At 71.9% G+C, this 54,077-nt stretch carries 56 protein-coding genes, 2 tRNA genes, 1 other RNA gene and 1 riboswitch (1 of these 60 running past the window's edge); of the genes, 28 read left to right on the top strand and 31 right to left on the bottom strand.

Annotation, left to right across the window (positions count from 1 at the left end; all coding sequences use genetic code 11):
* Positions 1-11, top strand: partial view of a hypothetical protein gene (locus tag ACFT2C_RS17015; RefSeq protein WP_377208246.1) — the end only. The gene continues 166 nt to the left of window position 1, outside the view; the window shows 11 of its 177 coding nt (coding positions 167-177); its start codon lies off the left edge, out of view; it ends in the stop codon at positions 9-11.
* A gap of 21 nt (positions 12-32) precedes the next feature.
* Here ACFT2C_RS17015 and ACFT2C_RS17010 read toward each other — a convergent pair whose 3' ends face one another.
* Positions 33-458: an NUDIX domain-containing protein gene (locus ACFT2C_RS17010; RefSeq protein WP_377208245.1), complete on the bottom strand. Its 426-nt coding sequence runs from the start codon at positions 456-458 to the stop codon at positions 33-35.
* A complete protein-coding gene (locus ACFT2C_RS17005; RefSeq protein WP_377208244.1) occupies positions 455-3,088 on the bottom strand; it encodes a DNA polymerase III subunit gamma and tau in 2,634 nt (877 codons plus the stop codon). The genes ACFT2C_RS17010 and ACFT2C_RS17005 overlap by 4 nt, the downstream gene beginning before the upstream one ends.
* Positions 3,089-3,231: 143 nt before the next feature.
* Between ACFT2C_RS17005 and ACFT2C_RS17000 the strand changes: the two genes are divergently transcribed.
* Genes ACFT2C_RS17000 through ACFT2C_RS16980 form a run of 5 tightly spaced genes read left to right on the top strand, consistent with a single transcriptional unit; the run spans position 3,232 to position 6,298 of the window.
* Entirely contained in the window at positions 3,232-3,798 is a 567-nt protein-coding gene (locus ACFT2C_RS17000) for a TetR/AcrR family transcriptional regulator (RefSeq protein WP_377208243.1), read from the top strand.
* Entirely contained in the window at positions 3,795-4,553 is a 759-nt protein-coding gene (locus tag ACFT2C_RS16995) for an ABC transporter ATP-binding protein (protein ID WP_377208242.1), read from the top strand. The genes ACFT2C_RS17000 and ACFT2C_RS16995 overlap by 4 nt, the downstream gene beginning before the upstream one ends.
* Positions 4,550-5,344: an ABC transporter permease gene (locus tag ACFT2C_RS16990; RefSeq protein ID WP_377208241.1), complete on the top strand. Its 795-nt coding sequence runs from the start codon at positions 4,550-4,552 to the stop codon at positions 5,342-5,344. Before ACFT2C_RS16995 ends, ACFT2C_RS16990 begins: the two co-directional genes overlap by 4 nt.
* Positions 5,345-5,372: 28 nt before the next feature.
* The gene (locus tag ACFT2C_RS16985; RefSeq protein WP_377208240.1) at positions 5,373-5,579 is read left to right on the top strand and encodes an AbrB/MazE/SpoVT family DNA-binding domain-containing protein; all 207 of its coding nucleotides are present in this window, start codon (positions 5,373-5,375) and stop codon (positions 5,577-5,579) included.
* The gene (locus ACFT2C_RS16980) at positions 5,576-6,298 is read left to right on the top strand and encodes a Fic family protein (RefSeq protein WP_377208239.1); all 723 of its coding nucleotides are present in this window, start codon (positions 5,576-5,578) and stop codon (positions 6,296-6,298) included. Before ACFT2C_RS16985 ends, ACFT2C_RS16980 begins: the two co-directional genes overlap by 4 nt.
* A gap of 13 nt (positions 6,299-6,311) precedes the next feature.
* On the opposite strand, the gene ACFT2C_RS16975 is transcribed toward ACFT2C_RS16980, so the two are convergent.
* The 4 genes from ACFT2C_RS16975 to ffs all read right to left on the bottom strand — a co-directional run bounded on the left by ACFT2C_RS16975 (position 6,312) and on the right by ffs (position 9,392).
* The gene (locus ACFT2C_RS16975) at positions 6,312-6,968 is read right to left on the bottom strand and encodes a methionine ABC transporter permease (protein ID WP_377208238.1); all 657 of its coding nucleotides are present in this window, start codon (positions 6,966-6,968) and stop codon (positions 6,312-6,314) included.
* A complete protein-coding gene (locus tag ACFT2C_RS16970) occupies positions 6,965-8,029 on the bottom strand; it encodes a methionine ABC transporter ATP-binding protein (protein ID WP_377208237.1) in 1,065 nt (354 codons plus the stop codon). The genes ACFT2C_RS16975 and ACFT2C_RS16970 overlap by 4 nt, the downstream gene beginning before the upstream one ends.
* Positions 8,029-8,916 carry a MetQ/NlpA family ABC transporter substrate-binding protein gene (locus ACFT2C_RS16965; RefSeq protein ID WP_377208236.1) on the bottom strand — a complete coding sequence of 296 codons (888 nt, stop codon included), beginning with the start codon at positions 8,914-8,916 and terminating at the stop codon, positions 8,029-8,031. The genes ACFT2C_RS16970 and ACFT2C_RS16965 overlap by 1 nt, the downstream gene beginning before the upstream one ends.
* A gap of 379 nt (positions 8,917-9,295) precedes the next feature.
* Positions 9,296-9,392: signal recognition particle sRNA small type (ffs, locus tag ACFT2C_RS16960), an RNA gene on the bottom strand.
* Between the two features lie 174 nt (positions 9,393-9,566).
* On the opposite strand from ffs, the gene ACFT2C_RS16955 reads away from it, so the two are divergent.
* Positions 9,567-9,651 (top strand) — tRNA-Ser (locus ACFT2C_RS16955).
* A 566-nt stretch (positions 9,652-10,217) separates the two neighbouring features.
* Positions 10,218-11,174, top strand: a complete 957-nt coding sequence (locus ACFT2C_RS16950) for an endonuclease/exonuclease/phosphatase family protein (RefSeq protein WP_377208235.1) — start codon at positions 10,218-10,220, stop codon at positions 11,172-11,174.
* A 40-nt stretch (positions 11,175-11,214) separates the two neighbouring features.
* On the opposite strand, the gene ACFT2C_RS16945 is transcribed toward ACFT2C_RS16950, so the two are convergent.
* From ACFT2C_RS16945 to ACFT2C_RS16910, 8 genes are all read right to left on the bottom strand, one after another.
* On the bottom strand, positions 11,215-11,943 hold the full coding sequence (locus ACFT2C_RS16945) for a YcnI family protein (RefSeq protein WP_377208234.1): 729 nt from the start codon (positions 11,941-11,943) through the stop codon (positions 11,215-11,217).
* Positions 11,944-12,029: 86 nt separating this feature from the next.
* Complete coding sequence (locus ACFT2C_RS16940) at positions 12,030-12,653, bottom strand: hypothetical protein (protein ID WP_377208233.1); 624 nt, start codon at positions 12,651-12,653, stop codon at positions 12,030-12,032.
* Between the two features lie 55 nt (positions 12,654-12,708).
* The gene (locus tag ACFT2C_RS16935) at positions 12,709-13,377 is read right to left on the bottom strand and encodes a LytR C-terminal domain-containing protein (protein WP_377208232.1); all 669 of its coding nucleotides are present in this window, start codon (positions 13,375-13,377) and stop codon (positions 12,709-12,711) included.
* An 18-nt stretch (positions 13,378-13,395) separates the two neighbouring features.
* Positions 13,396-13,692, bottom strand: a complete 297-nt coding sequence (locus ACFT2C_RS16930) for a type II toxin-antitoxin system VapB family antitoxin (protein WP_377208231.1) — start codon at positions 13,690-13,692, stop codon at positions 13,396-13,398.
* Positions 13,693-13,851: 159 nt separating this feature from the next.
* Positions 13,852-15,522 carry an ABC transporter permease gene (locus tag ACFT2C_RS16925; protein WP_377208230.1) on the bottom strand — a complete coding sequence of 557 codons (1,671 nt, stop codon included), beginning with the start codon at positions 15,520-15,522 and terminating at the stop codon, positions 13,852-13,854.
* Positions 15,519-16,577, bottom strand: coding sequence for an ATP-binding cassette domain-containing protein (locus ACFT2C_RS16920; RefSeq protein WP_377208229.1), 1,059 nt, complete (start codon positions 16,575-16,577; stop codon positions 15,519-15,521). The genes ACFT2C_RS16925 and ACFT2C_RS16920 overlap by 4 nt, the downstream gene beginning before the upstream one ends.
* 69 nt (positions 16,578-16,646) lie before the next feature.
* A complete protein-coding gene (locus ACFT2C_RS16915) occupies positions 16,647-17,309 on the bottom strand; it encodes a TetR family transcriptional regulator (RefSeq protein ID WP_377208228.1) in 663 nt (220 codons plus the stop codon).
* A 125-nt stretch (positions 17,310-17,434) separates the two neighbouring features.
* A complete protein-coding gene (locus tag ACFT2C_RS16910; RefSeq protein ID WP_377208227.1) occupies positions 17,435-18,361 on the bottom strand; it encodes an LLM class F420-dependent oxidoreductase in 927 nt (308 codons plus the stop codon).
* A 59-nt stretch (positions 18,362-18,420) separates the two neighbouring features.
* On the opposite strand from ACFT2C_RS16910, the gene ACFT2C_RS16905 reads away from it, so the two are divergent.
* The 7 genes from ACFT2C_RS16905 (at position 18,421) to ACFT2C_RS16875 (ending at position 24,901) form a co-directional block, all read left to right on the top strand.
* Positions 18,421-18,615, top strand: coding sequence for a hypothetical protein (locus tag ACFT2C_RS16905; RefSeq protein ID WP_377208226.1), 195 nt, complete (start codon positions 18,421-18,423; stop codon positions 18,613-18,615).
* A gap of 70 nt (positions 18,616-18,685) precedes the next feature.
* On the top strand, positions 18,686-19,435 hold the full coding sequence (locus ACFT2C_RS16900; protein WP_377208225.1) for a TetR family transcriptional regulator: 750 nt from the start codon (positions 18,686-18,688) through the stop codon (positions 19,433-19,435).
* Positions 19,436-19,514: 79 nt separating this feature from the next.
* Positions 19,515-19,652: riboswitch (FMN riboswitch) on the top strand.
* Between the two features lie 113 nt (positions 19,653-19,765).
* Positions 19,766-20,452, top strand: coding sequence for a nicotinamide riboside transporter PnuC (pnuC, locus tag ACFT2C_RS16895; protein WP_377208224.1), 687 nt, complete (start codon positions 19,766-19,768; stop codon positions 20,450-20,452).
* Between the two features lie 92 nt (positions 20,453-20,544).
* A complete protein-coding gene (locus ACFT2C_RS16890; RefSeq protein ID WP_377208223.1) occupies positions 20,545-21,765 on the top strand; it encodes an acyl-CoA dehydrogenase family protein in 1,221 nt (406 codons plus the stop codon).
* Positions 21,766-21,900: 135 nt separating this feature from the next.
* Positions 21,901-23,301, top strand: a complete 1,401-nt coding sequence (locus ACFT2C_RS16885; protein ID WP_377208222.1) for a histidine kinase — start codon at positions 21,901-21,903, stop codon at positions 23,299-23,301.
* Entirely contained in the window at positions 23,289-23,948 is a 660-nt protein-coding gene (locus ACFT2C_RS16880; protein WP_377208221.1) for a response regulator, read from the top strand. Before ACFT2C_RS16885 ends, ACFT2C_RS16880 begins: the two co-directional genes overlap by 13 nt.
* Positions 23,948-24,901: a DUF4097 domain-containing protein gene (locus tag ACFT2C_RS16875; RefSeq protein ID WP_377208220.1), complete on the top strand. Its 954-nt coding sequence runs from the start codon at positions 23,948-23,950 to the stop codon at positions 24,899-24,901. Before ACFT2C_RS16880 ends, ACFT2C_RS16875 begins: the two co-directional genes overlap by 1 nt.
* A gap of 7 nt (positions 24,902-24,908) precedes the next feature.
* On the opposite strand, the gene ACFT2C_RS16870 is transcribed toward ACFT2C_RS16875, so the two are convergent.
* Positions 24,909-26,138: an Nramp family divalent metal transporter gene (locus tag ACFT2C_RS16870; protein WP_377208219.1), complete on the bottom strand. Its 1,230-nt coding sequence runs from the start codon at positions 26,136-26,138 to the stop codon at positions 24,909-24,911.
* 101 nt (positions 26,139-26,239) lie between these two features.
* Between ACFT2C_RS16870 and ACFT2C_RS16865 the strand changes: the two genes are divergently transcribed.
* The 3 genes from ACFT2C_RS16865 (at position 26,240) to ACFT2C_RS16855 (ending at position 30,111) form a co-directional block, all read left to right on the top strand.
* The gene (locus tag ACFT2C_RS16865) at positions 26,240-27,556 is read left to right on the top strand and encodes a hypothetical protein (protein ID WP_377208218.1); all 1,317 of its coding nucleotides are present in this window, start codon (positions 26,240-26,242) and stop codon (positions 27,554-27,556) included.
* Positions 27,557-27,716: 160 nt separating this feature from the next.
* Positions 27,717-28,862 carry a glycosyltransferase family 4 protein gene (locus ACFT2C_RS16860; RefSeq protein ID WP_377208217.1) on the top strand — a complete coding sequence of 382 codons (1,146 nt, stop codon included), beginning with the start codon at positions 27,717-27,719 and terminating at the stop codon, positions 28,860-28,862.
* A 1-nt stretch (position 28,863) separates the two neighbouring features.
* Positions 28,864-30,111 carry a glycosyltransferase gene (locus tag ACFT2C_RS16855; RefSeq protein ID WP_377208216.1) on the top strand — a complete coding sequence of 416 codons (1,248 nt, stop codon included), beginning with the start codon at positions 28,864-28,866 and terminating at the stop codon, positions 30,109-30,111.
* 29 nt (positions 30,112-30,140) lie between these two features.
* Here ACFT2C_RS16855 and ACFT2C_RS16850 read toward each other — a convergent pair whose 3' ends face one another.
* Together ACFT2C_RS16850 and ACFT2C_RS16845 are read right to left on the bottom strand one after the other, a co-directional pair.
* A complete protein-coding gene (locus tag ACFT2C_RS16850; RefSeq protein WP_377208215.1) occupies positions 30,141-31,043 on the bottom strand; it encodes an NAD(P)-dependent oxidoreductase in 903 nt (300 codons plus the stop codon).
* Complete coding sequence (locus tag ACFT2C_RS16845) at positions 31,040-31,975, bottom strand: NAD(P)-dependent oxidoreductase (RefSeq protein ID WP_377208214.1); 936 nt, start codon at positions 31,973-31,975, stop codon at positions 31,040-31,042. The genes ACFT2C_RS16850 and ACFT2C_RS16845 overlap by 4 nt, the downstream gene beginning before the upstream one ends.
* A 134-nt stretch (positions 31,976-32,109) precedes the next feature.
* On the opposite strand from ACFT2C_RS16845, the gene ACFT2C_RS16840 reads away from it, so the two are divergent.
* Positions 32,110-32,490 (top strand): winged helix-turn-helix transcriptional regulator, encoded by a 381-nt coding sequence (locus tag ACFT2C_RS16840; protein ID WP_377208213.1) that lies wholly within the window; start codon positions 32,110-32,112, stop codon positions 32,488-32,490.
* Between the two features lie 25 nt (positions 32,491-32,515).
* Here ACFT2C_RS16840 and ACFT2C_RS16835 read toward each other — a convergent pair whose 3' ends face one another.
* Positions 32,516-33,427, bottom strand: a complete 912-nt coding sequence (locus tag ACFT2C_RS16835) for a helix-turn-helix transcriptional regulator (protein ID WP_377208212.1) — start codon at positions 33,425-33,427, stop codon at positions 32,516-32,518.
* 102 nt (positions 33,428-33,529) lie between these two features.
* Between ACFT2C_RS16835 and ACFT2C_RS16830 the strand changes: the two genes are divergently transcribed.
* Positions 33,530-34,450, top strand: a complete 921-nt coding sequence (locus ACFT2C_RS16830; RefSeq protein ID WP_377208211.1) for an oxidoreductase — start codon at positions 33,530-33,532, stop codon at positions 34,448-34,450.
* 55 nt (positions 34,451-34,505) lie between these two features.
* Here the strand turns inward: ACFT2C_RS16830 and ACFT2C_RS16825 are convergent, their stop codons facing one another.
* Positions 34,506-34,931, bottom strand: a complete 426-nt coding sequence (locus ACFT2C_RS16825; protein ID WP_377208210.1) for a carboxymuconolactone decarboxylase family protein — start codon at positions 34,929-34,931, stop codon at positions 34,506-34,508.
* Positions 34,932-35,123: 192 nt separating this feature from the next.
* Here ACFT2C_RS16825 and ACFT2C_RS16820 point away from each other — a divergent pair, with 192 nt between their 5' ends.
* Together ACFT2C_RS16820 and ACFT2C_RS16815 are read left to right on the top strand one after the other, a co-directional pair.
* Positions 35,124-35,984, top strand: a complete 861-nt coding sequence (locus ACFT2C_RS16820) for an alpha/beta hydrolase (protein WP_377208209.1) — start codon at positions 35,124-35,126, stop codon at positions 35,982-35,984.
* Positions 35,985-36,405: 421 nt separating this feature from the next.
* Positions 36,406-36,822, top strand: coding sequence for a hypothetical protein (locus ACFT2C_RS16815; RefSeq protein ID WP_377208208.1), 417 nt, complete (start codon positions 36,406-36,408; stop codon positions 36,820-36,822).
* A 51-nt stretch (positions 36,823-36,873) separates the two neighbouring features.
* Here ACFT2C_RS16815 and ACFT2C_RS16810 read toward each other — a convergent pair whose 3' ends face one another.
* The 3 genes from ACFT2C_RS16810 to ACFT2C_RS16800 all read right to left on the bottom strand — a co-directional run bounded on the left by ACFT2C_RS16810 (position 36,874) and on the right by ACFT2C_RS16800 (position 38,969).
* The gene (locus ACFT2C_RS16810) at positions 36,874-37,680 is read right to left on the bottom strand and encodes a hypothetical protein (RefSeq protein ID WP_377208207.1); all 807 of its coding nucleotides are present in this window, start codon (positions 37,678-37,680) and stop codon (positions 36,874-36,876) included.
* Positions 37,681-37,807: 127 nt separating this feature from the next.
* The gene (locus tag ACFT2C_RS16805) at positions 37,808-38,920 is read right to left on the bottom strand and encodes an LD-carboxypeptidase (protein ID WP_377208206.1); all 1,113 of its coding nucleotides are present in this window, start codon (positions 38,918-38,920) and stop codon (positions 37,808-37,810) included.
* Positions 38,883-38,969 (bottom strand) — tRNA-Ser (locus ACFT2C_RS16800). The genes ACFT2C_RS16805 and ACFT2C_RS16800 overlap by 38 nt, the downstream gene beginning before the upstream one ends.
* Positions 38,970-39,153: 184 nt before the next feature.
* On the opposite strand from ACFT2C_RS16800, the gene ACFT2C_RS16795 reads away from it, so the two are divergent.
* The gene (locus ACFT2C_RS16795; RefSeq protein WP_377208205.1) at positions 39,154-39,867 is read left to right on the top strand and encodes a GntR family transcriptional regulator; all 714 of its coding nucleotides are present in this window, start codon (positions 39,154-39,156) and stop codon (positions 39,865-39,867) included.
* Positions 39,868-39,885: 18 nt separating this feature from the next.
* Here the strand turns inward: ACFT2C_RS16795 and ACFT2C_RS16790 are convergent, their stop codons facing one another.
* The 3 genes from ACFT2C_RS16790 to ACFT2C_RS16780 all read right to left on the bottom strand — a co-directional run bounded on the left by ACFT2C_RS16790 (position 39,886) and on the right by ACFT2C_RS16780 (position 41,949).
* Positions 39,886-40,455, bottom strand: a complete 570-nt coding sequence (locus tag ACFT2C_RS16790; protein ID WP_377208204.1) for a hypothetical protein — start codon at positions 40,453-40,455, stop codon at positions 39,886-39,888.
* Between the two features lie 35 nt (positions 40,456-40,490).
* Positions 40,491-40,802 (bottom strand): hypothetical protein, encoded by a 312-nt coding sequence (locus tag ACFT2C_RS16785; RefSeq protein ID WP_377208203.1) that lies wholly within the window; start codon positions 40,800-40,802, stop codon positions 40,491-40,493.
* Between the two features lie 133 nt (positions 40,803-40,935).
* Complete coding sequence (locus ACFT2C_RS16780; protein WP_377208202.1) at positions 40,936-41,949, bottom strand: arabinan endo-1,5-alpha-L-arabinosidase; 1,014 nt, start codon at positions 41,947-41,949, stop codon at positions 40,936-40,938.
* A gap of 254 nt (positions 41,950-42,203) precedes the next feature.
* Between ACFT2C_RS16780 and ACFT2C_RS16775 the strand changes: the two genes are divergently transcribed.
* On the top strand, positions 42,204-43,160 hold the full coding sequence (locus ACFT2C_RS16775) for a transglutaminase-like domain-containing protein (RefSeq protein WP_377208201.1): 957 nt from the start codon (positions 42,204-42,206) through the stop codon (positions 43,158-43,160).
* A gap of 72 nt (positions 43,161-43,232) precedes the next feature.
* On the opposite strand, the gene ACFT2C_RS16770 is transcribed toward ACFT2C_RS16775, so the two are convergent.
* Positions 43,233-44,042 (bottom strand): Sir2 family NAD-dependent protein deacetylase, encoded by an 810-nt coding sequence (locus ACFT2C_RS16770; RefSeq protein ID WP_377208260.1) that lies wholly within the window; start codon positions 44,040-44,042, stop codon positions 43,233-43,235.
* A 175-nt stretch (positions 44,043-44,217) separates the two neighbouring features.
* On the opposite strand from ACFT2C_RS16770, the gene ACFT2C_RS16765 reads away from it, so the two are divergent.
* Together ACFT2C_RS16765 and ACFT2C_RS16760 are read left to right on the top strand one after the other, a co-directional pair.
* Positions 44,218-45,354: an L-histidine N(alpha)-methyltransferase gene (locus ACFT2C_RS16765; RefSeq protein ID WP_377208200.1), complete on the top strand. Its 1,137-nt coding sequence runs from the start codon at positions 44,218-44,220 to the stop codon at positions 45,352-45,354.
* Positions 45,345-45,989 carry a hypothetical protein gene (locus ACFT2C_RS16760; RefSeq protein WP_377208199.1) on the top strand — a complete coding sequence of 215 codons (645 nt, stop codon included), beginning with the start codon at positions 45,345-45,347 and terminating at the stop codon, positions 45,987-45,989. Before ACFT2C_RS16765 ends, ACFT2C_RS16760 begins: the two co-directional genes overlap by 10 nt.
* 132 nt (positions 45,990-46,121) lie before the next feature.
* On the opposite strand, the gene ACFT2C_RS16755 is transcribed toward ACFT2C_RS16760, so the two are convergent.
* Positions 46,122-46,556 (bottom strand): nucleoside deaminase, encoded by a 435-nt coding sequence (locus tag ACFT2C_RS16755; RefSeq protein ID WP_377208259.1) that lies wholly within the window; start codon positions 46,554-46,556, stop codon positions 46,122-46,124.
* A gap of 131 nt (positions 46,557-46,687) precedes the next feature.
* Here ACFT2C_RS16755 and upp point away from each other — a divergent pair, with 131 nt between their 5' ends.
* The gene (gene upp / locus ACFT2C_RS16750) at positions 46,688-47,323 is read left to right on the top strand and encodes a uracil phosphoribosyltransferase (protein ID WP_377208198.1); all 636 of its coding nucleotides are present in this window, start codon (positions 46,688-46,690) and stop codon (positions 47,321-47,323) included.
* 70 nt (positions 47,324-47,393) lie between these two features.
* Here upp and ACFT2C_RS16745 read toward each other — a convergent pair whose 3' ends face one another.
* Positions 47,394-50,927, bottom strand: a complete 3,534-nt coding sequence (locus ACFT2C_RS16745; RefSeq protein ID WP_377208197.1) for a sigma-70 family RNA polymerase sigma factor — start codon at positions 50,925-50,927, stop codon at positions 47,394-47,396.
* A gap of 146 nt (positions 50,928-51,073) precedes the next feature.
* On the opposite strand from ACFT2C_RS16745, the gene ACFT2C_RS16740 reads away from it, so the two are divergent.
* Positions 51,074-51,841, top strand: coding sequence for a hypothetical protein (locus ACFT2C_RS16740; RefSeq protein ID WP_377208196.1), 768 nt, complete (start codon positions 51,074-51,076; stop codon positions 51,839-51,841).
* Positions 51,842-51,951: 110 nt separating this feature from the next.
* Here ACFT2C_RS16740 and ACFT2C_RS16735 read toward each other — a convergent pair whose 3' ends face one another.
* From ACFT2C_RS16735 to ACFT2C_RS16725, 3 genes are all read right to left on the bottom strand, one after another.
* Positions 51,952-52,260 carry a DUF1540 domain-containing protein gene (locus tag ACFT2C_RS16735; protein WP_377208195.1) on the bottom strand — a complete coding sequence of 103 codons (309 nt, stop codon included), beginning with the start codon at positions 52,258-52,260 and terminating at the stop codon, positions 51,952-51,954.
* A gap of 166 nt (positions 52,261-52,426) precedes the next feature.
* Complete coding sequence (locus ACFT2C_RS16730; RefSeq protein WP_377208194.1) at positions 52,427-52,879, bottom strand: heat shock protein transcriptional repressor HspR; 453 nt, start codon at positions 52,877-52,879, stop codon at positions 52,427-52,429.
* Between the two features lie 91 nt (positions 52,880-52,970).
* The gene (locus ACFT2C_RS16725; RefSeq protein WP_377208193.1) at positions 52,971-53,975 is read right to left on the bottom strand and encodes a DnaJ C-terminal domain-containing protein; all 1,005 of its coding nucleotides are present in this window, start codon (positions 53,973-53,975) and stop codon (positions 52,971-52,973) included.
* Positions 53,976-54,077 lie beyond the last annotated feature (102 nt).

Here is a 54,077-nt window from a genome sequence, read left to right as displayed (position 1 = left end):
CCGAACACTGAGAGGCTCTCCCGGTTCAGCGCTCAGTGCCCGGCTGCGGCCAACAGGTCGCGGGACAACGGCGCGAGGGGATAGCTCGCGACCGGGTCCGCGGGGTCGATCCACACGAGCTCCTCGAGCTCGGCCCGGACCGCGATCTCCGTGCCGGGACGCAGCCGCACCCGGTAGGCGTGCGCATCGACGATGTGGTCGGGCTCGTTCGCGGCAGGCGCCCCGAACCGGCCGAGGCTCTCGATGTCGGCCGGGTCGAGCCGCAGCCCGACCTCCTCCTCGAACTCCCGCACCAGCGCCGCCAGGGGTTCCTCGCCCGGCTCGATCTTGCCGCCCACCTGCATGAACGCCTGCGTGCCCCGCTTGCGGACGAGCAGATGCCGCCCGTCGGAACGCTCCACGACGGCCGCGACGATCCGCAGGGTCGTGTTCGGGCCGATGACACTGCCGTCGTTCATGGCTGCTCCACGATCTCGTCGATCACCGTTCCCCCCAGCACCTGCACCACGAGCGGCACGCCGACCAGCCCGGCCGACGTGATGTCCGGATCATCGGCGGACGGCTCGTCGTAGAAGTCCGGCCCGTCATCCGACGCCGCCGCGGGCGCGCTCGCCGACCTGCTCGTCCGCGCCTCGACGGGCGCGGCGTTCGCTGCCCGTGCCCGCCGCTCGTTCGCCTGTCGCAGCGCCTCGCGCGCGCTGCCGGCCCCCGACATCGGGGCTCGTGCGGGAGCCGGTGCCTGATCCTCGTAGACCGGATCAGGCTCGGGCATGTCGTAGTCCGCCGGGGGCTCGGTCGCGCTGGCGCCCGAGAGCCATGCCTCGTCGGCCGCGCTTGCCGCGGCAGGCGGGCGGGCGGCAGGCCGAGAGGGCTCCGGGCGAACGGGCTCCGGACCAGCCGGCTCAGGCCGCGACGGCTCGGGACGCTCGGCAACCGCCACGCCCCCCTTGGCGAACGCGGGAGCAAAGCCGGTCTGCACGCCCGGACCGCTGCCGTTCGCAGCGCTCGCCGCGGCGCCTGCCATGGAGACGGCGTCGGCCGGGGCCGACGGGGACGCCATGGCCGTGGCACCACCCGGTGCAGGTACGTCCGGCCAGTCCGGTGTCGGCGCGGCGGCGGGTGCCGGCGCCTCGCGTCGCGGCTCGCCCGACGGCGCCGCCGAACCGGCACCACCACCCGACGGACCGCTACCCGCAGGACCGCCGCCGGAGGCGCCGCCACCGGACGTTCCGCCGCCCCCCGACGGGCCCTCGTCGAGGGTCGCCTCGACCCGGACGCGGATGCCGAGCGTCTGATAGACCGCCTCTTCCACGGCGCTCGTGTGCCGCGCGTTCGAGAACGTGCGGGCCAGGCCTGGGGCCGCGAAGCCGAGCTTCAGCGTGCCGCCCTCCAGTGCGGCGACCTGCGCGTTCGGACCGACGAGCGACCACGTCACGCGCGCAGCGGCCAGAGCGCCGAGCACCTCCGGCCAGCGACGCCGGACGGTCTCCGTCGTCACGCCGGACTCACTGCCCTCGCTCGCGGCCGGAGCCGCCGCCGACGCGGTGACCGGCTCGGGAGCCGTCGGTGCTGGTGCCGACGGCGCGGGAGCGGACTGCACAGGGGTGGCCGGTTCGGGAGCTGGCGGCGTGCGTGCCGGCTCGGGCTCCGGAGCTGCGGGCCCCGCCTCGGCGGGCGTCACGGGCGCCAGCGCGGGTTCCGCCGTCGGCTCGGACTCCTGTGCCGGGGCCGCCTGAGCGGGCTGCGGGGTCGGCGCAGGCTGACCGGGCTCCCCCCGCTTCTTGCGCGCGTCGAGCACCGCACGAGCGGCGGCGGGCCCGGCGAGGCCGGGCACCCCCGGATCCTCGGCCGGCCCGCGTCCCGGCACAGCCGCAGCCGCGGCACCCGCGCCGGATCCGGCCGGAACTCCGGACGCGACGATGCCGCCTCGTTCCAGGCGGTCGATGCGCGCGGCGAGCCCCGCGGCGCCGTCGTCTGCCCCCGGAAGGAGCAGGCGGGCGCACAGCAGCTCCAGGTGCAGCCGCGGCGACGTGGCGCCGGTCATCTCGGTGAGCGCGGCGTTCACGAGGTCCGCCGCCCGCGACAGCTCGGCCACGCCGAGCCGCCCGGCCTGGGTTCGCATGCGCTCCAGCTGGTCGGTGGGGATACCCCGCAGCACGGCGCTGGCGGCGTCGCCCGATACGCCGATGACTATGAGGTCGCGCAGGCGCTCCAGGACGTCCTCGACGAACCGGCGCGGCTCGTGGCCCGTCGCGATGATCTGGTCCACGACCCGGAAGATCGAGCCGCCGTCGCGCGCGGCGAGCGCGTCCACGACGTCGTCCAGCAAGGTCGCGTGGGTGAAGCCGAGCAGGCCCACCGCCAGGTCGTAGTCCACGACCCCTCCGGTAGCGCCGGCGATGAGCTGGTCCAGCACGGACAGCGAGTCGCGCACCGAGCCACCGCCCGCCCGGGTGACCAGCGGGAGCACGCCGCCGCTCACCTCGATCCCCTCGGCGCCGCAGAGGGACTCGAGGTACGGGGACAGCACGTCCGGCGGCACCAGCCGGAACGGGTAGTGGTGCGTGCGCGACCGGATGGTGCCGATCACCTTGTCCGGCTCCGTGGTCGCGAAGATGAACTTGATGTGCGGCGGCGGCTCTTCCACGATCTTCAGCAGCGCGTTGAAGCCCTGCGGCGTCACCATGTGCGCCTCGTCGAGGATGAAGATCTTGTACCGGTCGCGAGCGGGGGCGAACGTGGCACGCTCGCGCAGGTCACGCGCGTCGTCGACACCGTTGTGCGACGCCGCGTCGATCTCCACCACGTCGAGCGACCCGCTGCCGCCGCGCGCCAGCTCGACGCACGAGGGGCATTCCCCGCACGGGGTGTCGATCGGCGACTCGGGCGTGTTCTTCGCGCAGTTCAGCGTGCGCGCGAGGATACGGGCCGACGTCGTCTTGCCACAGCCCCGTGGACCGCTGAAGAGATAGGCGTGATTCACCCGCCCGCTGCGCAAGGCCTGCATGAGGGGGCCCGTGACGTGGTCCTGGCCGATCACCTCGGCGAACGTCTCGGGCCTGTAGCGGCGGTATAGGGCGGTGCTCACCCCCGCAACGATAGACGGCCTCACCGACACTCGGAGGACGGCCGTCCACAGCCCCACGATCCTGTGGCCCGCGCAGCACACCGCGTGAGCTTTCGCCGCATTCGCCCTTGCCGCGCAGAAATGTTAGCAACTAACATTTAGCTGTGCCCACACCCCGCACCCTCCGCACTCGGGCCCGCATCCTCGACGCCGCGCTCGGCCTGTTCGAGCGCCAGGGCTACGACGCCACCACCGTGAACCAGATAGCCGACGCCGCGGGCATCACCCCCATGACGTTCTTCCGGCACTTCCCCACCAAGGACGCCGTGCTGGTCACCGACCCGTACGACCCCCTCATCGCCGAGGCCGTCGGCGCCCAGCCGACCAACCTCCCGCCCCTCGAGCGCACCCGCCTCGGCCTGCTCGCCGCGCTCGGCGACATCACACCCACCGAGGACGCGACGGCGAGACGCCGCGTGGCGCTCGTCGCCCGGTCCGCCTCGCTGCGCGCCGCCGTATCGGTCGGCACCGAGGCCACCCAGAAGGCGATAGTCGACCGCCTGGTGGCCGACGACGTCGATCCCCTGGACGCCGCCATCGCCGTCTCCGCGTGCCTGGCCGCCACCACCACAGCCCTCCTGGCCTGGAGCTCCGCGCCCGACGACGTCACGCTCGCCGACCTCGTCCGCCGCGCCCTGGCGCAGCTCGCCCCGGCAGGAGCCACACCATGACCACGCCGACCCTCGGGCTCGACGACGTCTCGCACGCCTTCGGTGGCCGGGTCGCCCTCGACCACCTCACGCTCACGGTCCGGCCGGGCCGGGTCACGGCCCTGATCGGCCTCAACGGCGCGGGCAAGACGACGGCTCTGCGCGCGCTGGCCGGCCGCCTGCGCCCCACGCGAGGCATGGCCCAGGTCCTCGGGCATGACCCGGCTGACCTGCCCGCCGACGTCGCGGCGCGGTTCGGTCAGGCTGTCGAGGCCCCCTTGGTCTACCCCGAGCTGACTGTCACCGAGAACCTCTGGTGCGCCGCCCGGCTCCACGGCATGCCCAGGCGGGCCGCCGCGCCAGTGGCGAGCGCCGCCGTCGGACACATGGGGCTCGACCCATGGCGGCACGCACGGGCCCGAACCCTCTCAATGGGCAACCGTCAGCGCCTGGGGATCGCCTGCGCGACCCTCCATCGGCCGACCGCGCTGATCCTCGACGAGCCGACGAGCGCACTGGACCCGCAAGGAGTCGTCCTGGTTCGCGAGCTGGTCCGCGGCCTGGCCGACGCCGGCGCCGCGGTCCTCGTCTCGAGCCACCACCTCGACGAGGTCGCGCGCATCGCCGACGAGATCGTCGTCCTGCACGCCGGTCGCGACGTCGGCAGGCTGGAACCCGGCGGCACGGACCTGGAGCAGCGGTTCTTCGCCATGGTGCTCGACGCCGACACCCGCGAGGCCGACACGCGGGACGCCAACACGGAGGCCCAGGTATGAGCCCCGCGGCCGCGCTTCGCACCGCCCTGGCAATCGAAGCCCTCAAGCTCCGCCACTCCGTCGTCGCGCGCATCGCCACGATGCTGCTCGTCGTCCTCGTGCCGCTCGCGAGCGTAGGGGCGGTGGCGCTCGCCCGCTCGCCGAGGGCCGCCGGCCCGACGGCGGCCAAGCTCGTGGCCTATGCGACCGGCGACCTCGCCACGACGCACCTGATGGTGTGCGCTCAGGTCCTGTCCGTCGCCGCGCTGGCCGCCGGCGGGTTCTTCGTCGCGTGGTCGTTCGGGCGCGAGCTCGAGAGCGGGACCGCCGGCGCACTGTTCGGCCTCGCCGTGCCACGCGGCATGATCGCCCTAGCGAAGTGCCTCGTCACGCTTGCCTGGATAGGAGCGTGCGTGGTGGTCACCGTGGCCGTGACGCTCGCCGCCTCGGCGGTGGTCACCACAAGCTCCGGCGAGCCCTTCGACGGGGCATGGGCCGGCGTTGGGACCGCCCTGGCCGCGGGGCTGCTCGGCGGCGGCCTGGCGCTGCCCTTCGCGTGGGTGGCGACGGTCACGCACAGCCAGCTCGGCACCGTCGGCGGGCTGGTCGGCGTCGTCGCGCTGACCCAGATCGTGGTGCTGCTCGGCGGCGGGTCATGGTTCCCCTACGCCGCCCCGTCCCTGTGGACAGGCATGGGCGGATCGGACGCCGCAGCCGCGATCGGCCTGCCCAATCTGCTGCTCACGGCGGCGGTCGCCCCGCTCGCCGTCGCCGCCGTCGTGCAGACCTGGCGGCGCCTCACTGACGTCTAGGATTCGTACACAACGCTATCCTGTTCGTATGCGGAAGAAGATCGTCACCATCGGCAACTCGGCCGGCGTCACGATCAGCCCTGCCGATCTGCAGGAGCTGGGCCTCGGCGTCGGCGACCCCGTCGAGGTCACTGTGCGCGGCGGTGTCCTTGAGCTACGGGCCGTGAACAAGTACGAGGGCATGAACCTCGACGAGCTCTCCTCGATCCTGGAGAAGCGGCGGACCCGACGGTGACACTGGATCATGCGAAGTTCCACGAGGAGATCCAGGCCACCGGCATCTTCCAGCCGGACTACGCGGACGACGTTCTCGCGCGCCTCGCGTACAACTCTTCGGCTATCGAGGGCAACACGCTCACCCTTGCCGACACGATCACCCTTCTCGTCGACGAACTGACGCCCAGGGCCGGGACTCCGATACGCGAGCTCTACGAGGTGTCGAACCACCGCGGGGCGATCTCGCGAATCCTGCGCGCCGTGGCTGACGACGAGCCGCTGACCGCTCGGCTCGTCACCGAGCTGCACGGCCTACTCATGGACCATCTCGCACACGACCACGGGCAGTACAAGACGTCGAGCAACCGCATCACCGGCGCATCCTGGCGCCCGGCTGAACCGTCCCAGGTTCCGCAGCTCATGCGGGAGTGGGTCGACCAGACCGAGTGGCAGACCGCGAACCTCGAGGGCACAGCCCTCCTGGAGGCGGTCGCCAGGAGCCACATAGCGTTCGAACGGATCCACCCGTTCAGCGACGGCAACGGCCGGACCGGCCGCGCCCTCATCGCCTACCAGACGGTCCGCACATACGGCTTTCCGGCAATCGTCCGCGTGGACCAGCGATCCAGCTACATCTCGATGCTCGACGCCGAGGACGTCCCCGGGCTCGCCACGCTCCTGGCCACCAACCTCGCGGCGGAGGCCGACCGCTACGGAGTGCCGGCGTCCGGCGGCTGACCTGCCGGGCCCGTCACCGCCGCAGCGCCCGCCGCGCCAGGCCGTTCCCCAGCCACTGGACGGCCTGGACGATCAGCACGATGAGTACCACCACGACGGCGGTCACCGCCCAGTCGTACTGCCGGTAGCCCTGGACGATCGCGAAGTCGCCCAGCCCGCCCGCGCCCAGGTAGCCGCCGATCGCGGACATGTCGAGCACGCCCACGAACAGGAACGTGTAGCCCAGGATCAGGGGCGCGAGCGCCTCCGGGACCAGCACGGTCCGCACGATCCGGAAGGGCGAGGCGCCCATGGCCCGCGCCGCCTCGACCACGCCGGGGTCGATAGAGACGAGGTTCTGCTCCACGAGCCGCGCGAAGACGAACGTCGCCATGAAGCACATGGCGAACGTGAACGCCTCGATGCCGATCGTCGAGCCGATGACCGCCCGGGTCAGGGGCCCGAGCGCCACCAGGAAGATGATGAACGGTATGGGCCGCACCACGTTCACGGCGATGTTCAGCACCGCGAACACGGCCCGGTTGCCGAGCAGGTTCCCGGGCCGCGTCAGGTAGAGCCCGAGGCCGAGGGCGAGCCCGAGAAAGCCGCCCACGGCCAGGGTGATCAGCACCATGTACGCGGTCTCGGCGGCCGCTTCCCAGAGCAGCGGCGTCAGTGTGTCCCAGCTCATGCGGCTGCCCTCCCGTGGTCGTCCACCCAGGTCACGTCACGCAGCGCGGCCACGGCGGACTCCACCGCGGCCGGATCGCCGACGAGCTCGACGGTCAGCGACCCGTACGGCCGCTCCGCGACCTCGGTGATGCCGCCGAAGACGACGGTCCCGTCGACGCCGTGCTCGCGCAGCGTGCGCGTGAGCACCGCCGACGAGCCCGCCACCTCGTCCACGCCTACCGTCACGATGTGCCCGGCGTGCCGGGCCCGCAGGCGCTCCAGCACCTCGGGCGACGGCCGGTCGCGCAGCGCGGTGGCGACGAACCGCCGGGTGATGTCGTGGGCGGGCGCGCTGAACACCTGGTACGCCTCGCCCACCTCGACGACCCGCCCACGATCCATCACCGCCACGCGGTGACAGATCGAGCGCACCACGTCCATCTCGTGCGTGATCACGACGACCGTGACGCCGAGCTCGCGGTTGACGCGCTGCAGCAGGTCCAGCACGTCGCGCGTCGTCTCGGGGTCGAGGGCCGACGTCGCCTCGTCCGCCAGCAGGATGCGCGGGTTGGTGGCGAGCGCCCGGGCGATGCCGACGCGCTGCTTCTGCCCGCCCGACAGCGCGGACGGATGCACACCCGCCTTCTCCGACAGACCGACGAAGTCGAGCAGCTCGGCCACGCGCGCCTCGCGGCGGGACCGCGGCCAGCCGGCCACCTCGAGCGGGTAGGCGACGTTCCCCGCGACCGTCCGGGAGGCGAGCAGGTTGAACTGCTGGAACACCATCCCGATCCCGGCCCGCACGGGGCGCAGGCGGGCCTCGTTGAGGGCGCCGAGCGCGACGCCGTCGACGATCACGTCACCGCCCGTGGTGCGCTCCAGCGCATTGATCAGCCGGACCAGCGTGGACTTGCCGGCGCCCGACTGGCCGATCACGCCGAAGATCTCGCCCTCGCGGATGTCGAGGGTGACATCGGAGACGGCGCGCACCTCCGCCCCCTGGCCGCGGCCCGGGAACACCTTGGAAGCGCCCTCGAACCGCACGATGCTGCTGGTCACAGCGTCGGTCACGGCGGACATCAGGACGCGTCCGCCTCGATGCCGGCCAGGATGTCCTGCAGCTCGGCGGCCGAGTTGTCCTTGATGACGCCGGTGCCGCCCGACGCCTCCAGGACGCCCTTCTCGACCTCCGGGGAGTGGTAGATCTCGACGAGCTGCTGGAACACCTCGTTGTCCGCGTCCTCCGCGCGGGAGACCCACACGTTGATGTACGGCGCGGCGGCGTCGGAGTCCGGGTCGTCCGAGAAGATCGCGTCCTCGGAGGTCAGGTCGGCGTCGCCCACGAAATCGTTGTTGATGATCGAGGCGTCGACGTCCTGCAGGGCGAGCGCGGTCTGCGCGGCGTCGACCGGGGTCACGGTCACGCGCGACTCGTCCTCGAGCACGTCGGCGGGCGTGGAGAACGCGCTGCCGCCGTCGCGCAGGGAGACCAGGCCGGCCTCCTGCAGCACGAGCAGCGCGCGGGCCTGGTTGCTGTCGTCGTTGGGGATCGCGACCTCCCCGCCGTCGGGGATGTCCTCGACGCTGTCGTGCTTCTGGGAGTAGAGCCCCAGCGGGTAGACGGCGGTGGCCGCGATCGGCGTCAGGTCCTGCCCGGAGGCGGTGTTGTAGGTGGCGAGGAACTGCAGGTGCTGGAACTGGTTGAGGTCGAGGTCGCCGTCAGTCAGGCCCTGGTTGGGCAGCTGGTAGTCGCTGAAGTTCACGAGCTCGACGGAGATGCCCTCCTCCTCGGCCAGGTCGCTGAAGGTGGTCCAGTAGTCGTCGCCGGAGTTGACGACGCCGATGCGGACCGGGTCCTCGGCGGTGCCGGCGGCGGCCGTCGCGTCGTCCCCGGAACCGCAGGCGCTCAGCGCGAGGGTGGCGGCGACGGCGAGGCCGGTGGACAGGACGGCGGTGAAGCGAGACATGGGTAGTCCTCTCAGGGCGCACGGGCGTGGGTATGCCAGTGCTCAGGATGCGTGGGGTCGGCGTCAGGCGCAGGCCGGGGGTGGAGCGGCGGCGGGCCACGGCCATCAGCAACGTGGCGAGCTCGCGGGGAGTTCGGAACGGCCCTCAGCGGGCTGAGGGAAAGTGCGGCGCGCTCAGCGCTCGCACATTCGCCCGGCGCGCACGCGGCCGCTACACATCGCGTCGCGGCGGGTGCGCGACGTCGTGGCGGTGGTCCAGGTGCGGGTCATACGGACATCGTGCGGCACTGCACGACGTCGGGGCGAATCCCCTCGGGGCAAATCCCACGATGCGAACAAAATTCCGTCCACATGCTGGAGGGCCGCGGAAACGCAGGCAATAAGGGACCCCCCGCACACCCACCAGAGCTCACTTACCCTTGCTGCCTTCCGGCCCTGGGGGAGTTCGGCGAGGTGGTGCCGCACGAGGGGTCTACCAAGAGCCTAACCGATCCGGGCACCCCGGCCCAACCACGCCGAGCCCGCTGTACGCCACTTCACAGCACAGACCTCGGATTCCGATTCGTTGTCCGAGCACGGCGTCCGGTATCCTCGTCAGGCCGCGCCAGACTTCGGTCCAGTGGCCGCGCGCCCGCTGTGGCGGAGCGCGAGGAGGATTCGCCTAGTGGCCTATGGCGCACGCTTGGAAAGCGTGTTGGGTTAACGCCCTCGGGGGTTCGAATCCCCCATCCTCCGCAGTGTGATGACGCGAGACATCGTTCATAGATGTCTCGCGTCATCGTTCATATCAGGGACGTTCGTTTCGCGAGCCCGGCCATCGGCCGGGCTCTTGTTCGTCGGGGCTGTGGGGGCCAGGGCTGGCTTGGATGTCCGCTTCCAGAACACGCCTGGGCCTGGTTCTGGGCCCATAAGCATGCGTGATGGTGTTCCGGAAGCGGACCTTGCCCGCGGCGGCCGGTCGGTGCGGCTCGGCGCTGAACCGCAAGGTCGTGGTCCGTGTCCCGGGGCGAACCGTAGGTCGCGTGTCGATCCGGGCCCTGAGCGACGTGCTTCTTTCGGCTCGGCATGCGCGGCCAGCACCGGCTGCACCGACTGATCGCCCCGCAACCTGCGGATCGACGCCAGCCTGCGCGGCCAACCTGCAGGATCCTGGTCCGGGCCAGCGACACCACGTTCCTGGCCATGTGCTCGTCCACGAGCCTGCGCAGCCGGACAGACGTCGTCAGGTACTGGAGGCCTACCTCGCCGGCGCGTAGGCTCCCGCGCATGGCCGCTCCCAGTCTTTCGTGAGGCACCTCCGCATGATGCGTCATCACCCGATCGGCCGCGCTGCGGCGTCGCGCCCAGGCGCCTCTGCGGCCGGCGCCATCGGCGCGCTCAGCGCGTCGGCCGCCCTCGCAGGCCCTGCCGCGGCCCGGACAGCACTGTCGACGTCGGCCGGTGCGCCCGTGATCGGCCCCGCGCGCGGCGGGCTGGTGCACGCCATGAGCTTCAACATCCGCTACGACCAGGTGGGCCAGACGCACCCCGGCGAGCCCGACTACTGGCCGGAGCGCGCCCCGCTCACCACCGAGTTCCTGCGGCTGGAGCAGCCGACGATCCTGGGCGTCCAGGAGGTGCTGTTCCACCAGCTCTCCGCTGTGCAGGAAGGCCTGGGGCAGCACTACGAGATGGTCGGCTTCGGGCGCGAGGGCGGTGCGGGCGGCGAGTACTCCAGCATCTTCTACGACGCGCGCCGGCTGACTCTGAAGTGGTGGGACCAGTTCTGGCTGTCCGACACCCCGAAGCTCATCGGCTCCGCCACCTGGGGCAACACGGTGACCCGCATCGTCACGTGGGCGCAGTTCCAGGACTCCGCGACCGGCCGCGACTTCCTGCACATCAACTCGCACTTCGACCACCAGGCGGAGAACGCGCAGGTGCGCAGCGCGCTGGTCGTCCGCGACCAGATCGCCGAGGCCGGACTCCCCGTCGTCTTCACCGCCGACTGCAACGCGCCCGCCGAGGCCTCGGCACCGTACGACGTCCTGGTCACCGAGGGCGGCCTCCAGGACAGCTGGCTCGCCGCCGACCGGCAGCTCACGCCCCACGTGGACACGTTCCCCGACTACGGGACGCCCAGCCCGGACGGCACCAGGATCGACTGGATCCTGGCGACGCCGGGCATCGAGGTCCGCGCGGCGGCGATCAACACGTGGACCCGCGACGGCCGCTACCCGAGCGACCACACCCCGATCCAGGCGCTGCTGAAGATCTGAGGCCTGGCCAGGGCTGGTGGGCGAGCGCAGACAGCGGGTCTTACGCGCGACGGCGGGTGAACAGCGCCGCGCCGATACCTGCCGCGCCGACCACGATCCCGGCGAAACCGAGCCAGCGGCCCACGGGGTCCACGGCCGGGGCCTCGTCCGCGGCGACGTCGCCCGAGGCAGCGGCAGCGTCGTCGTCCGACGCCGCCCCGTGATGCCCGCCCTCCGTCTCGGCTGCGGTGGTCGTGAAGACCGGCGCGGGAGCCTCCGGCTCCTTGCCGTCGTCGGCGACGAGGTCGTCCCAGTCGACGACGTTGCCGTCGGTGTACGTCTGATGGGCGGGGAGCACGATCTCGGTGCCCTCCTCGGGCAGCGCCCCGACCCGGACGGCGAACTCCTGGTACTCGTGCGGCGGGACCTCGTGGCCCTTCTCGGCCGTCCAGGTCACACGGACGGGCGCTTCGTCGACGGTCGCGCCCTCGACCTCGAACGGCTCGTCGAGCTTCTCGACGTCGACCGCCACGTCCCAGCCGGGCAGGGTGCGCGGCGTGACGCTGAGAAACGGGGTGTCGGCCGGCAGGTCGACCACGAGCTTCTCGGTGGACGCGGTGTCCGACTCGGTGGGTACGCGGAACGTGAGGCTCGAGTAGCTCTCGGCGGCGGTCGTGTCGGGGTTCACCGTGACGTGCGCGGAGGCCACGGCGGCGGGAAGCAGCACCAGGACGGCGGTGGCGGGAACGGTCGCGATGGCGCGGTGGGCGGGCATGCTGAAGCGAGTCATGAGCTCGGTCCTTTTGGTCTGAATGGAGGGGTGGCGGGCGGGGATGAGCCGCGGGCGTACGACGACGCACCTCCCGACCGACACCGTCAGGCCGCGAGGTGCATCACCAGGGCCGACGTCGGCGGCCCGCGCTCCGGCGCGACGTGCAGGTCCACTGAGCCCGCCGGCGCCTCGGGGGTCACCAGCACCGGGACCCGCCGCGCGACGGGGAGCCACCGAGGCTCTACCACGAGCGGCCGCACCAGCCAGGACGCCAGCAGCCAGACGCCGCGCTCGACACCCACGAGCAGCCCGACGGTCGCCACCGTCGCGGCGGCGTGCCAGGCGAGCATGCCCAGGCCCATCACCGCGGGCTCGGCGCCCACGCACGCCCCGTGCGCGAGCGGCCCGGTGACCGAACCGGCCAGGTGGGCGTGTGCTCCGCCGTCGGGCAGCAGGACAGGCGCGCACGCGCCGCCCAGGAACGAGAAGACCTGGTGCAGGGCGTACTGCCCGAGGCCCGCGATGGCGAGGCCGCCCGGCCACCGGACCTGCCGCCGCACGGCGAGCGTGGTCACCGCCAGCAGCAACGCGCCGAGCAGGGCGATCACCTCGACGGGCGGCAGGTGGCCGCCGGCCTCGAAGTGCGCGGTCAGGGAGAGCGCGAGCACGACCACCGCCCAGAGGAGCGCGCGGCCGAAGCCCAGAGCGCCTGAGGACGGGGTCAGCACAGCACAGACCCTAGCCGCAGCGACGCAGGCAGGGACCGACCCGGGCAATTGAGCCCTACTTGGACGCCTCCGCGGCCGGCGTGGCCATCGGCTGGGGTGTGACCTCGGAGACCGCCACGCAGCCCTCGCGATTCTGGAGCGGCTGGTCGCTGCTGAGGGTCACGTCGTCCGCCGGGTAGGGCGCCTCGTAGTCCTCGCCCACGAGCAGGTCGACGGACGCGCCCTTGCGGTCGTCCAGCACGAGCCGCACGTCCGGGATGTGCGCGGCGAGCGTGTACGCGGCCACGACGCCCTTCTTGCCGAACCACAGCTCCGAGTGCACCTTCTGCTGGCCCTCGAAGTCACCTACCTCGATCACGTCGAACCCGCGCCGGTCCAGCTCCGCCTGGAAGGCGGCGGCGATACCGACCTCGCCCACCACCGTGGACACCGCCGTCGCGTTCAGCACGCGCACCTGGACCTTCGAGTACGCGATGGGAAGGGCGCCGTCCGGCTGGCCCTTCACCGCGGGCAGGCAGGGCACCGGGTACGACGCCTGCTCCGACACGCCCACCGTGGTGAACGGCCGGTTGAACGGGGAGCTGATGGCGCCCGAGTACACGGCGAGCGCGAAGATGCCGCACACCGCCAGGAACGCGATGAGTACGCCGAAGACCACTGCCTGGCGCTCGTGCTCACGGCGGCGGCGCTCCACGCGCGCCTGGTCGTACCCGGGGGATATCACTCGTCGAACCTACCTGAGTCAGCGGATGGTCAGCACGCGAGCGTGCAGCACTGGACGTTGTTGCAGAGCGGCCCGCACCGCGCGGTGCAGACCGTCCTCGAGATAGAGGGTGCCCTCGTACTCGATGACGTGCGCGAACAGGTCACCGTAGAACGTGGAGTCCTCGGCCAGGAGCGTGTCGAGGTCGAGCGTGCGCTTGGTGGTGACGAGCTCGTCGAGGCGCACCTGGCGCGGAGGCACGTCCACCCAGTCGCGCGTCCGCGAACGCCCGTGCTCAGGGTACGGGCGGCCGTCTCCTACGGCCTTGAAGATCATCGGTCCATCCTCACTGGACTCGGCAGGGCCCGGTCCGGGAGCGGCGGTGAGAAAACCTGCCTGCTGACACCGGACGGCGTCCCGCACCCTACCGGAACGTGGGTGCCGGCAACAGCCGGAACACAGCCGGAAGAGTGCGGGACCAGTGGTCCGCCGCGGTCACGCGCTCGGCACGTCCCGGCGGCGGAAGCCGACGAACGCGAGCGCGAAGAGCGTGACCGCGATCGCCAGGAGCCACCCCAGTGGAGCCCAGTGGACGTCGGACCATGCCACCGCCGGGATTGCCGGCGCGTGCGCGAACGGCGACAGATCGATGACGGCGTCAGGCAGGTCGAGCAGGCTGCCGAGGAGCGTCACCAGGAAGCTGGCCGCGATCACGGCCCACCCAAGGCCGACCAGCCGCGGGAACCAGCCGAAGAGCGCGGACGTCAGCCCGATCACGACCAGGACGGCCGGCACGTGGACCACGGCCGCACCGAGCCCGTCGCTCAGCGAGTCACCCCATCCCGTTTCGGAAGCCAGTGCGTTGCCCGCCCCGAGGCCGACTCCCGCGATGCCGAGCAGCAGGATCGCTCCGCCCACGGCCCCGGCCAGCCAGGCACCGAGGTACCCGGGCCGGGAGGTGCGCGTCGCGAGCACCGCCTCGGTCCGGCCCAGCGCTTCCTCCGCGCGGATGTCCTGGACCACGGTGACCCCGTACCCGGCGCCCGCGTACGCGACCCAGGAGATGACGAGCGCCGCGAAGCCCGCCGCGATGTCGGAGCCCTGCACACCCATCGCGGCCATGTAGTCGGCGATCTGCTCGTTCTCCGCGACCATCTCTCCGGTCGTCGCCATGAGGTAGCCGACGAAGAACATGTAGACCCCGATCGACACCGCCCAGATCACGAACGACGAGCGGGTCAATCGCGTGACGAGCGCACCTGTCGAGGTCAGCGACGCCGAGTGGGCCGGGCCGCGACGCTCCGCGAGGAGGCCCGCTCCCAGGTCGCGGTGCAGCGTCAGCCAGGTGGCCGCGAGCCCGCCCGCGACGAACAGCGCGACGCACAGCAGGAACGGCCGGTAGTCGTTGGCGCCGTACGGGTCGATCTGCTGCGCCCAGCCGACCGGCGACACCCAGTGCAGCCAGCCCAGCTCGTCGGGGTCGGCATCCGCACCGCCGCGCAGCAGGTAGCCGCCGATGATGATCCACACGCCGAGCGAATTCGCGCCGCGTGACGAGGACGCGAGCTGGGCCGTCACGGCCGCGATCCCCGATGCCGCCAGCCCGACGGCCGCAACCTGCGCCCCGAAGGCGACGGCGCCGTCGGACGGGCCCTCCGACCACACCACCGCCGATATCAGCGCACCCGACACGACCGAGAAGATCACCCCGACGATCAGTCCGATGGTGAGCGGCGCCAGGGAACCCACGCGGCCGGCGCGCACCAGCTCCAGCCGCCCCAGCTGCTCCTCCTTGCGCGTGTGCCGCACGACGGCCATGGCGGCGAGCACCCCGAACACGGCGACCATGAAGATGCCGACGCGCCACGAGACCGTCGACGCGATGGACCCCGTGTTCTCGTACGGCCCGAGCAGCACCAGGAACGCCGGGTTGGTCACCAGGGTGCCCTGCATGGTGTCGCGCTGCTCCTGGGTTCCGTACAGCTGGGACACGGAGCTCAACGTGCTGACGAACATGAGCACGCACACGGCGATCTGCACGGGCAGCAGCACACGGTCTCGTCGCAGCGCGAGCCGCAGCAGATCACCGGTGCCCGCGAACGCGCCACGTAGCGCCAGCGCCGGACGCTCCAGCGGATGGACGCCGGACAGCGTTGTCGCACTCATCGCCGTCCTGCCTTCACCGAGCTGCGGGCAGCCCTCCTGGCTGCTCTGGTGCCGGCGCGCTCGGTCGGCTCCTCGACGTCAGGGGCCTCTTCGAGCCGTTCCAGCTCGTCACCGTACTGGCGCAGGAACAGCTCCTCCAGCGAGGGCGGCTCGACCGTCAGGCCGTGCGGCTCCAGGGTGGCCAGAGCCATCGTGACCCGGGGCAGCGCGTCGTCGTCCACGTGGAACGCGATGCGCGACGCCGGCGCGCCGGACGACGCGGCGCCTCCCGCGTCGGTCACGAGCAGATCGTGGACGCCGGTGAGTGACGCCAGCACGCCGGTGTCACCGGTCACCACGGCGGAGACCTTGGACCGCGTGAGGTGGCGCAGCTCGGAGAGGGTGCCGGCCTGTACGTCCTTGCCGTTGCGGATGATCGTCACGGTGTCGCACAGCGCTTCGACCTCGCCGAGGATGTGGCTCGACAGCAGCACCGAGGTGCCCTGCGCCGTCGCCTCGCGGATTGACTCCTGGAACACCGCCTCCATGAGGGGGTCCAGCCCCGACGTTGGCTCGTCGAGGACCAGCAGCTCCGCGTCGGCGCTCAGGGCAGCGACCAGGGCGACCTTCTGCCGGTTGCCCTTCGAGTAGGTGCCGGCCTTCTTGGTGGGGTCGAGCTCGAAGCGCTTCAGCATGCGCTCCTTGCGCCTCCTGTCGACCTGCACACCACGGAGCCGCAGCAGGAGGTCGATGGCCTCACCACCGGTCAGCTTCGGCCAGAGCGTGACGTCGCCCGGCACGTAGGCGAGGCGCTGATGCAGGTCGACCGCCTGGGCGAACGGGTCGCCGCCCAGCAGGCTGGCGTGCCCGGCGTCGGGCCGCAGCAGGCCGAGCAGGACGCGGATGGTGGTGGACTTGCCGGCCCCGTTGGGGCCGAGGAAGCCGGCGACCTCTCCGGGCCGGACGACCAGGTTCAGGCCGTCGAGCGCCTTGACGGTGCCGAACGACTTGTGCAGGTCCCGGACCTCAACAGCCGGGATGGAGGACGGTGTGCTGTTCAGTGCGGTGCTGGTCATGATCGCTTCGCTCTCTGACGTCGGTATGGGGACGTGACAGGGCAGCGCGCTTCCGACCGCCGATACCGGTCAGTCCGGGAGCGGCACTGCCTCGCGCGACGGCGGGTCGGGCACGTACATGAGGTACTCGTCGAGCATGCGACGGGAGGTGAGGAAACCCTCGGTGAACAGCTCCAGCATGGGCAGGTAGCTGTTGGTGACGTAGCCGCGGACGATCGCGCCGAGGTCGCTCGGGTCCGACGGCGGGCTGAGCGTCACCTCGAGCAGCAGCGCACCGAGGGAGGACAGCGTGAGGTAGCGGGCCCGCGCGGCCTCGTCCCGGCTGGGCACGACCACGCCCGCCGCGACGCCGTCCCGTGTGTACTCCACGGCGTCGTCGACCATGTGGTCGATGAACTCGCGGGCCAGCGCGCCGCCGTCCTGCATGGACCGCAGGACGTACCCGACGATGGGCGCGTTCTCCTCGGCGGCCGCGAACTTGTGGAAGAAGCTCTGGCCTGCCGCGGCCTCGGCGACGTTCTCGCGCTTGAGCCGGCGGATCACGCCGAGCAGGTGCTCGTCGCACTCGGCGCGGAGCTTGTCCTTGGAGCCGAAGTGGTGCATCACGAGGCCGGCGCTCACCCCGGCGTCGGACGCGATGGATCGGACCGACGCCCCAAAGCCCTCCACCGCGAACCGGGAGATCGCGGCGTCGCGGATCCTGGCCCGTGCGGTGAGGTCGGCTGAACGCATGTTCAACATGCTAACCACGCGTTCAGCCCACTGTCCAGACTGTCATCCGCCCGTAGAGCGAGAACGGGGTTGTGTTCCTCAGGAGACCCCTGCGGAACACAACCCCGTTCTCACCACTCCCAGGCTCAGCCCAGCTGGGTGCGGACCTCGCGGGCTATCAGGTCCAGGTGGTCCAGATCCGCCAGGTCGAGGATCTGGAGGTAGACGCGCTGGATTCCCGCCGCCTCGAGGGTCTTGAGGCGGTCCGCCACCTCGGCGACCGTCCCGGCGATACCGTGCTTGCGCAGCTCGGCGGGCTCACGGCCGATCGCCGCGGCACGCTTGGCGAGCTCGGCCTCGTCCTGCCCGACGGCGGCGACCAGTGCCACCGACTGGACCATCGACTCGGGCCCGCGCCCGGCGTCGGACAGCGCCTTCTCGATCACCTTGATCCGCGGGCCGACCGTGTCGATCTTCGGGAAGGCCTGGTTGTACTCGTCGCCGTACTTCGCCGCGAGGGCGGGCGTCCGGCGTGCGCCGCCGCCACCGACGAGCACGGGAATCTTCGTCTGCGTGGGCTTGGGCAGGGCCGGTGAGTCCGTGAGCTGGTAGTGCTCGCCGGAGAACGAGAACGTCTCCCCCGCCGGCGTGCCCCACAGGCCGGTGATGACCGCGAGCTGCTCCTCGAGGATGCCGAACCGCTTGTCCGGGAACGGGATGCCGTAGGCGCTGTGCTCGGCCTGGTACCAGCCCGTGCCGAGGCCGAATTCCACGCGGCCGCCGGACATCTGGTCCACCTGCGCCACCTGGATGGCGAGGACGCCGGGGTGCCGGAACGTCGCCGAGGACACCAGCGTGCCGAGCCGCACTGTCGACGTGTCGCGGGCGAGCCCGGCCAGGGTCGTCCACGCGTCGGTCGGGCCGGGCAGCCCGTCGACGCCCATGGCCAGGTAGTGGTCGGAACGGAAGAAGGCGCTGAATCCCAGCTGCTCGGTCGCCCGGGCGACGGCAAGCTGGTCGTCGTACGTCGCACCCTGCTGGGGCTCGGTGAAGATGCGCAGGTCGAGAGTCATGTTTCCTCTGGGCTAGGTGGCGGCGGTCACGATCGTCCGCAGCAGACTACGCTCGCTGCGTGACCGGGATCCGTTGGGGAAGTCTCGCCACCGTCGTCGTCGGCGGGGTGATTTTTTTGGTGTGTCTCGTGGGCGTCGTGCTCGGTCACCCGTGGTCGGCCGTGCCGGGCGTTCTCGGCCTGCTGCTGGCGATTCGCGAGGTGCGCTACCTGCGCAGACTGCGGTCCGGCAAGATCGCCGCCCGGGAAAATTAGCGCCATGAAGGTCACGGATCGTTCAAGGACTCTTCACGCCAGCCGGGGGCCACGCGGTAGCCTGCCTGGCATGACCGCCGTCCGTACTCACACGCACGCGCAGGCAGTAGACGTTGCGGTGGACCTGTTCACCCGGCAGGGCTACGAGGGAACTACCGTCGAGGAGATCGCCGACGCCGCGAAGGTCAGCCGCGCGACGTTCTTCCGCCGGTTCCGCTCGAAGGAGGACGTGGTCTTCGCCGACCACGAGCTGCTGCTCGAGGAGGTGGTGGTCATGCTGGCCGCCACCCGGCCCGACGCCCGCACCAGCGAGGAGTCCGGGCACGACCTGGGCCGCGCCTGGGACCCCGACGTCGACCCGTATCTCGAGGTGTGCCGCGCGGCACGCATGGTGTTCGACCACCACGTGGGTCAGCGCGAGACGTCGCTCGCCCGGTACGCGCTGCTGCAGCAGGTCCCCGCGCTGCGCGACCGGGAGCTCATCACGACGCACCGCTACGAGCGGGCGTTCACGCACTACCTGCGGGACACGCTGCCGCCGGAGCGGTCGACGTCGACGGCGTCCATCGCGTTCGCGGCCTCCGTCGTCGCGGTGCACAACTCGATCCTGCGGCGCTGGCTGCGCAACCCGTCGCTCGACCTGCGGCCCGAGCTCGAAGAGGCGTTCGCGGACCTGCGGCGCGCCGCCGTCCTGGGCGCCACCGGCCAGCCCCCGGCCGACGACGGCGCCCCGCCCGCCCGCCGCGTCATCGTCACCGTCATCGAGGGCAAGGCCGGGCCCGACGAGGTGGCGCGCGCCGTCCGGGACGCCCTCGTCTGAGCTGCGTGACGAACCGGACACTCGCCGGGGAATGAGCACGTGGCATCCTGTGTTCCGCTAGACATCGTGCAGCAGATGCACACGTGCTCCGGGGTCGGTGAAATTCCGAGCCGGCGGTGATAGTCCGCGACCCGGGTCGCTCCTTCGGGAGGGGCCTGGTTGACCTGGTGAAACTCCAGGACCGACGGTGAAAGTCCGGATGGGAGGAAGCACGTGCGGCGCGCGCCGTCGACCCTTCGGGGCCACGGCCGGGCGCCGTCGTCGGCGCCTTCGCGGCGCGCCGGCCCTCACCCCGGAGCCCCTGTGCGGACATACGGAGAGGGAAGAGACATGGACTGGTTCCGCGCCGCCTACGACGCGACGTTCCTGGTCGGCGACCAGCAGATCTACTGGCGTGAGGTCATCGGCAACCTGTTCGGCCTGGCGTCCGCGCTCGGCGGGCTGCGCCGCAAGGTGTGGGCCTGGCCGGTGGGCATCGTCGGCAACATCCTGCTCTTCACGGTCTTCATGGGCTCCTGGTTCGGCGAGACGACCCGGGCCGACATGCTGGGCCAGGCCGGCCGCCAGATCATGTTCATCGTGGTCTCGGTCTACGGCTGGTACCGCTGGCGCCAGACCCAGCGGCTCGGCGGCGCCGGCACGGTCGCGGTGCACCCCCACTGGGCGTCCTGGCGGGCCCGCGTCGGCCTCGTGACCGGGCTGCTCGCCGGCACGCTGCTGCTCACCCCGCTCTTCCGGACCCTCGGCTCGTACGAGCCGGTCTGGGCCGACGCGTGGATCTTCGCGGGCTCCGTGCTCGCCACCTACGGCATGGCCAAGGGCTGGGTCGAGTTCTGGCTGATCTGGGTGGCCGTCGACCTCGTCGGCGTGCCCCTGCTGTTCTCCGCGGGGTACTGGGCGACCGCCCTGATGTACGTGTTCTACGGCCTGTTCACGCTGTTCGGATTCTTCGCGTGGTGGCGCATCAGCCGCCGTGAGAGCGCCGAACCGGGCGACGTGGCGGTCGCGGCCGCCTGATCGCGCCGCCACGCGCCGCCACGCCGGGACCGAGCCAGAGTGAGACGTAGTATCGCTTGACCTGATACCCGGTACCCAGCACCATGGAAGCCATGACTCAGACCCCCGGGGTGACGGCGCCCGACTACGACGTCTCGCAACCGCTCGACATCGACTTCGCCGGCGCCTTCGCCGACGTGACGGCGGAGGAGCGGGCGCACCAGCTCGCCGTCCGCCAGTTCGTGCAGGACGAGGTCCTGCCCGTCATCGACGGCTACTGGGAGCGCTACGAGGTCCCGATGGACCTGGTCAAGCGCATGGCCGAGCTGGACTTCCTGCGCGACGGCGTGGACGTGCCCGGCTACCCGAAGATCTCCAAGATGGCCTCGGGCCTGGCCGCGATGGAGATGTCGCGCGGTGACGGCTCGGTGACCACGATCGGCGGCGTGCAGGGCGGCCTCGCGCTGCGCTCGATAGTGATGCTCGGCTCCGACGAGCAGATCGAGAAGTACGCCGGGCCGATGGCCCGGGGTGAGGTCCTCGGCGCGTTCGCACTGACCGAGCCCACGCACGGCTCCGACTCCGTCGGCCTGGAGACGTCCGCGGTCAAGGAGACGCGCGACGGCGTCGAGGGCTACGTCATCAACGGCGAGAAGAAGTGGATCGGCTTCGGCTCGATCGGCGACATCTCGGTGGTGTGGGCCCGCGGCGAGGACGGCCAGGTCCACGGCTACATCGTGCCGCAGGACACCCCCGGGTACGTCGCGAAGACCATCGAGGGCAAGATCTCGCTGCGCGCCATCCACCAGGCGCACATCGTGCTGACCGACGTGTTCGTACCGGCAGAGAACCTGCTGCCGAAGTCCCGCTCGTTCAAGGACACCGGGCGCGTCCTGTTCGCGACCCGGCTCGGGGTGGCCTGGGGCGCCGTCGGGCAGGCCATCGCCTGTTACGAGGCAGCCGTCGCCTATGCCAAGCAGCGCACGCAGTTCGGCCGGCCGCTCGCGGCGAGCCAGATGGTGCAGGAGCGCCTGACGAAGATGCTGGCGACCATCACGCAGATGCAGCTCCTCGTGAAGCAGCTGACCCGGCTCGACGAGGCCGGGCAGCTCAGCGGCCCGCAGGCCTCGCTCGCCAAGTACACGTGCACGCGCGGCGCGCGGGAGGTTGCGGCGGTCGCGCGCGACCTGCTCGGCGGCAACGGAATCCTGCTGGAGAACCGTGTGGCGCGGCACTTCACCGACATCGAGGCGCTGCACACCTACGAGGGCACCGAGAGCATGCAGGCCCTGATCATCGGCCGCGAGATCACGGGCACGAGCGCCTTCGCCTGATCAGTCGTTGGTCGAGCTTGTCGAGACCTGGGTCTCGACAAGCTCGACCAACGTGCAGGGGTAGGGGTAACCCCACCTGCACGCCGTGGGGTCGCAGCATGTTCCGGGGGCGGGCACCGGCCTAGTGTCATGTTCATGACCAGCGATGCCGGCCCCGCGCCGGCGCCCCAGCCCCGCAGCCTCGAGGACCGGGTGACGCCCGCCCTTGTCTCGGGCCCGGGGTTCTTCCGTGCCCCGTACGACGCCGCTACCGGGCGCGCCTTCGCCGCCCTCGGGGTCGGCTGGGTCTGGCACCTCACGGGCGGCCTGATCCTGTGGACCCTCGTCGTGGTCTCGGCCGCGGCCGTCCCGGCGTTCGGCGTCGGGCTGCCGCTCCTCGCCCTCTCTCTGGTCGTCGCGCGCTGGTTCGGCGCGGCCGAGCGCGCCCGCATCGCCGCCCAGACCGGCGTCGTCATCCCCGCTCCCCTGCCCGTGGGGCACGTGCCGCGGGGCTTCTGGTCGAGGCTGTGGACGCCGATCCGCGACGGCCGCGCCTGGGCCGCCACGCTCTATGCGTTCCTGGCGATGCTGCTCACCTCCGTGTTCTTCGCTGTCGCCGCGGCCCTGGCTGCGGCAGCCGTAGCCGCCGTGGCGTTCGTGCCGCTGGGCCGGGACAGCGCCCTCGCCGGGTGGACCGGCCTGTCGTGGCCGGCCACGGTGGTCGGCGCGCTCGCCGGCGCCGTCGTGCTCGTGTGGGCGGCCGCCGCCCTCGCGCAGTACGGGTCGTACCTCATGGTGCGGCTCGCGACGGTCCTCCTGGGCCCGTCCGCGGCCGACGTCGCCCGTGCCCGCGCCGCCGTCGCCGAGCACGAGACGCGCCTCGCCGAGGCCGCCGCGCACACGGCTCGCGAACGCGCCGTCGTCCTCACCGAGTCGCGGACGGCGGCGGTCTCCGCCGCCGACACCGAGCGCCGCCGCATCGAGCGCGACCTGCACGACGGCGCCCAGCAGCGCCTGGTCGCCCTCGGCGTCGAGCTGGGCGTGGCCCGCCGTCTGGCCGACAAGGACCCCGAGCACGCGGTCGCCGCCCTGGAGCTCGCGCACCGTGAGATCAAGGAGACCCTCGCCGAGCTGCGCGACCTCGTACGCGGCATCCACCCCGCCGTCCTCTCCGACCGCGGGCTCGACGCAGCGCTCTCCGCCCTCGCCGGGCGCAGCCCGGTCCCCGTCCGCGTCGAGGTCACGGGCGACCTGACGCCCGCCGGCTCCGCCGCGCAGGCAGCCGCGTACTTCGTGGTCGCGGAGGCTCTGACCAACGTCGCCAAGCACGCCGGGGCCGACTCGGTCCGGGTCGCGGCGAGCCTGGTGCCCGACGAGCACCCGCAGCGCCTGCGCGTCACGGTGTCCGACGACGGCCGGGGCGGCGCCGAGCCGACCCCCGGCAGCGGCCTGGAAGGCCTGCGCGGCCGCGTCGCCGCACTGGACGGCACGTTCGAGCTCGACAGCCCGCCCGGTAAGGGCACCCGCCTGACCGTGGAGGTCCCGTGCGCATCGTGATCGCTGAGGACTCCGTCCTCCTCCTGGACGGCCTCACCCGCCTGCTCGCCGCCGAGGGCCACACCGTGACGGGCCACGCCACGGCGGACGACCTGGTCCGGGCACTCTCGACGCCCGACGCCGAGCTGCCCGACCTGCTCGTCACCGACGTCCGGATGCCGCCGTCGCACACCGACGAGGGGCTGCGCGCCGCCGTGCACCTGCGCAGCCTGCACCCGGACCTGCCGGTGCTCGTGCTGTCGCAGTACGTGGAGCAGAGCTACGCGACCGAGCTGTTCGCGCGCGGCGCGCGCGGCCTGGGCTACGTGCTCAAGGACCGCGTGGCCGACGTCGACGAGTTCCTCGACGCGGTCGCCCGTGTCTCCGCGGGCGGGACCGTCGTGGACCCCGAGGTGGTCACCCAGATCATCGCCCGCCACTCCGGCTCCGACCTCGACGTCCTGACGCGGCGCGAGCGCGAGGTGCTCGCGCTCATGGCCGAGGGCCGCTCCAACGCCGCCATCGCGGACCGCCTCGTCGTGGGGCTGGCCGCCGTGGAGAAGCACGTCACCAACATCCTGACCAAGCTCGGCCTCCCGCCGGCCGCCGACGACCACCGCCGGGTGCTCGCCGTGCTGCGCTGGCTCGACCAGAACGGATCACTCTGATGAACCAGCTCAGCCCCGAGAATCCCCCGGTCCCCGCGGACGTCGTCGGGCAGCCCGGGCCGTATCCGCAGGACGCCGCCTACCCGCCGGGGCCGCCGCGGCGCGGCGTCACCGGCCGGGTCCTCGGCACCGCCGGCGCGGTCCTCGCCCTCGCGCTGGTCGGGTTCGGCGCCCTGTATCTCGCCGACCTGACGATGTCCAAGACCACCACCACCCATCGGTCCTACGACGCCGTGGACTCGGTCGAGCTCGTGGCCGACGGCGACGTCACCGTCAGCGCCGTCGAGGGCGACATCGAGGTGGACGTCATCGCGCACAGCGGCCTGCGGGAGCCCAGCTACTCGGCGGACGAGTCCGCGAGCCACCTGGAGCTCACCCACCGGTGCGGCTGGGCCATCGCGCTGCCCCACTGCTCGGGCGAGCTCGACGTGACCCTGCCCGCGGGCACGGAGGTGGTGATCCGCACCGAGAACGGCGACGTCGTCGCGAGCGGCCTGGCCGGCGACGTCTCCCTGAGCACGAGCAACGGCCGGATCGAGGCCACCGACGTCGGCGGCGCGCTGACGGCGGACTCCAGCAACGGCGACATCGACGTCACCGACTCCGGCGCCGACGTCGAGGCGTCGACCTCGAACGGCGAGATCGACGTCACGGGCGTGGACGGCAGCGTCACCACGGACACCAGCAACGGCCGGATCACCATCGGCTCCGTGACGGGCGACGCCTCGGCGACGACCAGCAACGGATCGGTGGAGATCTCCGAGGTCGGCGGCGACGTCTACGGCGTGAGCAGCAACGGCGAGGTCACAGTGGTGGGCGACGGCGAGCCGGTGGCCCTGACGATCCACACGTCGAACGGCGACCAGACCATCGAGGGCCCGACCGACCCGGACGCCGCCCGCACCGTCGAGATCCGCAGCTCGAACGGCGACGTCGCCTACCTCGCCCGGTAACCGCCCCCTACCCCGCGAGGGTGAGGTAGAGCAGCGTGACGTTCAGCGCCACGATCACGCCCGCGACCACCCAGGCCAGCACCTGGGTGGTCAGGCCGTTCCGGTGCTCGCCGAGCAGCTCGCGCTCCCGCGTGAGCCGCACGAGCGGGATCATCGCGAACGGGATGCCGAAGCTCAGCACCACCTGGCTCACCACGAGGAGCCAGGTGGGCGAGATCCCCGTCATCAGCAGGACGATCGCCGGCAGCAGCGTCACCAGGCGCCGGGTCAGCAGCGACACGCGAACCTTCAGCAGGCCGGCCATGATCTCTGCCCCCGCGTAGGCCCCGACCGACGTCGACGCGAGCCCCGAGGCCAGCAGCCCGACGGCGAACAGCACGCCCACCACGGGCCCGAGGGTGTCGGTGATCGCGGCGTGGGCGCCCTCGATGGTGTCGGTCCCCGCGTGGCCGGGCAGGTTCGCGGCGGCGAGCAGGAGCATCGCGATGTTCACGCTCCCGGCCAGGATCAGCGCCAGCACGACGTCGATCCGCGTCGCGCGCAGGATTCGGGGCACCGACGTCGACGGCGCGTGCAGGTGGTCCCGGGCCAGCGACGAGTGCAGGTAGATCGCGTGCGGCATCACCGTGGCCCCGAGCATCGAGGCGGCCAGCAGCACGGAGTCCGCGCCGGCCAGGCGGGGCACCAGACCGGCCAGCATGCCCGCCGGGTCGGCCGGGGAGAAGAACAGACCCGCGCAGAACCCGACGGCCAGCACCGCGAGCATCGTGGTGACGACGCCCTCGAAGGCCCGCTGGCCGCGACGCTGCTGCACCGCCAGCACGAGCAACGACACCACCCCGGTGATGACGCCGCCCAGCACGAGCGGCACGCCGAACAGCAGGTGGAGGGCGATGGCCCCGCCGATCACCTCGGCGAGGTCGGTCGCCGCCGCCACGATCTCGGCCTGCACCCAGTACGCGAGGCGGGCCGGGCGGGGCAGCCGGTCGCCGAGCACCTCGGGCAGGGACCGACCGGTCACGACGCCGAGCTTGGCCGACAGGTACTGCACCAGCACCGCCATCGCGTTGGCCGCCACGAGCACCCAGACGAGCAGGTAGCCGAACCGCGCCCCGGCCGTGAGGTTCGCCGCCACGTTGCCCGGGTCCACGTAGGCGATCGCCGCCACGAAGGCGGGGCCGAGCAGCGTGAAAAGGCGTGCGCGGCCCAGGCGGGGCTCTGCGACGGTGCGAGTCATCGGCTCTCCATAGAGTTCGGGTACCCGAACTCTAACTCGCGTACGCTCGAACTTGTACCCATATCGGCCGAGCGCCGACCCCGCGGCGGATCAGTGCAAGGATGTGGCCCGTGCCGAGCGCGTCAGACATTTCGACAACGCCCAAGGCCGTGGGCAAGGACTTCCTGCGGTCCGCCACCCGTGTGCTCTCCTCCTGGCCGGCCCTGTGGATCGGGTTCGCCCTGGTCCACGGCTGGATCATCCTGCAGGCCTGGGTGTTCGGGGGGCAGATCCTCGGCGACGTGAACCTGTACGAGTGGTGGATCCGCAACGGCATGGACGCCGGGTGGTGGCCGGTCTTCAGCTACGACTGGGTGTACCCGATCGGCGCCCTCGCGCCGATGGCGATCCCGGCCCTGCTCGCCGACTCGACGAACGGCTACTACTGGGTGTGGATGGGGCTCGTGACGGCCGCCAACGCCGTCGCCGTGCTGCTGCTCGGGCGGGCCCGCCCGCACGGCCGCGCCGCCGTGTGGTTCTGGCTCGCCTTCCTCGTGGCGCTCGGCCCGATCTGGATCGGGCGGCTCGACGGGCTGCTCGCGCCGATCATCCTCGTCGCGCTGCTCGTCGCCGTCCGGCGGCCCGCGCTCGCCATGACGCTGGCCACGGTGGGCGCCTGGATCAAGATCGCCCCCGGCGCGGTGGCCCTCGCGTTGGCCGCGACGGCGTCGAACGCCAAGGGGTTCCTCCGGAACGTGGTGCTGCCGGGCGCGGCGGTGTGCGCGGTGGTCATCGGCATCGCAACGGTGGGCGGCGGGTCGGACAACGTGCTCGACGTCTTCGGCGAGCAGGGCGACCGCCAGCTCCAGGTCGAGTCCGTCGCCGCCACGCCGTTCACCGTGGCGCGGCTGTGGGACTCCTCGATCCAGGTCGAGTACGACAACGTCATCTACACCTACGAGGTGCTCGGGGCCGGCCCGGACGCCGTCGCGGAGGCGCTCGACATCGCGCTGCCCGTGGCCGCGGTCCTGCTCGCGGCGCTCGTCTGGTGGGCGGCTCGACGCCGGCCCGACCTCGTCGGGGACGTCCTGCTGCTCGGCGCCGCCGCCGAGCTCCTGGCCCTGATCGTCTTCAACAAGGTGGGCTCGCCGCAGTTCATCGCGTGGATCGGGCCGCCGCTGGCCGCGGCCATCGCGCTCGGCAGCCGCAGCCAGGGCACCCGCCGCACCTGGTTCCTGCCGGCGTTCGGCACGCTGATCGTCGCCCGGCTGACGATGGAGATCTACCCGATCCGGTACGGCGAGTTCCTCGGTGGCTGGCCGCTGGCCACAACCATCGGCGCCCTGCGCAACGCGCTGCTCGTGGCGCTGCTGGTGGGCGCCGTCGTCCGGCTCGTCCAGGTCGCGCGGAGCCGTCGGACGACTTCCAGGGCAGGTTAAGGGTCCCCTCAGGGGTGTTCCCCATGCCAGGTGGATGGTGGCTCCGCTACGGTCAGGTCCGTGACATCGTGTGTAGCGGTAACCGTCTCGACGCCACCCGTTCCCCGGTTCGCCGCACGAAGGACTTCGTACGGACATCGACGACCGGCAGGTTCGTAACGTGCGAGTAGCCATCGTTGCGGAGAGCTTCCTCCCGCAGGTCAACGGAGTCACTAATTCCGTCCTGCGAGTCCTTGAGCATCTACGTGAGCGGGGGGACCAGGCAATGGTCCTCGCGCCCGACGCCGATGCCTCCATCGGCCATGTCCCGCCCTTCGTCAGTGGTGCCCCGGTGGTCGAGCTCGGCTCGATCGGCTTCCCCGGGTACCCGGACGTGCGGCTCGTCGTCGGCAAGAAGTGGCGCACCGAGCGCACGCTGGCGACGTTCGCGCCGGACGTGGTCCACCTCGCGTCGCCGTTCATCCTCGGCTGGCGCGGCATCCTTGCGGCGGAGCGGCTCGGCCTGCCGAGCGTCGCCGTCTACCAGACCGAGGTGCCCGGGTACGCGGCGCGGTACGGCCTGGGCGGCTTCGAGCCGCTGCTGTGGAAGCGGGTCAAGGACATCCACGAGCGCGCGACGATGACGCTCGCGCCGTCGACCGCGACGATGCGGCAGCTCGAGAACCACGGCATCCCCAACCTGCGCCTGTGGGGCAGGGGCGTCGACACGGAGTCGTTCCACCCGCAGTTCCGGGACGAGGCGTGGCGCCGCAGGATCGGCGCCGGCCGCGAGATCCTCGTGGGCTACGTGGGTCGCCTCGCCGCCGAGAAGCAGGTCGAGGCGCTGCGCGTGATCGAGAACCTGCCGGGCGTGCGCCTCGTCATCGTCGGCGACGGGCCCGAGCGGGAGGACCTGCGGCAGATCCTCCCGTCCGCCTACTTCACCGGGCTGCTGCGCGGGGCCGAGCTGTCGCGGGCGATGGCGAGCCTCGACGTGTTCGTGCACCCGGGCGAGCTCGAGACGTTCGGCCAGACGCTGCAGGAGGCGCACGCCAGCGGGGTCCCGGTCGTGGCGCCCGCCGCGGGCGGCCCGCTGGACATCGTCCGGCACTCCCACGACGGCTGGCTGTACCCTCCAGGTGACCACGAGGCGCTCCGCGCCCGCGTCGTCGACCTGGTGGGCGACGAACGCAAGCGGCGCGCCTTCGGGGCCTCGGCACGGGAACGCGCCGAGGGCCGGACGTGGCACGACATCTGCTCCGAGCTCATGGGCCACTACGAGGACGCGGTCCGGGTGCACGCGAGAGCCGGCTCAGCGGAGGTATGACTTGCGAATAGTCCACGTCGCCAACTTCTACAGCCCCCGGTCCGGGGGCATCCGAACCGCTATGCACGCCATGGCCGGGCAGTACCTGTCCCGGGGGCACGAACCCGTGCTCGTCGTGCCGGGCAGGCGGGACGGGGTGGCGCACGTGGACGGCGTGCGAGTCGTCGGCCTCGCGGCGCCGCGCGTGCCGTTCTCCGGCGGGTACCGCGCGGTGGTGCAACCCGGCAAGATGCGGGGCCTGCTCGAGACCCTCGCGCCCGACCGGCTCGAGGTGAGCGACCGCACCACGCTCGCCGGACTGGGTGACTGGGCCCGAGAGGCCGGCGTCCCCTCGCTGATGATGCTGCACGAGCGGGTCGACGGCGTGCTGCGGTCCTGGATCCCCGGCGCGGCGGAGGGCGGCCCAGCGGCGGCGTTCGGCGCGGCCGCAGCTCCTGCCCTGGCCGACCGGTACAACCTCGCCACGCTCACCCGGTTCGACCGCCTGGTCGCCACCACCCAGTTCGCCGCCGGCGAGGTCGAGCGCGTGGCTGCGCGCACCCGCGCCGTCCTGCCGCCGCTGTACCGGGTCCCGCTCGGCGTGGACCTGGCACGATTCCGGCCCGACCGGTACTCCGACGAGGCGCGCGCCGAGTACGCGCCGCCCAGCACCGCCCTCATCGTGCTGGCCAGCCGCCAGTCCACGGAGAAGCGGCCCGACCTCGCCATCGACGCCGCAGCGCAGCTCGTGCGGGACGGGCGCCCCGTGCGGCTCGTCGTCGCGGGCTCCGGTCCGCTCCTGCCGAAGATGCGACGCCGGGCCGAGGCCGCGGGCCTGCCGCACCGGTTCCTCTCGTTCATCCCGGACCGCGACCGGCTCGCAACCCTGCTGGCCTGCGCCGACGCCGTCATCGCCCCCGGGCCGATCGAGACCTTCGGGCTCGCGGCGCTCGAGGCGCTGGCGTCGGGGACGCCGGTGGTCTGCAGCTCGTCGAGCGCCCTGCCCGAGGTGGTGGGCACGGCTGGTGCCGCCGCCCCGCCGGACGCTGCAGCGCTCGCCATCGCCCTGCACGACGTGCTGGACCGCGACGTGGACGAGCGGCGCAAGGCCGCCCGGGCGCGCGCCGAGCTCTTCCCGTGGAGCGCGACCGGCGACGCGATGCTCGAGCTGCACTCCCGCAGGGCCTTCGACCTGAGGCCCGAGCCGCCCGCCCCGGTCGTGACCGACCCGTCCGGCCCCATCCACATGGGCAGCGTGGGACGACGGTGAGATGACGCCGCCGGCGGGACGCGAGCGCCTCAGGCTTGAGGCGCAACGCCCCCTGAGCCGCCCTGCGGGCGCATGGCGTCGATGATCCGGGTCCAGTTGTCGCCGCCGTGACCGTGGTCGCGGGCCCAGGTGTAGTAGGCCTGGACCGCCGCGGGAAGGCCGCTGTCCACGCCTACCGCGTCGCTGGCGGCGACGATGTGGTCGGCGGTCGCGCCCATCATGGTGACGGTGCTCAGGTGGCCCGGATGCTCGCCGGCCTCGATCTGCACCCCGGGGTTCCCGCCCACGCTCAGCATCTCGGAGATGCCGGCGAGGGTCCGCATCAGCTCGGGCACAGCGCTCGTGGCGCCGACCCCGCCGGACTCGAGCAGCGCGGTGGCGTGCAGGAGCGAGGCGAGCGAGGTGAGGAACACGTCGAGGTTGGCCTGGTACATGAGCTGCGCCAGGCCCGGGTCCGCGCCGAGATACCGCGGTGTGCCGATTGCGGCCAACGGCTCCCGGGCGTCCTCCAGCACCTCGGCCGGGCCGCTGTAGTAGACGTACGCCGCCTCGGTGCCCACCATCGGCGCGGGGATCATGACGCCGCCGGTCAGGAACCGTGCGCCGTGCCCGGCCGCCCACGCGGCACCCTCGCGGGTCCGCTCAGGGGAGTCCGAGCTGAGGTTCACGACGGTGCGGCCTGCGAGCGCCTCCGTCGCGGAGCCGAGGATGTCGTACATCGCCTGGTAGTCGGTGAGGCTGAGGATGACGAGCTTGCTCGCCGCCACGGCGTCCGCGGGTGTGGCGGCGAGAGTCGCGCCGGCGGCTACGACGTCGGCGGCGCGGCTCGGCGTCCGGTTCCAGACGGTGACCTGGTGGCCCTCGCGCAGCAGGGTGTGGACCATGGCCTGGCCCATCGGGCCCAGCCCGATGAGGGTGACGGGTGTGCTCATCGGAGGGTCTCCACTCGCTCGGTGCGGTCGGTTCGTTCTGTCCGGTCGACGACGGCGGCCCGGTCGGCGCGCAGGCTCTCGTAGAGGCGGGCGAAGCCCTCGGCCCCGTGCCCCGCCGCGATCTGCCGGCTGATCAGCTCCTGCACCGCGGCGACGGGCGCGGGATTGATGCCCTGCTCCTTGCTCGCGCGCACGATGTGGCTGAGGTCGGAGAAGTCCAGGCTCTGCTGGCCGGCCACCGTGTAGTCGCCGCCGTCGATCACCCGGGCGTCGTGGGCGAAGCCCGCCGTCATCGCGCTGATGAACGGCGTGGCACGCTCCGCGAACTCAGTGGCGGTCACGCCGACGGAGCCGACCATCGCGGCGCCGTGCAGAAAGCCCGCGAACATCGTGTACATGCCCGAGAGCATCGCCAGGTCGAAGAGCGAGGCCAGGCCGCTGTCCGCGCCGTCGTAGGTGCTCGTCGCCCAGAGGTCGAGGACCGGTCGGACGCCGTCGAACACCTCCCGGGACCCGCTGTACAGGATCGATGCCTCCGGGGTGCCGATCATGGGCGGGGTCGCCATGATCGCGCCGTCGAGGTAGCGGACGCCGTGCCCGGCCGCCCACGTGGCCAGCTCGCGTGCCTCGTTCGGCGTGGTGGTCGTCAGGTTCACCAGCGCGCTCCCCCGCATCCCGGCGATGACCGGGTCGAGGGTTTCGTGCACGGACGCGTGGTCCAGGAGGCAGGCGACGATCAGGGGGTGGGCGGCCACGGCGGCACCGATCGTCGACGCCGCCTCGGCGCCCCGCGTGCTCAGGCCGGCGGCACGGGCGGGGGTGCGGTTCCAGACGGTCACGGTGTCTCCGGCGTCGAGCAGGGTGGTGGCGAGGGCGCTGCCCATCGCGCCCAGGCCCAGCACCGTGACGCCGGTGCCTTGGGGGTCGGTCATCAAGGATCTCCTCGGTAGGTGAGTACCTGCTCATGCTCGGCGCCCGACGTACGATCAAGGAAGTACCCACTAATTACTGGGGTACTTACCAATCGGTACGTACCCTGGTCCCACACACTTACGAGGAGCGCCCGATGGCGAAGTCACCGCGTAACGGCCCCTATATCTGCGGCATCGATGCGGCGCTCGACGTCGTCAGCGGCAAGTGGAAGGGCCTGATCCTCTGGGAGCTCGACGAGCACGGCGTGCGCCGGTTCGCCGAGCTGCGCCGCGGCCTGCCCGGCGTCAGCGAGAAGATGCTGACCCAGCATCTGCGCGAGATGGAGGCGGACGGCCTGGTCCGCCGTCAGGTCTACGCGGAGGTACCGCCGCGCGTGGAGTACTCCCTCACCGCGCAGGGCAGGACGCTCAACGCCGCCCTCGCGCCGCTAGGGGCCTGGGGTGTGGCGCGGATCCGACGCGAGCGGTCCGAGCTGGTGGAGCACAGCGATGCGGCTGCCCTCCCGCGGCCCTGATCCACGCGGCTCCGGCCGTTCCGACCTAACAGCCCTGCCCGACGGCGGGGCGCGTCTCCGCGGGGCGCGCCTCCACCGGACGCGTCTCGGCAGGACGCGTCTCCGCGAGGCTGCCGAGCAGGCTGAGCTGGTCGGCGGCGGGACCCGGATGCGGGGTGAAGACGAGCATGACCGGGCCCGGGTTCCCGGGCAGCGGGTAGGCGTCCCACTCCATGGCGATGTCGCCGACGCGCGGGTGGTGGATCACCTTCGCGCCGTGCACGCTCTCGCGCACGTCGTGCCGCGCCCACAGCCGGCGGAACTCGGCGCTGCGGATGCTGAGCTCGCCGACGACGGCCACGGCCCGGGGGTGCCCCGGATCGGCCGCGACGGCGGCGCGGAGCATGCCGATGTACTCGAGGGCGATGAGCTCCCAGTTCGCGCAGTGCAGCCGGCCGCTCTCGTCGTCGAACAGGGCGACGAGGAAGTTGCGCCGCTCCGGCGGATAGCTCGCCGGATCGCCGAGCAGCTCGGCGGCGAGCGCGTTCCAGGCCAGGACGTCGAGATGCCGCCCCAGCACGACGGCGGGGACGCCCATCAGCGGCAGCAGCCGCCGGGTGCTGGCCGGCACCCGGTCGGGACGCCGCCGGACCCGCGCGTCCGGCTGCCGGGTCGCGCGCGCGAGCATCAGCATGTGGCGTCGTTCGATCTCGTCCAGCGCGAGCGCGTTGGCGATCGAGTCGAGCACGGCGTCGGACGGGCGCACGTTCCGGCCCTGCTCCAGCCGCTGGTAGTAGTCGGTGCTCAGCCCGGCGAGCAGCGCCAGCTCCTCGCGCCGTAGCCCGGCCACCTTCCGCCGCGGCCCGGGCTCGAGCCCGAGGTCCTCCGGCGTCGTGCGCTGGCGCCGCGACCGGAGGAAGTCGCCGAGCTCGCGTGCGTAGGACTGGTCCGTCGCCATGCCCACCAGTATGTTGCCTCGAGACCCGGCCAGGGTGGTCCTGCCAGACCGAGGGAGGCGAGTACGCTCACGTCCCGGCTGGAGCGGCCTAGCGTCGCCGCCATGACCTCCTGGAACGCAGCAGAAATCCCTGACCAGACCGGCCGGCTCGCCATCGTGACCGGGGCGAACTCCGGCGTGGGGCTCGTGACGGCGACCGAGCTCGCCCGGCACGGCGCCGACGTCGTCCTCGCAGTCCGGAACGTCGCCGCCGGCGAAGACGCCGCTAGGACCATCGCCGCCGCGGCGCCGGGCGCCAAGCTCCAGGTCCGGAAGCTGGACCTGGCCTCGCTGGCGTCCGTACGGACCTTCGCGGAGAGCATCGCCGACGAGCACCCGAAGATCGACCTGCTGGTCAACAACGCCGGGCTCGTGATCCTGGGACCGCGGCGGACCACCGCCGACGGCTTCGAGCTCCACCTGGGCACCAACATGCTCGGCCACTTCGCGCTCACCGGCCTGCTGCTCCCCCTGGTCAACCGGGGTGACCGGCCCCGCGTCGTGTCGCTCAGCTCGATCTCCCACAAGAGCGCGCACCTCGACTTCGACGACCTCATGTCCGAGCACGGGTACCAGGCGGCCCCGGCCTACAGCGCCTCGAAGCTCGCCACGACGGTGTTCGGGATCGAGCTCGACCGCCGGCTGCGCGCCGCCGACTCACCCGTTCTCAGCGCTCTCGCCCACCCGGGCGTCTCCCGCACCAACCTCACCACGCGGGCATGGCAGGACCGCGGCTCGTTCGGGCGGCTCAGCGCGCTCGCCTACCTCCTGACCAGCCAGCCCGTCGAACGCGGCGCGCTGCCGCAGCTCTACGCGGCCACCGCGTCAGGCGTGCGCGGTGGGCAGTTCTTCGGCCCCGACGGCTTCCGCGAGAGGTCGGGACGCGTCACCGAGGTGCGGGCCTCCGCGGAGGCGACCGACCCCGCCGTCGGACAGCGGCTGTGGGAGGTCGCGCAGGAGCTGACCGGGGTGTCGTTCCTGTAGGCCCGGAGGGCGCCTAGCGGCGGAGCTGGGCGGGCGGGGCGGGCGCCGTCCGCCCTCAGTCCAGCGGCAGCAGGCCGCGCTCGGCGAACACCTTCCTGGCGACGCCCACCGCGTTCAGCGCCCGCGGGATCCCCGCGTAGATGGAGCTGTGCAGGAAGGCCTCGATGATCTGCTGCGGCGTGAGGCCCACGTTGAGCGATGCGTCGACATGCACCTCGAGCTGGGGCTCGCTGCCGCCGAGCGCGGTCAGGATGCCGAGGGTGACGAGCTGGCGCTGCTGCGGTTCGAGCCCGGGACGGGAGTAGATGTCCCCGTAGCCCCACGCGACGATCTGGTGCCCGAGCTCGGGGGCGATGTCGGCGAGGGACTCGATGACGCCGTGGCCGTGGTCGCCGTGGATGGTGTCCAGGACCGCCTTTCCGGCAGCGAATCGCTCTGCACGCGACGTCTCGTCGTCGGACATCGACTTCTCGTCGGTCATCGTCTTCTCCTTCTGAGCTGCCGGCATGGGTGATGTAGGGCTCGATGGGGTGCCGCAGGGCAAACGCCGGTGGACGCGCTCTCAAGTCCAGCCCATGACCGGGTACGAATGCAAGATATCTGCGCAGGTCACCCTCGGTTTGTTCGACGTCGTACGACGGGGTGACGCTGGGGGCCGCCCTACCCTTGCCGCGTGACCACCCACCTGCCCTACCGTCCGCTCCCGCTGGACCAGTCCGACGTCCGGTACGAGTACGGCCCCGACTCGTCCCGCCGGCCCGGCGTCCCGCAGGGCACCACCGTCGAGCTGGACTGGGAGAGCGTCATATTTCCCGGGACTTCCCGGAAGGTCTGGATCCATGTGCCCGCCGCGTACGACCCGGCGGAGCCCGCCGGGATCCTCGTCTTCCAGGACGGCTGGTGGTACCTCGACCCGGACGGCGACGTCCGCGGCGGCGTAGTGCTGGACAACCTCGTTCACGACGGTGACATCCCGGTGACGATCGGCGTGTTCGTCGACCCGGGCGTCTTCGCGGACGTCGAGGACCCGGCCGGGCGCAAGAACCGCAACGCCGAGTACGACGCGTTCGACGCGCGCTACGGCGCCTTCCTCGTCGAGGAGATCGTCCCGGAGGTCCGTCGGCGCTTCGCCGTCAGCGACGACCCGGAGCACTGGGGCATCGTCGGGGGCAGCAGCGGCGGGGACTGCGCGTTCACCGTGGCCTGGCACTTCCCGGACCGGTTCCGCCGCGTGGCGGGCTTCCTGTCCAGCTTCACGCAGATGCCGGGCGGCAACCCGTACCCGGCCCTCATCCCCGCGACGCCGCGCAAGCCGCTGCGGATCTTCCTGCAGGCAGGCCACCGCGACCTGCGCTGGAACAAGCCCGACCACAACTGGCTCGCGGAGAACCTGCGGGTCGCCGCGGCCCTCGCCGAGGCCGGCTACGACTTCCGTCTCGTCCTCGGTGACGGCGGCCACAACCCCAACCACGCCGGGGTGCTGCTGCCGGATGCGCTGCGCTGGCTCTGGCGCACCCCCCTCGAGCTGAGCTAGCTTCCTTGCGGTGCGCAGGGTGTCGGTTGTCGGGGCAGCAGGGTCGGGCAAGTCCACGTTCGCGCGTCGACTGGCGTCGCACCTCGACGTCCGACACGTCGAGCTCGACATGCTCTACTGGGGGCCGCAATGGACGCCAAGGCCTCGTGAGGACTTTCTGGCGGACGCCGAGCACGCTGTCGCCGGGGACGCCTGGGTCATCGACGGCAACTACTCAAGCCTTCGACCCGCGATCTGGACACGCGCCGATACCGTCATCTGGCTCGACCTGCCGACACCGGTACGGGGCCGCGATGACCGATCCCGCGAACGACCACCTGACGTTTCACCGGCTGCGGTCGCGGCGGGAGACCGACGCCTTCCTCAGTGCGGCCGGGTAGCGCTGAGCAGAGCCCGCGTGGTTCACCGCTAACCTGCCGGCGTGACCGATCCTGATGTGCCGTCGACACTCCCCGTGGACCTCATCGCGCTCCGGGAAGCGCTCGAGGCTTCGTGGAGCGCGAGGACGTCGTACGGCTGCGTGTGGGAGGAGAGCAATCCCGCCCTCGGCCAGTGCTATCCCACGGCGCGCGTCGTGCACCACTTCCTGCCCCGGAGCGAGATCGTCAAGGGAACCGTGTGGACCGGCGTCCGGGACGAGATCCACTTCTGGAGCGAGCTCACGGTGGGGGACGACGCGGTCGCGATCGATCTCACCTGGCAGCAGTTTCCGCCCGGATCCGTCGTGACAGCTCGGGAAACCCTGGACCGGGACGAGCTCGGCGACAGCCCGGCCACCGTGGTCAGGTGCGACCTTCTGCTGGCGGACGTTCGGGCGCGTCTCCGTCAGACCGCGTGAGCCCCGTGCCGAACGGGCGAGACGTCTGTCGACCTCAAGATCGGCTGGGCGTCAGCGCGCCAGGGTGACGGTGACGAGGGTCTTGTCGTCGTGGCGCTTGGACCGAGGCCAGCGCTTGCCCTCCGGGTCGTCGGACTCGGCGTCGTGGATCCGGTCGAGCACGAGGTCCGGACCATGCCCGGTGGCCTCGTCGTAGAGCCCTCGCCACGTGGTCGCCTCGGGGTGGCGTTCGGGGTCGACGCCGTCGCTGGCGAGCAGGAGCCCGGCCACACCTGACCGCTCCTCGACGGTGGTGATCCCGTGGGCTGCGGCTTCCGGCTCCGCGCCGGCGATCCAGTAGCCGCCCGGCCGGTTGCGACGTCGGGCCTGGTCGGCTTGGAGCGCCAGGAGCAGCTCGCGGTGTTCGACGTCGTACCCGTGGCCCGCCGCGAGGCGCGCCCGATAGGCGGCCCGTTCGCGCGCGCCGACGGCGTCCAGGCGGTCGTCGGTGTGCACCGCCTCGGCGCCGTCGGTCCGAAGCACGACGACGAAGCTGTCGCTCAGGACGTAGGTCTCCACGACGTCGTCGGACCATCGCGCCAGAGCGACGGTGCTGGTCGGGGCGGTCTCGGGGGTGAGGCCGTGGGTATCCCGGACGACGCGGATCGCGTCGGCTACCGCGCCGGCGAGCGGCCCGCCGCGGGGCACCGTCTCGCCGATGGCTCGCGCGAGGCGCTCGGCATACCAGCCGGGATCGTGGGAGCGGTCGCCGGCGACGGAGGTCGCACCGTCGAGGACGGCCGCGAAGCCGTCGCCTATGACGTAGCGGTCCTGGTTGTTCGAGCCTCCGGCGAGGGTGGCTGCCTGGATGTCATGCATCGAAGTCGTAGCCCTCAATGCCGTCGCGAGGGTCAGCCGCGATCGCGTCGGCCGCCCCCTGCTTCGCATCCTTGGACATGGCTCAACCCTATGCACCCTGGCCATCGCGAGGGGCAACTGAGCCCGGTCAGGCAGTCAACGGGTCAACGGTCAAGGTCCCCGCGCCGGCGTCGAGCACGCATTCGACCCCGAGCGGGACGGATACCGGATTCTCGATGTGCCCGAGCGGCAGCCCCGCCAGGATGGGCACTCCGAGCGAGCCCAGTCGGTCCTGCAACACGTCGAGGACGGTCCACTCACGGTCCTGGTAGTCCTCGAATCCCTCCAGCGCCCCCACCGCAATGCCCGAGATCCCCGCGAGCGCGCCGGACAGCAGCAGCTGTGTCAGCGCACGGTCGACCATCCCGAGGCCGACCTCCCGGTGAGTCTCCAGCAGCAGGACATGCCCTTCGAGGTCGTTGTCGACGACGCCGACACTGCGCGCGAGCATCTCGAGATTTCCGCCGAACAGAGGCCCAGAAGCTGTGCCGGCGGTGCTGAGCTCCGCACCGAACTGGCTGCTGTCGCTCCGCACCGGCTCGCCGCGCTCGCCGACCAGCAGCCGACGAACGGTGCTCGCACGGGTGCCGGCGACGGCGCCGTGGACAGACGGGACTCCGGCCTGGTGCCACACCTGGTGCAGTGCTGTGATGTCGCTGAACCCGATGATGGGTTTCGGGTCCGCGCGGAGAGCGTCAGCGTCGACGTCGGCGAGCAGTCTGAGGCTTCCGCAACCGCCTCGCAGGCACAGGATGGCCCTGACCTCCGGGTCGTGAATCGCGGTGTTGAGATCCGCGGCGCGCTCACGATCGCCACCGGCCATGTACCCGAGACGGTCGGTGGCGTGGCGTCCGACGCGCGCCTTGAACCCCCACGACTCGACGGTCTCAACGCTCTCCGCGAGCCACGACTCGTCGCTCCAGCTCGCCGGCGAGACGAGCGCGATCACGTCGCCCGGCTCGAGGCTCCGGGGACGTGCCAGTTCGGGCCGAGGCTGAGGGGTGCGCAACATACGCGGGACGGTACCGGTCCGCGTCAGCCTCCAGTTCCGGGAGCTTCTCCTGCCGATGCGGAGTCGCGGATGAGTGTGGCGAAAACGGACCACCCGGCACGACGAAGGCCCCCAGATCCGCATGATTGCGCGGTTGGGGGCCTTCTGGGTGCGGTAGCGGTGGGATTTGAACCCACGGTGGACTTTCACCCACACACGCTTTCGAGGCGTGCTCCTTAGGCCGCTCGGACACGCTACCTTTGCCCGCCACAACACCAGCGGGCCGTAGCAGGATACCCGGTCGAAGCCCGGTTCCACGAATCGGTTGCCGCGCGCCCGGCGCACCGTGACGCAGGTCTCCCTTGTCGGACGACCGGACCCGCCAGATCCTCCGCCTGCGCCAGATCATCCGGCAAACCCACCAGCGACCGTAGAGTGGACACATGGCGACGACCGCTGACGCAGAACCCGTTTCCGATACTGCGGCCGACCCCACGGAGGCCAAGGTCGGCGACCTCGTCGAGCGCACCGCGGCGTCGATCCGCTCGTGGATCATCACGGGCAAGGCGCAGCCCGGCGAGCGGCTCTCGGAGAAGGCCGTGGCCGAGACGCTCGCCGTCTCCCGCAACACCCTCCGCGAGGCGTTCCGGGTGCTGACGCACGAAAACCTGCTCGTCCGACGTCCGCACGCCGGCGTCATGGTCGCCGTCCCGACGCTCGCGTCGATCCTCGACATCTACCGCGTGCGCCGCATGATCGAAGGGCAGGCCCTACGGGGCGCACTGCCCGGCCATCCGGCGACCGACATCATGCGCCAGGCGGTCGAGACCGCGGAGCGAGCACGCGACGAGAAGGACTGGCGCTCGGCCGGGACAGCCAACATGGAATTCCATCGCGGGATCGTCGCGCTCTGCGACAGCGAGCACCTGGACCGGCTCTACGCCACCGTCTCCGCGGAGCTGCGCCTCGCGTTCGGCCTGCTCGCGAACCCGGAGTACCTGCACGCCCCCTACGTGGCGCGCAATGCTCGCATCCTGGAGATGACCCTCGCCGGGGACAGCGCGGCCGCCGCCGCGGAGCTCGACGAGTACCTCGTCCAGTCGGAGCGGACGGTCGCCGCCGCGTACTCCCGGCGGACGCCGGGCGAGCCGGCCTGACGCCGCACCCCGCCACGCTCACCGCGCCGGCAGCACCCTCAACAGCTCCTCCAGCTGCGCCCTCGTCATCGCGACGTACCCGCCCCGCAGGCGCATCGCCGCGTCCCAGATCTCCCGCTCCTCTGCCGACTGCCGCTCCAGCACGCTCATGTTCTCGGTGAGGTCCAGCCGCCGGTTGAATCCCTGGACCGTGTCGCGCCACCGGTGCAGCGTGGTCACGAGGGCAGTGTCCCGACGTCGGTCGAGCGCTCCCGAGACGAGCGCGGCGTCGACGGCGGAGACCGCGAGGCGGACGAAGACGGCCCGCGGGCGATCGTCCGCCGCCCGCGCGAACTCGTTGTCCGCCAGGACCGCCTGGTTCCGCTCCAGCTCGCGCCGGATCGCCGCGAGCACCTGAGCGTGCCGCTCCGCCTCGCTGCTCAGCCGCTCCACGATCAGCCCCGTCATGCCGGCGACCAGCGTCAGCGAGTTCACCGCCGGCTCCCACCGCGGCTCCCCGGGAAGCGCGAACCACAGCACGCCGAGCACGAATGCGGCGGCCAGCAGCGCGTAGGTGACGATCGCGACCGTGGCGCGCGCGACCGTCACGTGGCGCTCTACCACCCAGCCCAGGCCGGGCACGGTCAGGCCCAGATGTTGAGCGCCCGGTTGTCGACCCGCGGCTCGGCCCCCTCTGGGGGACCCACGAGGTAGACCTGATCGCCCGGCTGGAGGACGCCGACGATGCGCTCGAGGGCGTCCGCGGCGCCGTCGGCGTCCCTCACCACGAGGTCCACGCGGAGGGAGAGGACACCCTGCCGGACCAGCACCCGAGCCTGGTCGGGCTCGCTCCGGCCTGCGCCCCTCCGCACCTTCCGCCCGAGCCGGGGTACCGCTCGGACCAGGACGCCGAGCCGGCGCGCCACGGGCTGCTGCTGCACTGTCGGTTCGGCCATGTCGGTTCATCCTCCGGCGCGGGCGGGCAGGTATCGCTGCACAACCAGGCTAGCGGCGTCCGACACAACTATCCAGGTTGTTGAACAATTTGCCCACGGTCACCTGCACGACCACCTCGCCAGATGATCCCGGTCAGTAGACGTACGGCCAGGCCGCTCCGTCGTAGGCCAGCAGGTTGATGCCCAGCTGGGACGCCCCGCTGTCCGTGTAGTAGTGGTAGAAGAGCACGTCGGCGTCGTTGTCGGCGAGCACTGCCTCGTGGCCCGGGCCGTGGATGCTCCCGTGGCCGGCCAGGATCTCGGTGCCCCCGCCCGCCGTCATCGCGGTGCCCGCCCGGTCGACGTATGGCCCGGTGACCGACGTCGAACGACCCACCATCACGCGGTAGGTGCTGTTCGCGCCCTGGCAGCAGGCGTCGAACGAGACGAACAGGTAGTAGTAACCGTTCCGGTAGTGGATGGTCGGCGCCTCGATGGCGCCACCGCCCCGGCCGGCGATGCTGTGGAACTCGGTCCCGGACCGCTTGCCCGTCGAGGTGTCGAGCCGGATCATCTTGATGCCCGACCAGAACGAGCCGAAGCTCAGGTACCAGCGGCCGGACTGGTCGATGACGAGGTTCGGGTCGATCGCGTTCCAGCTGTCCGACGTCCTCGACTCGATGACGAGGCCCTGGTTGGTCCACGATCCCTGCGCGCCCGTGGTGCTCGTCGCGAGGAAGATGCCCGAGTGGTTCGAGCCGAACGTCGAGGCCGAGTAGTACATGTAGTAGCGGCCGTTGGCGTAGGTGATGTCCGGCGCCCAGAGGTTGTTGCTGCCGTTGGTGTACGCGTGCGCCCAGGAGACGCCGTTCGGGAACGCCGCGCCCGCGTTGTTCCACTGGGTGCGGTCCAAGGACGTCTTCAGGGAGATCCCGTCGCCCGTGTGGGCGAGCAGGTAGGTGCCGGCGGGCGTCTTGGCGACCTCCGGATCGTGCACGCCGATGCTCCCGGTGACCACGCCCGGGTTCGGGTAGGCGGCCACGCCGTCGGGCGCCGTCGTCGTGCCCGACGCCGCCGGGCTGACGGCGAGACCCGCGGCGACGAGCAGCGCCACGGCTGCCTGCAGGCGTCGGGTGCTGCGGGTGGATCGCGCTCGGAACTGGTGCATCGTTGCCTCCGTCCGGTGGGAGCCGACAGCGACACGACCCCGAAGCGAACGCTCACATCCCGGGACCGGACCGTCGTCGCTCCGGTTTCTACAAGGTTGTAGATCAGTGTGGGGTGGGTGAATTGGCGCGTCAAGGGGCGGGCGGGATCGGGTTCCCGGGAGCTCGGGCACCCTCCGTGCCGGGCAGATAGTGGGGACTGTCACATGGCGCCCGTCGCGAGGTACTGTTCCGTCACCGCCGAGGGAGGACACCGATGCCCGCGCCCACGCTCTTCGACTACTCGGACCACAGTCCGTACTCGAACCCCGGAAATCACACAGGATATTTCTCCGAGCTGAGCACCGACCCGGAGGAGCTGCACCGGTTCGCCTGCTCCGTCGTCGTGCACTACCGGGCCGGTGGCCCGGACCTGACCGAGACGCAGAAGGTCGATCCCGACCGTCGCTGGCTGACGTCGATCCTGGACGCCGCGGAGATGCGCGCGCCGCTCGACGGGCCGCGCACGCATGCGCAGCAGGTCGCCGGCTGCTGCCGCGACCACACGCTGCTGGCGCTCGGCGTCCTGCGCACGCACGGCGTCCCGGCGCGCTCCCGGATCGGGTTCGCCACGTACTTCACGCCGGGCTGGAATGCCGACCACGTCGTGGGCGAGCGCTGGGACGGCGACCGCTGGGTGCGGTTCGACCCGGAGCTCGACCAGCAGGATTTCGACTTCGACGTCCACGACATGCCCACTGGACCGGGGTCGCCGTTCGTCACGGCGGCCGACGCGTGGCTCGCGATCCGCGCCGGGACTGCCGACCCGGCGGCGTTCGGCGTCAGCTCGGAACTGCCGGACCTGCACGGCAAGGACTTCGTCCGCTACTACGTGCTGTACGAGGTGGCGCACCGGCATCGCGACGAGCTGCTGCTCTGGGACCTGTGGGGACCCGAGCTGGGCACGTCGTACGTCCGTGCGGCGGCGGGCGGGGCGGTTGCGACCTGGGTCGCGGAGGCCGGTCTGCCCGGTGCCGATATGTCCGACGCCGAGTTCGACGCCGTCGCCGACGAGCTCGCCTACCTGCTCGTCGCCGCCGACGCCGGGGACACCGAGGCGGCCGACCAGCTCGCCGAGCTCTACCGCGAGGACGTCCGGCTGCACCCGGGCGAACGCGTGCTGACGCTCTCCCCGACGGGCCACGCGGCCATCACGGACCTGGCCACCCGCTGACACTTGTTGTGGGCGTGATCGTTGCGATTACCCGCCCGTTTTAGGCGCAACGATCGCGCCCACAACAAGGGGTTAGAGCCGGGCGGCCAGCTCGTTCAGGACGTCGCTCACGCCCGCGTCGATCTTCACCGTCGCGTACTTGTCGCCCCGGGTGATCCCGCGGTTCACGATCACCACCGGCTTGCCCTCGGTGGCCGCGTGCCGCACGAACCGCAGCCCGCTCATCACCGTCAGCGACGAGCCGGCGACGAGCAGCGCGTCGGCGGAGTCCACCAGCGCGAACGCCTCGTCCACCCGCTCGCGCGGCACGTTCTCGCCGAAGTAGACGATCTCCGGCTTCAGCACGCCTCCGCAGAACTCGCAGGGCGCCGGCCGGAAGTGGGCGGTCGACTCGATGACGGCGTCGGCGTCGGGCGCGATCTCGATGTCCGCGACGTCGCCGACGGACTCCAGGAAGCCCGGGTTGAGCGCGTCGAGCCGCTCGGCGAGGTGCGTGCGCGAGATGACCCGGCCGCAGGTCAGGCAGATCACGCGGTCGTAGCGTCCGTGCAGGTCGATGACGTTGCGGGAGCCCGCGTCCTCGTGCAGCAGGTCGACGTTCTGCGTGATGATCCCGGCGAGGATGTCGCGTTCCTCGAGCCGGACGAGCGCCCGGTGGCCGGCGTTCGGGACCGACCGGTTCACGTGCTTCCAGCCCACGTGGTTGCGGGCCCAGTAGTGGCGGCGAAACTCCTCGTCGCCCACGAACTGCTGGTAGGTCATCGGGCTGCGGGGCGGGGAGTCGGGGCCGCGGTAGTCGGGGATGCCGGAGTCGGTCGAGATCCCGGCGCCCGTGAGCGCGGTGATGCGGAGACCGGTGAGCACCTCGACGGCGTCGTCCACGGTGGTGCGGGCGACCTCGACGGCCTCCGGCTGCCAGGTGGTGGGTCGGGCTTGAGGGAACACCCTACGAGGGTATGCCGAGAGCGGGCCGCCGTCCGCGACGTGTGTTCCATTTCGCACCGGGCCGCCTCCCGCTAGCCTGGGGTTTCTTTGCAGTGGAGCCGGAGGGGACCGCGTGGGCGACTCAGCGATATCCAGGATCGACAGCACCTTGGCCGGCGACGACTTCGCGTGGTCCGTGACCCTGGTCGGCGAGGACCAGTCGGACAAGCTCGCCACCCTCGCCCAGTACCTGGACGACGGCCACTCCGTCAGCGGGGACGGCAAGCGCGTCCCGTCGGGATACGCCTACTGGGGCATCGGCCCCACCATCGCCTGGTTCAACGCCTCGAACGACCCGACCTACATGGTCATCAAGGTCGGCACCGAGATGTTCCGCAGGCAGTGGCGCAGCATCTCCCCGCTCGTCACCGACGAGTGCGTACACCTGGTCAGCCTCGGCGTGGGCACCGGCGCCAAGGACGGGATGTTCCTGGAGACGATGCGGCGAGCCAACCCGTCGATGCTCTACGTCCCCGTGGACATGAGCGCCGAGATGCTCCGGACCGGATCCCGGACGGCGGTCCAGGACGCGCACTTCCCCCTCGACCGCTCCCTGGGCCTGCAGATCGACCTCTCCCTGGACGGCAACCTCGAGGAGCTCAAGCTGTTCCTCGACCGGCTCGTCGGCGAGGAGTCGATCCTCTACTCGCTGGTCGGCAACACGGTCGCCAACTTCGACGACGACAAGGAGTTCCTGAACGGCATAGCCCGGGTGCTGCGACCGCAGGACCGGATGCTCGTCGAGTTCGCCACCACGGAGAACCTGACCGACGACGCCGTGCGCGCGGCGGAGGCGGAGTACCGCCAGACCCGCGGGTTCGTCGAGTTCGTCGCGAGCGCCGTCCGCTACAACACCGACCTCAAGATCGACCTCGACCAGGTCAGGTTCACCGGGTCGGTCGAGGACGAGAGCATCCTGCTCAAGGTGTACTGGCAGAACGCGGGCGACGAGGACATCCGGATGCTCATCCCGGGCAGCCGCCCGATCCACCTCTCGCCGCAGGACACGATCCGGCTGTACACGACCCGCAAGTACACGACCGAGCGGATCGATCAGCTCGTCGCCGGCGCGGGCCTGCGGACCACCCACGTGCAGCGGGAACGCTTCCGGCACACCCAGCGGCCCAGCCCGTTCGGCCTGGAGCTGCGGCTCGTGGCCCACGACGACGGCGCGCCCGTCGAGCTGCCGAACTTCGACGTGTGGAAGTGATGCGGGCGCGGCTGCGCCGGCTCCGGCGGCGGGTCACGACGGCGTGGACGAGCCGCCGCTGGGCCCGCCGACGGCGCGTCACCGTCGCCGTCGTCACCTATGCCCTGCTCGGGATCGCGTTCGTGCTCGGCATCCTGTGGATCCTCGACGTCGGCCCGGAGTGGGAGCCGTGGGTCAACTCCCTGACGTTGCTCGCGGGTGTCACCGGGCTCGTCGTGGAGCGGCAGAATGCCGAGACCGAGCGCCGCTCGGAGGTCGTCGCCTCCGTGGTCTTCGAGCTGCAGCAGAACCGCGCCATCGTCGAGCGGCGCCTCGCCGGGCTGCGGACCGGGGGCGAGCGCGCCCTGTCGGTCAGCCCGCGCCTGGCGCTGTCCGCCGTCGATGCCGCGCTCGCCTCGGGCGTGCTCAGCAGGGCGCCCGACAGCGCGCTCGTTGAGAAGCTGCACCCCTGGCGCGAGCGCGTGCAGGGCTACAACTGGCGCCGCGACCTCACTGAGTTCGAGCTGATGCTCATCAAGTACCAGGACGGCGACGACGTCGGCTCGAACCTGTCGAGCCTCGCGAACGAGCGGCTGTACCTGCTCCGCCTGCGCACGTTGCTCGACCAGCTCCACGCGGCACTGCCGCAGGTCTGACGCGTTCGGCGCGGCGGGCCGGCTCGACCGGCAGGCGCGACCGGCAGGCGCGACCGGCCCGCTCGACCGGCCCGCTCGACCGGCAGGCGCGACCGGCCCGCTCGACCGGCCCGCTCGACCGGCTGGCGCGGCTCAGCCCCGCCGGGCCTCGAAGAACTCCCGGAGCATTGCCCCGCACTCGTCCTCGCGGATGCCGCCCAGCACCTCGACCTCGTGCAGCGCGCGCTGGTCGCGCACGAGGTCCCACACGGAGCCGGTAGCGCCGGCCTTGGGGTCCCACGCGCCGAGGACCAGGCGCCGCACCCGGGCCTGCACGAGCGCGCCCGCGCACATCGGGCACGGTTCGAGCGTCACCACGAGGGTGCAGCCGGCCAGGCGCCACTCGCCGCGGGCCGCGGCCGCGGCCCGCATCGCGAGCACCTCGGCGTGGGCGGTCGGGTCTCCCGTCGCCTCCCGCTCGTTGTGTCCGACGCCGATCACGCGCCCCGCCTCGTCGAGCACCAGGGCGCCGACCGGTACGTCGCCGGTGTCGAGGGCGCGGCGGGCCTCGTCGAGCGCGGTACCCATCCAGGCCGCCCAGTACGCGCGGCGCTCGGCGACGCTCATCCCTCCGGTGTCAGACACACAGGTCACCCTAGTGACCTCGGCGTCTGACAACCCGGTGGGGCGTTCGCGGGGCGCCCGGTAGCGTTGGCCCCATGCGCCTCCACGTCGTCGATCACCCCCTGGTCGCCCACAAGCTGACCGTCCTGCGGGACGAGAACACCGACTCGCCCACCTTCCGCCTGCTCGTCGACGAGCTCGTCACGCTCCTCGCCTACGAGGCCACGCGCGAGATCGCCACCGAGCCGCACGAGGTGAAGACGCCGATCACCACCATGACGGGCACCCGTCTCGCGTCCCCGCCGCCGCTCGTCGTGCCAATCCTGCGGGCCGGCCTCGGCATGCTCGACGGGATGAGCCGCCTGCTCCCGACCGCCGAGGTCGGGTTCCTCGGCCTGGTCCGCGACGAGGAGACGTTCAAGGCCGTCACCTACGCGAACCGCCTGCCCGACGACCTCACGGGCCGGCACGTGTTCCTCATCGACCCGATGCTCGCCACGGGCGGCACGCTGGTCGCGGCCATCGACTACGTGCTGGAGCGCGGCGCCCGCGAGGTGACGGCGGTCTGCCTGCTGGCCGCCCCCGAGGGCATCCGGCTCCTCGAGGAGCACGTGGGCGACCGCGCGAACCTGACGGTGGTCGTCGCCGCCGTGGACGAGCGCCTCAACGAGAAGGCGTACATCGTGCCTGGTCTGGGCGACGCCGGCGACCGGCTGTACGGGATCGTCTGAGCCGTCCGGTCCGGCCCACCCGCGCCTGCGGGCGGGTCGCGGACGGGTGGGTCGCGGACGGGTCAGCGGGTCAGTCGCCGCAGTAGCCCGGGAGCCACGGCGCCAGCCACCCGTCGTCCGAGGGGTCCTTCGTCGCTGTCGGCGACGGCGTGGCCGACGTCGCGTCGCAGGCCTTCTTCTCGCCGCCGCCGGGGCACGTCATGCTGCCGCCCTGGAACGAGCGGTCCACGGTAAGCGCTTTGCCCTCCAGCTCGCGGGTGAGCCGCACGGTGACATTGCCCTCGCCGCTGATCGGGAAGTCGCGGGTCACCTCGAGCGTGGTCGTCGTCCCGGCGCCGACCTGCTTCGCCTCGCCGACCTCGCCACTGCCCTCGCGGACCAGCACGCCCATCCAGTCATGGCCGGTCCGGTTCTCGACCGCGGCCGTGTGCTGGACGTGCCAGTCGTCGACACACTGCGCTGCAGGATCGACCGTCACGTCCTCGGTGGGCCAGGTCAGCTCGGCGCACGACTCGAACGAGACGTCCAGCGTCGTCAGCGTCTTGCCGGCCGCCGTCAGGTCGGCGGTCCCGGTGCCCCAGACGACGGGGAACGCGATCCTCATCGTCTCGCCCGGCTGCACCGTCCTGCTGACGTCGCCCACGTGGAACAGCACGGGCAGGGTTGATCGGGTGTTGTCGGCCGTGACGTCGAACGTCTGCACCGAGCGGTCCTGCTCAGCGTCGAACTCGCAGTCTCCAGCGGTCACCGTCTCAGCGCCCTGGGCAGGGTCGATCCTCGCGGCCTCGTAGTGCGCCGTCGGGTCGGTAGCGGGCACGACGTCCCGGAGCGGCGCGTCGCCGTCCTTGTCCACGCCGTCCCGCGAGAGGTGGAAGGTGGCCTCGCCCTCGGGCACGCTGGTGCGGCCCGTGTCCACCGTGAGGGTCACGGAGCCGCCCGGCGCCACCGGCCGGCTCACGGACTCCAGGGTCGCGTCTCCCACGGGCACGGACATGACGGCGTTCATCGTCTCGTCCGACCGGTTCGTCACCGTGCCCTCCACGGCCACGGTGCCGCCGTTGTTGAGGGTCTGCACGCTCGTGTCCGTGGTCCACAGCGGCACGTAGCAGTTCTGCCGCTCGTGCTCGCCGGCCGGCACGCGGGTCTCGTAGGTGTTGCCGTCCACGTCCGTGGCCACGACGAACGTCGCCTGGCCGGCCGGGACCCGCAGGCCGTCATGCACCGTCAGCGTGCTGGACTCGCCCGGGGCGAGCTCGCCCTCGGAGGACGCGTTGCTGCCCGCCGCCTCGAGGGCGACCCGCACTGTGCGATGCGTGGTGTTGGTGTAGGTCCCCGTGACGACGGAGTCGGCGGCGTTCACGCCACCCTCGGCCGCGCAGGACGCGGCGACACCGGCAGCAGCGCCGTCCCCGGCGTCGGCCCAGGCCGACGTCACGACGAGCGTGGCCGACGCCGAGTGCGCGGCGCCCTCGAGGACGGGACGGACGTTCGCGGCGCCGACCACCGTGGGCTCGGGCGGCGACGCCTCCGCCGTCGTGATGTTCAGCGCGACGTCCACGGTGCCCCCTGGCGCGAGCTCGACCGCCGCCGCGTCCGTGCCGGCGAGCGGCGCACAGCGCCAGACGTTCGGCAGCTCACCGGACGCGCACGACAGCTCGGGCTGCACGGAGGCGGGCGTGATGCCGTCCGGCAGGGTCACGTCGACCGCCCAGGCGCCGGCCGGCACTGCGCGGTCACCCGTGCTGGCGATGCGGACGGGCAGCGAGGCCACGCCGGGGCTCGCGAGCGAGACGTCCGCGGTCGCGGCCGACAGCTCCGGGCCGAACGGCGCGACGGTGCGGCCCGGGAGGGTGAGGCCGACGTGCTCCAGGCCGTCCGCCCAGACCTCGGTGGCGACGGGGTAGTCGCCGCCGGAGTTGGCCTGCACCTGCACCTCGACCTCGTGCGACTCACCCGGCGCGAGGTCGCCGAGCGAGCAGAGCAGCACGTTCGTCTGCTCCGTCGGCGCGCAGGCGGTCGGGCCGTCGCCGTCCACCGCGGTCACCGTCGTGGGCGCGCTGGGCGACGACGTCGGCTCGGCCTGCGTCGCGCCGGAAGCGTCGGAAGTGCCGTCGGACTCCGTGCCCACCGCGGACGTCGCGGCGCTCGGTGTTGTGTCCGCCTGAGCGCCGTCGTCCGGGGTGCCGTCGTCGGCCGAGGCATCGGGCGTCACCACGGAGGTCCGCACCAGCCGCCCGCCCACGCCGGTGCCGAACGGCCCGTCCGGCCGCGCGACCGTGAGCCCGGCGGGGAGCGTGATCTGCAGCTGCGTGCCCGTGGCCGCGGCCTCGCCCGTGTTCTTGACGGTGAGCGACAGGTCCTGGGGCTCGCGGGCGGCGAGCGGCGTCGAGACGTCGCCGTAGTCGACCACGAGGTAGTTGCTCGTGGTCGTCCCGCCGTCCTCGGAGTCGGTGTCGGTGGGCAGCACGGGCTTGCCGTTGGCGTCGCTGCCCGGCAGCTCGCGACCGTCCGAGGTGGTCATCACCTGGTCTGCGGCCACGGACCTGAGCTCGGGCGGTCCCGCGATCTGCAGCGCCGCGACCATGCCGACCGCGGCGACGGCGAGCGCGCCGGCGGCCAGGCTCCCACCCGTGGCGGCGGCCGCTGCGGAGGCGAACGCACCGGCGGTGGCGGAGACGGCGGACGACACGGCGCCGGAGAACGTGCCTGCAGAGGCGGCGCTCATGCCCACCGAGGCGGCCGGCGCACCCGCTGCCGCGCCGGCACCGGCGCCGGCCTTGGCTGCGACGACGAGCCCGCCGATCGGCGCGCCCGCGCCGACGAGCGCCAGCCCGCCCGCACCGAGCACCAACGGGGCGATGACGGTCTTCATGCCGTGTGCGACGTCGTGGAGCTCGAGCACGAGTGCGCTGCACGTGCCGCAGGTGGCGAGGTGCTCCTCGATCTTCGTGGTCTCGCGCTTGGAGAGGCTCTCGCGCACGTACCCGCCGAGCAGCGGGTTGACGGTCCGGCACGTGTCCGACGGCGCGTGCGTGAGGTGCTGCTGCAGGTAGCCGGCGCGCAGCGCCTCCTTGGCGCGGTAGACCAGGGCGGAGACGCCGTTGGGGCTGAGCCCGAGGACGGGCGCCACCTGGGCCGGCTTGAGGTCGTCCACCAGTACGTACCAGAGCACCTCTCGCCAGCGCTCGGGCAGGTCGAAGTAGGCCTTGGAGACCACACTGCGCTCGAAGCCGGCGAGCGCCGGGTCCTCCTCCGACGCGACCCGGCCGAGCACCGACTCGATCTCGTCGTCGGTGGTGGGGCGGGTGCGCGCGGCGCCTCGGGACACGTCGAACGCCCGGTGGCGGACGACCGTGTACAGGTAGGGGCGGAACCCGGCGTCGGGCCCGGCACCGCGCCGGAGCATCTCGAACAACTTGCTGAAGGCGTCCGCGACGACGTCCTCTGCGTCCGCGGGCGAGACGTACTGGCGGGCAAGCGCGCGTGCTGCGGCAGCGTGGCGCTCGTAGAGCACACCAAAAGCGTCACGGTCGCCTGACCTGACCTGCAGGATCAGTTCCGCGTCGCTCGGGGTCTCCCCGGTGCTGCTCTCGGCTTGCTTCACGTCTACCCAGACTCTCGGCAGTGTCCTGCCCAAGACTATAGAGCCACGTCGCCGTTTTAGGGGTGGAAAAAACATTTCGCGGGTGAAGTCCAGTACACCACCTCCGAAGGTGCGTCATGATGTGTCCCTGTGAGGGTCCCTTCATCATGAGCGAATCCCAGAAGGAGACGCAGGTGCGTGTGCATGACCTGCGCGAGCGGTGGCGCGCTACGAGCCTCGCTTCGGTGTGGATTCGGCCGAACGACTGGGAGCATCCCGCCGCAGAAGCGCTCGCCGAGGCGTTGGCCAACGGGCGCGGCGTCATCGCACCCGCAGAACGACTGGGAGCCGCCCGAGCCGCCGTCGGCGCCGGCATCACGGAGGCGCTGGACGACGTCGCCTGCCTCTACGCCGCGTTCGGCCGCCCGACCGACGTCGGCGCGCTGCGCGCCGCGGCGATCGGCTGGGTCGGGGAGCGCGAGCGCGTCCCGTACCAGATAGCCACGCACGACCCATCGACCGGACTGCCGACCGGCGAGTACCTCGGCGAGCGGCTGCGCGAGACCTACGGCGCGGCGCTGCGATCGGGGAGCACTGCCGGGGCGTCCCACTGCCTGCTGGTGCTCGACGTCGGCCTCGACAACCTCGACACGTGGCAACGGCTCGCGCGGTCCGCCGCGATCGGCCGGACGCTGCACCAGGTGTTCGGCGAGGGGCATCCGATGGCCGCGATCGGCGACGGCACCTTCGTGGTGCTGTGCGAGCGCGGCCCCGCGACCGCCGAGCTGGGCCAGTCGCTCCGCCGCGTCGTGGAGCGCAACGCCGAGGTGCTCGGCCTCACCACCGAGGTACGCCGACCCACCCGGGTCTGGGTGGAGCGCCTGCCCGGGACGCACGACGCCGCACTGATGCTGCTGGACCACCTGGCTCGCTGAGCCCCACCTCTGAGGCCCGCATCTGGGACCCCACATCGCACGACAGAGCGCCTACTCACCGTCGAGTAGGCGCTCTGCTCGTTCTTGGGGCTGTCTTGCGACGCGGGCCGTCAGCGCTCCTCGAACGTGAGGCAGTCGGGGTGTGCCGGGACATCAGGCCCCGGGCCCACGCGGACCGCCGTCGCGCTGCATTCCAGGTGGTCGTTGTGGACGCACTCTTCGCGCTGGCAGGCGCCGACGTGGGCGACGACCTTCTCGAGGCCGCCCTTGTGGCTCAGCGGGATGAACGTGGCACAGGAGGCGTCACCGGCGTGCCCCGCGATGGTGACGGCGCCGGCGTGGCAGCCGTGCTCGTGGTTGTAGCCGCAGCCGTCGATCGAACACTCCGCGACCTCGGGCATTTCCATCAGCGTGCTCATGGGTTCTCTCCTCGCGTGGTGCGCCGGCCCTCCCGAATGGCTCGATCATATTCCGGAAATGCAGAACGCGTGGAGCAAGGAATGCCTTACCTACATTTTCGGGCGCATTTCTTGATTAACGAAAGAATTGCGTTGCCGAAATCTCCGTGGAGCCGGCGAGAACCGGTCAGCTCTCGCGCCGGGGCGACGGGCGCCAGAGCACGACGGCGCCACCGCCGACGGTGCGATGCTCGAGGTCGACCCGCATCGCCGCGCTGCGGACCCGCTGGCCCCGCTGCACGACGACGACGTCGCCGGCGTCCGGGCCGGCGGCGAACACGCGGCTCTCCTCCTGGACGCGCATGAGCAGGTCACCCAGGCGTTCCTCCAGGACCGAGACGTGTGCCTCCAGGTCGAGGATGCGCTTGATCCCGGCGAGGTTCACGCCCTCGACCTGCGCGAGCCGCTGCACCTGCAGCAGCCGCGCGACGTCGCGGCGGGAGTAGCGGCGGCCCCTGCCGCGGGTGCGCCGGGGCACCACGAGGCCGAGCCGGTCGTACTGGCGCAGCGTCTGCGGGTGCATTCCCGCGAGCTCCGCCGCCTTGGAGACGGTGAGCACGGGTGTGTCGTCGTCGACCATGTGCGCCTCCCTGTCTCTTTCGCGCCGTCTTGCGTTCCGGCAGGTTAACCGAACTCGGCGCGGTGGGGTATCCGCCCCACCGCGCCGATAATCATTCCGCCGCCCGCTCGGTCAATCCGACGCGCACGTCCTCGCCGTCGCTCTCGGCCGCGAACGCCTCGAGCGCGTCCTTGGCCTTCTTGCTGAGCTTCTGCGGCACGACCACCTGCACGCTGACGAGCAGGTCGCCGGTCGCGTTCGCTGTCCGCACGCCGCGCCCCTTGACGCGGAGCACCCGGCCTGACGGCGTTCCCTCCGGCACCTTCAGCCGCACGGTCGAGCCGTCCAGCGTCGGCGCCTCCAGCGTGGTGCCGAGGGCCGCCTCCGCGAACGTGACGGGCACGGTCATGCGCAGGTCATGGCCGTCCAGCGTCCAGACGGGGTGCGGCGCCACGTGCACGGTGACCACGAGGTCGCCCGGCGGACCACCGTTGACGCCCGGGCGGCCCTTGCCGCGCAGGCGGATCTTCTTGCCGTCGTTGATCCCCGCCGGGATGCGGGCGGTGATGGTGCGGCCGCCGACCTCGAGGTCCGCGGTCGTGCCCTCCACCGCCGCGCGGAATGGCAGCGTGACCTGCGCGGCAACGTCGGCGCCGGGGCTAGGTGCGGTGAACCCGGTGGTGCCGGCCGAGGGGTACCCCGACCTGCCGCCACCGAACATCGAGCCGAGGATGTCGTCGAAACCCACGCCGGCCGAGCCCTGCGTGTAGCGAACCCGCGGCCCGCCACGGCCCGCGCCCTGGCCGCCGAACATCGAGCCGAGGATGTCCTCGAATCCGCCCGCCCCGGCACCGCCGGGACCCGCGGAGAAGCGGGCGCCGCCGGCCATCGCGCGCACGGCGTCGTACTGCCGGCGCTGCTCCGGGTCGGACAGGACCGCGTAGGCCTCGCCGATCTCCTTGAACTTGGTCTCCGCGGCCACGTTGCCCTGGTTCTGGTCCGGGTGATGCTGGCGCGCCAGCTTGCGGTAGGCCTTCTTGATGGCCGCGTCGTCGGCGTCCTTGGGGACACCCAGCACGGCGTAGAAGTCCTTCTCCATCCAGTCCTGACCGGTCATGACACCTCCTTCCGCGTCGATACCGGTGGTGGGGGGGGGGGGCGGGGGGGGGCCGGCGCACAGCCACCACACCCCAAAAAAACCGCCCCCCGCCAGCCCCCC

It is taken from the genome of Promicromonospora sp. NPDC057138 (genome assembly GCF_042670845.1).
Lineage (GTDB): Bacteria > Actinomycetota > Actinomycetes > Actinomycetales > Cellulomonadaceae > Promicromonospora.
Note: the sequence above shows the minus strand (reverse complement) of the source record. Positions and strands in the feature narration are given on the sequence as shown.

Excerpts from the sequence above, each read along its gene's own strand:
- ACFT2C_RS17010 (WP_377208245.1), bottom strand. The coding sequence starts at position 458 with ATGAACGACGGCAGTGTCATCGGCCCGAACACGACCCTGCGGATCGTC.
- ACFT2C_RS16995 (WP_377208242.1), top strand. The coding sequence starts at position 3,795 with ATGACCACGCCGACCCTCGGGCTCGACGACGTCTCGCACGCCTTCGGT.
- ACFT2C_RS16990 (WP_377208241.1), top strand. The coding sequence starts at position 4,550 with ATGAGCCCCGCGGCCGCGCTTCGCACCGCCCTGGCAATCGAAGCCCTC.
- ACFT2C_RS16985 (WP_377208240.1), top strand. The coding sequence starts at position 5,373 with ATGCGGAAGAAGATCGTCACCATCGGCAACTCGGCCGGCGTCACGATC.
- ACFT2C_RS16975 (WP_377208238.1), bottom strand. The coding sequence starts at position 6,968 with ATGAGCTGGGACACACTGACGCCGCTGCTCTGGGAAGCGGCCGCCGAG.
- ACFT2C_RS16970 (WP_377208237.1), bottom strand. The coding sequence starts at position 8,029 with ATGTCCGCCGTGACCGACGCTGTGACCAGCAGCATCGTGCGGTTCGAG.
- ACFT2C_RS16965 (WP_377208236.1), bottom strand. The coding sequence starts at position 8,916 with ATGTCTCGCTTCACCGCCGTCCTGTCCACCGGCCTCGCCGTCGCCGCC.
- ACFT2C_RS16950 (WP_377208235.1), top strand. The coding sequence starts at position 10,218 with ATGATGCGTCATCACCCGATCGGCCGCGCTGCGGCGTCGCGCCCAGGC.
- ACFT2C_RS16945 (WP_377208234.1), bottom strand. The coding sequence starts at position 11,943 with ATGACTCGCTTCAGCATGCCCGCCCACCGCGCCATCGCGACCGTTCCC.
- ACFT2C_RS16930 (WP_377208231.1), bottom strand. The coding sequence starts at position 13,692 with ATGATCTTCAAGGCCGTAGGAGACGGCCGCCCGTACCCTGAGCACGGG.
- ACFT2C_RS16925 (WP_377208230.1), bottom strand. The coding sequence starts at position 15,522 with ATGAGTGCGACAACGCTGTCCGGCGTCCATCCGCTGGAGCGTCCGGCG.
- ACFT2C_RS16920 (WP_377208229.1), bottom strand. The coding sequence starts at position 16,577 with ATGACCAGCACCGCACTGAACAGCACACCGTCCTCCATCCCGGCTGTT.
- ACFT2C_RS16915 (WP_377208228.1), bottom strand. The coding sequence starts at position 17,309 with ATGCGTTCAGCCGACCTCACCGCACGGGCCAGGATCCGCGACGCCGCG.
- ACFT2C_RS16910 (WP_377208227.1), bottom strand. The coding sequence starts at position 18,361 with ATGACTCTCGACCTGCGCATCTTCACCGAGCCCCAGCAGGGTGCGACG.
- ACFT2C_RS16900 (WP_377208225.1), top strand. The coding sequence starts at position 18,686 with ATGACCGCCGTCCGTACTCACACGCACGCGCAGGCAGTAGACGTTGCG.
- pnuC (WP_377208224.1), top strand. The coding sequence starts at position 19,766 with ATGGACTGGTTCCGCGCCGCCTACGACGCGACGTTCCTGGTCGGCGAC.
- ACFT2C_RS16890 (WP_377208223.1), top strand. The coding sequence starts at position 20,545 with ATGACTCAGACCCCCGGGGTGACGGCGCCCGACTACGACGTCTCGCAA.
- ACFT2C_RS16885 (WP_377208222.1), top strand. The coding sequence starts at position 21,901 with ATGACCAGCGATGCCGGCCCCGCGCCGGCGCCCCAGCCCCGCAGCCTC.
- ACFT2C_RS16875 (WP_377208220.1), top strand. The coding sequence starts at position 23,948 with ATGAACCAGCTCAGCCCCGAGAATCCCCCGGTCCCCGCGGACGTCGTC.
- ACFT2C_RS16870 (WP_377208219.1), bottom strand. The coding sequence starts at position 26,138 with ATGACTCGCACCGTCGCAGAGCCCCGCCTGGGCCGCGCACGCCTTTTC.
- ACFT2C_RS16865 (WP_377208218.1), top strand. The coding sequence starts at position 26,240 with ATGTGGCCCGTGCCGAGCGCGTCAGACATTTCGACAACGCCCAAGGCC.
- ACFT2C_RS16850 (WP_377208215.1), bottom strand. The coding sequence starts at position 31,043 with ATGAGCACACCCGTCACCCTCATCGGGCTGGGCCCGATGGGCCAGGCC.
- ACFT2C_RS16845 (WP_377208214.1), bottom strand. The coding sequence starts at position 31,975 with ATGACCGACCCCCAAGGCACCGGCGTCACGGTGCTGGGCCTGGGCGCG.
- ACFT2C_RS16840 (WP_377208213.1), top strand. The coding sequence starts at position 32,110 with ATGGCGAAGTCACCGCGTAACGGCCCCTATATCTGCGGCATCGATGCG.
- ACFT2C_RS16835 (WP_377208212.1), bottom strand. The coding sequence starts at position 33,427 with ATGGCGACGGACCAGTCCTACGCACGCGAGCTCGGCGACTTCCTCCGG.
- ACFT2C_RS16830 (WP_377208211.1), top strand. The coding sequence starts at position 33,530 with ATGACCTCCTGGAACGCAGCAGAAATCCCTGACCAGACCGGCCGGCTC.
- ACFT2C_RS16825 (WP_377208210.1), bottom strand. The coding sequence starts at position 34,931 with ATGACCGACGAGAAGTCGATGTCCGACGACGAGACGTCGCGTGCAGAG.
- ACFT2C_RS16810 (WP_377208207.1), bottom strand. The coding sequence starts at position 37,680 with ATGCATGACATCCAGGCAGCCACCCTCGCCGGAGGCTCGAACAACCAG.
- ACFT2C_RS16795 (WP_377208205.1), top strand. The coding sequence starts at position 39,154 with ATGGCGACGACCGCTGACGCAGAACCCGTTTCCGATACTGCGGCCGAC.
- ACFT2C_RS16785 (WP_377208203.1), bottom strand. The coding sequence starts at position 40,802 with ATGGCCGAACCGACAGTGCAGCAGCAGCCCGTGGCGCGCCGGCTCGGC.
- ACFT2C_RS16780 (WP_377208202.1), bottom strand. The coding sequence starts at position 41,949 with ATGCACCAGTTCCGAGCGCGATCCACCCGCAGCACCCGACGCCTGCAG.
- ACFT2C_RS16775 (WP_377208201.1), top strand. The coding sequence starts at position 42,204 with ATGCCCGCGCCCACGCTCTTCGACTACTCGGACCACAGTCCGTACTCG.
- ACFT2C_RS16755 (WP_377208259.1), bottom strand. The coding sequence starts at position 46,556 with ATGGGTACCGCGCTCGACGAGGCCCGCCGCGCCCTCGACACCGGCGAC.
- upp (WP_377208198.1), top strand. The coding sequence starts at position 46,688 with ATGCGCCTCCACGTCGTCGATCACCCCCTGGTCGCCCACAAGCTGACC.
- ACFT2C_RS16740 (WP_377208196.1), top strand. The coding sequence starts at position 51,074 with ATGAGCGAATCCCAGAAGGAGACGCAGGTGCGTGTGCATGACCTGCGC.
- ACFT2C_RS16735 (WP_377208195.1), bottom strand. The coding sequence starts at position 52,260 with ATGAGCACGCTGATGGAAATGCCCGAGGTCGCGGAGTGTTCGATCGAC.
- ACFT2C_RS16730 (WP_377208194.1), bottom strand. The coding sequence starts at position 52,879 with ATGGTCGACGACGACACACCCGTGCTCACCGTCTCCAAGGCGGCGGAG.
- ACFT2C_RS16725 (WP_377208193.1), bottom strand. The coding sequence starts at position 53,975 with ATGACCGGTCAGGACTGGATGGAGAAGGACTTCTACGCCGTGCTGGGT.